Origin of the sequence: Mycobacterium conspicuum, assembly GCF_010730195.1 — a bacterium.
GTDB lineage: Bacteria > Actinomycetota > Actinomycetes > Mycobacteriales > Mycobacteriaceae > Mycobacterium > Mycobacterium conspicuum.
This window is the reverse complement of record NZ_AP022613.1, coordinates 1-57,671: the sequence shown is the minus strand read 5'-3', so window position 1 is coordinate 57,671 and position 57,671 is coordinate 1. Positions and strand designations below refer to the sequence as shown.

Below are 57,671 nucleotides of genomic sequence, written 5' to 3'. Positions count from 1 at the left end.
TGCTGGCCGCACAGGCCGGGCTGGCCGTGGCGCTGATGGGCGCGGTCAACGCCATCGCGACGCTGGCCGGTTGCCTGCCCGCGGTGATCTGGTGGGCCTGCCACCGGCCCAACCGGACGTGGTGGCGCTACACCGCGTGGGCGCTGCTGGCCTTCGCCCTGGCGATGCTGTGGTGGGTGGTGGCGCTGGTGCTGCTGCGCAACGTCAGCCCCCCGTTTTTGGACTTCATCGAGTCCTCGGGTGTGACGACGCAGTGGTCGTCGCTGGTCGAGATGCTGCGCGGCACCGACAGTTGGACCCCGTTCGTGGCGCCGACGGCCACCGCGGGCGCGCCGCTGGTCACCGGGTCCGTCGCCATCTTGGGCACCTGCCTGGTCGCGGCGGCCGGGCTGGCCGGCTTGGCCGGCTCGGGTTCTCAGGGCATGCCGGCCCGTGGGCGGTTGGTGACGATGCTGCTGATCGGCGTGGTGCTGATGGCCGCCGGCTACGCGGGCGGCCTGGGCTCGCCGCTGGCCCACCAGGTGCAGGCGTTCCTGGACGCCGGCGGCGCCCCGCTGCGCAACGTGCACAAGCTGGCGTCGGTGATCCGGATCCCGCTGGTGCTCGGCCTGGCGCAGCTGCTGGGCCACGTCCGGTGGCGCGAGTTCGCGCACCCCGAGCGGGACAAGCGGGTGGCCGTCGGAATCGTCGCGCTGACCGCGCTGTTGGTCAGCACCTCGCTGGCCTGGACCGGCCGGCTCACCCCGCCGGGCGCGTTCGGCGCGATCCCGCAGTACTGGCACGACGCCGCCGACTGGCTGCGCGCGCACGACGCCAAAGGCCGGGCGCTGGTGGTTCCGGGCGCGCCGTTCGCCACCCAGGTGTGGGGCACCAGCCACGACGAGCCGCTGCAGGTGCTCGGCAGCGGCGCCTGGGGAGTCCGCGACTCCATTCCTTTGACGCCGCCGCAGACGATCCGGGCGCTGGATTCGGTGCAGCGGCTGTTCGCCGCCGGGCGCCCTTCGGTCGGCCTCGCCGATACCCTTGCCCGCCAAGGCATTTCGTATCTGGTATTGCGCAACGACCTGGATCCCGAGACGTCGCGGTCGGCGCGCCCGATCCTGGTGCACCGCGCGATCGCGGGGTCGCCGGGGCTGCGGCGGGTGGCGCAGTTCGGAGCGCCGGTGGGGCCCGGCACGCTGGCCGGCTTCGTCGCCGACAGCGGCCTGCGCCCGCGGTATCCCGCTGTCGAAATCTATCGGGTGATCGACCCGGTGGTGACCGCCGGCGACCCGGGTGCGCCGTACTTCGCCGATGTCGGCGCGCTGGCGCGCATCGACGGCGGGCCCGAGGCGCTGCTGCGTCTCGACGAGCGACGCCGGCTGCTGGGCCAGCCGGCGCTGGGTCCGGTGTTGCTGACCGCGGATGCCCGCGGCGCCGGGCTGCCGGTGCCGCGGGTCACGGTGACCGACACCCCGGTGGCCCGCGAGACCGACTACGGCCGGGTGGACCGTCACTCGTCGGCGATCCGGGCGCCGGGTGACGCCCGGCGTACCTACAACCGGGTGCCGGATTACCCGGTGCCCGGCACCGACACGGTGTTCGGCGGGTGGACCGGGGGCCGCGTCACGGTGTCGAGCTCGTCGTCGGATGCCACCGCCATGCCCGACGTCGCGCCGGCCACCTCGCCCGCCGCCGCGCTCGACGGCGACCCGGCGACCGCCTGGGTGTCCAATGCGCTGCAGGTGGCCGTCGGCCAGTGGCTGCGGGTCGACTTCGACCATCCGGTGAGCAACGCCGTGCTGACCGTCACGCCCAGCGCGACCGCCGTCGGCGCCCAGGTCCGGCGCATCGAGGTGGAAACCGCCACCGGCAGCACCACGCTGCGGTTCGACGAGGCGGGCAAGCCGCTCACCGTCGCGCTGCCCTACGGGGAGACCCCGTGGCTGCGGCTCACCGCCGCCGCCACCGACGACGGGTCCGCCGGTGTGCAGTTCGGCATCACCGACCTGGCGATCACCCAGTACGACGCGTCGGGATTCGCCCATCCGCTCACGCTGCGGCACACCGTGCTGGTCCCCGGGACACCGGCCGGCGCGGCGGTCGCCGGGTGGGATCTGGGTACGGAGCTACCCGGCCGGCCGGGCTGCGCGCCGGCACCCGACGGCGTGCGCTGCGCCGCATCGATGGCGCTGGCCCCGGAGGAGCCGGTCAACTTCAGTCGCACGCTGACCGTGCCCGCCCCGGTGTCGGTGACACCGACGCTCTGGGTGCGGCCGCGCCAAGGCCCCAAGCTGGCCGATCTGGTCGCCGAGCCGAATACCACTCGGGCGCAAGGTGATTCGGACGGAATCGACATCCTCGGCTCGGCCTACGCGGCCACCGACGGCGACCCGGCCACCGCCTGGACCGCGCCGCAGCGCGTGGTGCAACACAAGAGCCCGCCGACGCTCACGCTCACCCTGCCCCGGCCGGTCGAGGTCGCCGGGCTGCACCTGGTGCCCGGCCGGTCGGCGCTGCCCACGCGCCCGAGCATGGTGGCGGTCGACCTCGGCGACGGGCCGCAAGTGCGTGAGTTGCGCGCCGGCGAGCCGCAAACCCTGTCGCTGCATCCCCGGGTCACCGACACCGTCACCGTCAGCCTGCTCGACTGGCAGGACGTCATCGACCGCAACGCGCTGGGTTTCGACCAGCTCAAGCCGCCCGGGCTGGCCGAGGTCGCGGTGCTGGGCACCGACGGCAGCGCGATCGCGCCCGCCGACGCCGCACGCAACCGGTCCCGGGAGATCGTCGTCGGCTGCGATCGCGGTCCGGTGATCGCGGTGGCCGGCCGGTTTGTGCACACCTCGATCCGCACGACGGCGGGTGCGCTGCTGGACGGCGGGCCGGTGCGCGCCCTGCCCTGCGATGCGGACCCGATCGCGCTGCCGGCGGGGCAGCAGGAGTTGCTGATCAGCCCCGGCGATGCGTTCGTGGTGGATGGCGCCCAGCTGTCGGCCGCGGGGGCGCTCGCCAGCGCGTCGGTGACCCCAGCCGTTACCGGGGCGTGGGGTCCGGCCCGGCGGGAAGTGCGCGCCGCGGTCGCGGACGTGCCTCGCGTGCTGGTCATTCCCGAGAGCATCAACCCGGGCTGGGTGGCGCGCACCGGCAGCGGGGCCCGGTTGACGCCGGTGGCGGTCAACGGGTGGCAGCAGGGCTGGGTGGTGCCCCCCGGCGATGCCGGCACCATCACGCTGACGTTCGCGTCCAACTCGCCCTACCGGGCGGGTCTGGCGGTGGGTCTGGCGTTGCTGCCGCTGCTGGCGCTGCTGGCCTTGTGGCGTCGCCGCCGGGTGCGTGCCGACGAGGCACCGGCCCTGCCCTGGGCGCCCGGGGTGTGGGCTTCGGTCGGGGTGGTCGGGGCTTGCGCGGTGATCGCCGGGGTGGCCGGGGTTCTGGTGGCCGGCGCGTTGCTCGGTTTGCGGTATGCGTTGCGGCCGCGCGATCGCGTCATCGTGTGGCTGAGCGCCGGCGGGCTGATCCTGGCCGGGGCGCTGCTGTCGCGGCATCCGTGGCGATCCGTGGACGGCTACGCCGGTCATTCGGCGAATGTGCAACTGCTGGCGTTGATTTCGCTGGCCGCGGTGGCCGCATCGGTGGTCACTATGCAGGAGCGCACACGCGGCGGATAATCGGCGGCAAGGTTTACCGGCCTTTCGACTGGATGTGTGCGTTGCGGTGAGCGTGGGATGGTTTTCGGCGCCCGACTACTGGCTGGGCAGGTTGGCGCTCGAGCGTGGCACGGCGGGTATCTATGCGATCGCGTTCGTCGCGGCCGCACGGCAGTTCCGCGCGCTGATCGGTGAACACGGGATGCTGCCGGTGCCACGGTATTTGGCCGCGCAATCGTTCCGGCGGGTCCCGAGCCTGTTCCACCTGCGCTATTCCGATCGACTGTTCGCCACCGTCGCCTGGTCGGGCGCGGCCCTGTCGGCGGCGGTGGTGGCCGGCGCGGCCGATTTGGTTCCGCTGTGGGGCGCGATGTTGATGTGGCTGACGCTGTGGGTGCTGTACCTGTCGATCGTCAACGTCGGGCAAACGTGGTATGGGTTCGGTTGGGAGTCTTTGCTGCTGGAGACCGGGTTTTTGGCGATCTTCCTCGGCAACGACGAGACGGCTCCCCCGCTGCTGGTGTTGTGGCTGGCGCGGTGGCTGCTGTTCCGCGTCGAATTCGGCGCCGGGCTGATCAAGATGCGCGGGGACCCGTGCTGGCGCAACCTGACGTGCCTGTTCTACCACCATGAAACCCAGCCGATGCCCGGGCCGCTCAGCTGGTTCTTTCATCATCTGCCCAAGCCGCTGCACCGAATTGAGGTGGCGGGCAATCACTTTGCGCAGTTGATCGTGCCGTTCGGGCTGTTCGCTCCGCAGCCAGTGGCCAGTGTGGCCGCCGCGATCATCGTCGTCACCCAGCTCTGGCTGGTGGCGTCGGGCAACTTCGCCTGGCTCAACTGGGTGACGATCGCGCTGGCGTGCAGCGCGATCGCCCTACCGGGCCATCCCGCGCTGGCGGCACCGCCGACCTGGTTCGTCGCGCTCGTGGTCGCGGTCACCGTGGCGATCGTGTTCCTCAGCTACTGGCCGGCGCGCAACATGATCTCGTCGGATCAACGAATGAATATGTCGTTCAACCCGTTTCATCTCGTGAACACGTACGGCGCCTTCGGTAGCATCGGCCGCGTCCGCCGCGAGGTGGTGATCGAGGGAACCGACGAGCCGCGAATCACCCACCAGACGGTGTGGCAGGAATACGGGTTCAAGGGCAAGCCCGGCGCGGTGAATCGCCTACCGCGCCAATGGGCCCCCTATCATCTGCGGCTGGACTGGTTGATGTGGTTCGCCGCCATCTCGCCCGGCTACGCCCAGCCGTGGCTGACGCCGTTCTTGCAGCGGCTGCTGCGTAACGATCCGCCGACCCTGCGGCTGTTGCGGCACAATCCCTTTCCCGAATCCCCGCCCCGGTTTGTCCGCGCGCAGCTCTACGAGTACCGCTTCACCACACCGGCCGAACTGCGTCGCGACCGGGCCTGGTGGCATCGCACACTGGTGGGCGGCTACGTCCGGCCCATGACGCTTCGCACGGCGGCGAATCCGCAAGGCAGCTAACGGAAGAAGCCCGCCACCCCGCTGCGGTTGTTGAACGCGCCCGAGCTGTGGTCGCCCTTGTTCGAGATGCCCGAATCCTGCAGGCCCGCGTTGTTGATGCCGACGCTCAGACCGTCCCCGGTCTGGTTGCCACCCGAATTGACAAACCCGACGTTCTGGTTGCCCAGGTTGAGGAAGCCCACGTTTTGGATGCCGGTGTTCTCGATGCCGACATTGCCGGATTTGCCGCTGGTGTTGCCGAAGCCGGCCGTGATGCCGCCAGCGCCGCCGCCACCGCCGCCGCCACCACCGCCGCCGCCACCGCCACCGCCACCGCCGCTGGCGGTGTGGTTACGGAAGCCCGAGGAGTGGCTGCCGGCGGCCGTGGTGTTGCCGAAGCCCGAATTTCCGGTGCCGGTGTTGCCGAAGCCCGAGTTCGCACTGGTGGAGTTTGTCGAGATCCCGAAACCGGTGTTGAGGTTGCCGGTGTTGAAGGCGCCGGTGTTGGTGTCACCCGCGTTCCCGAAGCCCGTGTTCAGGTTGCCGGAGTTGAACCAGCCCGAGTTGCCGCCCAAGCCCGCTCCGGAATTGAAGCTGCCCCAGTTGAACCCGGAGCCGGAGTTGAAATCGCCCGCGTTGTGCCCGTGACCCGAGTTGAACGCGCCCATGTTGTGCCCGAGGCCCGAGTTGAACATGCCCATGTTGCTGCCGCCGCCCGAGTTGAACATGCCCATGTTCAACGGGCTGGAGTTCGCGAAACCGGTGTTCGTGCTGCCCGAGTTGTGGCCACCGGTGTTGAAGTTGCCCGCGTTGCCGAAGCCGAAGTTCCCGTTCCCCGAGTTGCCGATGCCGACGTTGCCGTTGCCCGAGTTGAAGAACCCGACGTTGCCGCTGCCGGAGTTGAACAAGCCGATGTTGTTGCTGCCCGAGTTGAGCCCGCCGAACCCGACCTTGTTGTCGCCCGAGAGTCCGATGCCGATGTCGTGGTTACCGGTGTTGCCGAAACCGATGTTGTTGCTGCCCTTGTTGCCGAAGCCGATGTTGTTGTTGCCCGCCAAGCCATTCAGACCCGAGTTGCCGGCGCCGAAGTTGCCGCTGCCGATGTTGCCGCTGCCCCAGTTGCCATTGCCGATATTGCCGGAGCCCACGTTCGAGGCCCCCTGGTTGCCGTTGCCGAAGTTGGCGTTGCCGGCGTTGCCCGAACCCACGTTCCGGATGCCGGTGTTGCCCGACCCCAGGTTGCCGTCGCCGGTGTTGCCCGACCCGGAGTTCTGGTTGCCGCTGTTTCCCGAGCCGATGTTGTTCATGCCGGTGTTTCCGCCACCCAGGTTGTTGTCACCGCGATTTCCCGAACCCAGGTTGCCGGTGCCGGTGTTGCCCATGCCGAAATTGAGGCTGCCCTTGTTGCCGGGGCCGAAGTTGATGCTCGACGAAGCCAGCGACGCCAGTCGCGCGGCGACCGTCGAAGCACCGGCGTGATAACCGGCCATCGCCGTCACGTCCGCGGCCCACATCTGCTCGTACTCGGCCTCCGAGGCGGCGATCGCGGAAGCGTTCTGCCCGAACAGATTCGACCCGACCAGCGAGACGAACCGGGAACGATTCGACGCCACCAGCACCGGATGCACCATGGCGGCGCGCGCGGCCTCATACACGGACACCAGTGCGCGCGCCTGCGCGGCCGCCGTCTCCGCCCGAGCGGCGTGAGCACCCAGAAAGGCGGCATACCGGCTCGCGGCATCCGCCATCGCGGTCGCCGCCGCACCCTGCCACGCCTGTGCGATAAGGCCCGACGTCGCCGCCCCGAACGAGTCTGCCGCCGAAGTCAATTCACCGGCCAATCCATCCCAGGCGGCCGCGGCCGTGGTCATTGGCGCTGAGCCGGCCCCGGAGAACATCAACGCCGAGTTGATCTCCGGTGCCAAAGTCAAAAAGCTCACTAATACAACCCCTTTCACACTTTCACGGGTTCGTCATACCGTCGGACAGATCGCGCCAGCTCCCCGGCAGCATTGGCGCACGCGGACTTCCACCGAACGCGTCGCCGCCAAGCGTGCTCAGCCCCGCCGGCCGCAGTTCGGCTTTGGGCACCGTTCCGGTGAACCCCACCGTCCCGGCGCCCTGCCCCGAGTGTTCGTCGGCCGTGAGGTACTCGTAGCGGTGACCGCGGCCGACGGGCGCCCGCAGACGTCGCGCGGCCCGCGTCGGCGCCCGGCGCTCGGCCGTCGGGGCCGCCGTGGTCGCCGCGGTGGTTTCGCTGGTTGATTCCGCGGCCGCCATGCGAGCGCCCAGCGTGGGTCCGAAGCTCGGCCCGGGGCCGCCCACCAAATACGCGAACCCCTCCGCACCCGGCACCGGGGCCGGGCTCGCCGGGACGGCGGCAACCGAGCCGACCTCGGCAGCCGGTACCGGCGGCGTCGGCAGCGGCGCGGGGGTCATTACCGGTGCGGCCAGCACCGCCACCGGCGGCGACCCGGGCGACGCCGCAACCGGAGCCGGGACGAGCGGAACCGGCGCTGCCGGCTGCGCGAGCCCGGCCAGCCCCGACAGCCCGGCCAGGCCGCCGAGCCCGGTGACGGCCAGGTTCAGCACCACCGGCGACAGGAGTGGGGACGTCTGCAGGATGAAACGCACCGTGCGCAGCGTCCAGTTGACGATGCGGAAGGTCTGCCATGCGACGAAATAGGAGAGGAGCCCCGACAGCTGCGCCGGATCCGACAGGGCTCGGGGGAGGTTGGTTTCCAGGAACGCGATGGCTTTCTGGTTGCCGCTGATGAAGTTGGACAGGTTCTGCAAGTACTGCAGCGGGGTCCAATTGGGTTGTCCCTGACCGGGAATCCGCACCCCGTTGAGACCGAAGATCATCTGCCATATTTCCGCCGGTGTGGGCAACTGGAATCCGCCGCCACCGCCACCGCCACCGCCGCCGCCGCCACCGCCACCGCCGCCGCCACCGCCGCCGGGGCCGGTCGCCCGCGCCGCTTCGGTCGTCGCCTGGTAGGTGCTCATCGTGGTGGCGGCCTGCGTCCACATCCGCGCGTAGTCGGCTTCGTTCAGCGCGATCGGAATGGTGTTGATGCCAAAGAAATTCGTCGCCACCAGCACGCCGTGCACCACGTGGTTGGCGGCCAGCTCGGCCAGGGTCGGCATCGCCGCCACCGCAGCGGTGTAGGCCGCGGCCACCGCCTGGTGTCGGGCGGCCGCCCCGGCACTGACGGCGCTGGCCAGCATCAACCACGCCAGGTACGGCCCGTGCGCGGCGACGTACCTCGCTCCCGTCGGGCCCTCCCACACCTGTTCCGCGCCGGCCAGCACCGCGGTGAGTTCGGTTGCCGCTGAGTCGTATTCGCCGCTCAGCGCCGTCCACGTTTCAGCGGCGGCCAGCATCGGACCCGGGCCGGGCCCCGTGCTCAGCGACGCCGAGTGCACCTCCGGCGGAAACGCCATCCAAACCGGTGCGAGCATCCTCAATCACCGGCAAGCAGATACGTCGAGGCGGCCGCCGCGTCTCCGGCGGCATAGCTTGCCCCGGCCTGCGCGACTCCGAGTCCCGCCCGACCCAGCACCTCGACGCCGCGGGCCACCACCGCCTCGTGTTGGCTGCCCTCCGCGCTGAATTCGGCCGCGGCCCACGTCGACACCGGGTCCACCGCCGGCGGCAGCACCACCGAGATCGCCGGGGCCGCGGCGGCGTGCGCCGCCGCGAGTCGTGCGGTAATCGCCTCCACGGCCGCGCTGGTCGCCGCCAGACCCTCGGGAACGACTCGTAACGTCATCACTGGGTCCTTTCGTCCGTTCCGTCCCTGATGTCACGGTGTCGACGAACGCCCGTCGATGCGGACCCGATGGCCCAGCCCAGCAGCCCGGCCGCCAACCCGAAACCCAAATGGAACAGCCCCTTTTCGACCATTCCCGCCCTGCCGAGCAGCACCGCTAGCGAGTCGGCCAGCGCGACCAGGTGGATCGGGGCGGCGGCCAGCACGATCAACCACCGCCGTCTGCGCACTGCGGCGGTCGAGGCCACCGCGTACAGCAGGATCGCGGCGGCCAAGTAACGCGCGCTGCCGGTGCCGGGTGAAAGATGCGCCGCGAACGTCGCGATCGTCGAGGCGGCCCCCACCGCCACCACCGTCAGCCGCCGCGGGGTCGCCACCGCGACCGCCACCAACACCGTCAGCCACACCAGGCCGCGGTGTCCGGGCAGGCCGATCGGCATCCGGATATCCGACGAAACCACGATCACCGCGACGGCAAGCAAGGGCATGACGGCCTGCCGGCCGGCCCACCGCAGCGTCGCTACCGCCGAGCGAGGTGCGGGACGCGCACCCACCCATGACGTCATGTGCGGAACGCTACTCGCATATTGTTCCGTTCATGCGGAATTTATCCTGCATAATTCCTGTATATGCGGTCTTCGCTTTTTTGCTGGTGGGCACGGGTGCGTGCGCGGGGTCGGCGCCCGACGCTGCCGGTTCGCTCGTCGTCCAGCAGGACGGCAGGGTGCTGGACCGGTTGACCCTGCCGCGGTTGCGGGGCCTCCCGCAGGTCGAGATCGCCACCCCGCAGTCGCGAGGCGCGCAGGTCCAGAAGGGGCCCACCGTGCGCTCGGTCCTTGACGCCGCCGGCGCCACCGGCGTCAACCGGGTGCGAATAGAGGGCCGCGACCCGGCCCAGACGCTGACCAACGAAGAGCTCACCGACCAGGTCATCCTCGGCGTGACCAAACGAAACACGCTCAAGCTCACCGGCACCCAACTCGGCAGGGAGCGATGGGTGCGCGATGTCACCGCGATGGTCGTCAACCCATGACGCAGGCACGCGCGCTGGCCGGGGTCGACCTGCTCATCGGGATCGACGACACCGACGACCTGGCCAGCCCCGGAACGGGACGCCGGGCGCGCGCGCTGCTGCGCGAACTGGCCGACGCGGGATTGGGCAGGCCGGCCGGAGCCACCCGCCACCAACTACTCGTCGACGACCGCATCCCCTACACCTCGCACAATTCCAGCGCCTGCCTGGCCTGGCGGAGCGCCGACGGAGATCCCCAGGCCGTGGCGGCCGACGTCGTCGCGCTGGCCGGACGGTTTCTCGAACGGGTCTGCCCACCCGACGCCGACCCGGGCCTCGCCGTGGCCATCCCGGGCCGGCTCAACGGGACGATCCCGGCCCTGGTGGATTTCGGACGTCGCGCAAAGCGAGAAGTGCTGCGCACCTCGGATGCCCGCGACCTCGCCGCCACGCTGGGCGTGCATCTTTCCGGGCACGGCGGCACCCGGGACGGCGTGCTGGGGGCGCTGGCCGCGGTCGGGCTGCACCTGTCGGGCAACGATGGCCTGTTTATCACCCTGCCCGGCCTGTTGGAGCTGCCGCGCGAAACCACCATCGATGACCTGCGCGCCCGCATACCGCTCGATCACGCCCGCGACGACGACCACCGCCAGCCCGCGCCCGGTGAGCTGATCGAGTTGGGCGACTGGGTGCATCCCGTGCTGCTCGACGGTCGCACGGTGCTCCTCCTGGAACCGCCCCGCCAGCGCCCGGATGGGCGCCACGCCTGGCGTACCGCACCACGATCTGTCGTCAAGCAATATTGAGGGCGGTGCCCGTCACCGCGTTACCGCGTTACCGCGTTTCGTTGGGGGTCTCGACGATGATGTTGGTCGCCTTGACGACAGCGACGGCGAGGCTGCCCGGCTCGAGCTTCAGTTCGCGGGCAGCCTCGGCGCTCATCAGAGAAACGACTTTGAATGGCCCACACTGCATCTCGACCTGGGCCATCACCTTGTCCATGACCACCCGGGTGACCAGGCCAACGAAGCGGTTGCGCGCCGAGCTTTGGACGTTGAGCGGATTGGCGGGCAACCGTGCCGCGTTGTCACGGGCGAATTCGGCGAGAGCGTCGCCGGTGATCACCTTGCGGCCGGACGCGTCGCGACCGACGGGCAAGAGTCCCTGGTCGATCCAGCGGCGCACGGTATCGTCGCTGACGCCGAGCAGCTCGGCCGCCTCGCGGATCCGCACATTCGGCACGGTTAGTTCCCACCAATCGTGAGCAGCTCGTCCACCCTAAAGCGTTTCATCCAGCTCACCGAGCCGGTCGGTCAATCGCAGATTCTCCGAGTAGTCGACCGGGCACCAGATCAGCGACACCCCGTCGTCATCGAGCGCGGCTTGCAGCGTCGGCAATAGTTCGTCGGCGCTGGTGATCCGATAGCCCTTGGCGCCAAAGCTTTCCGCGTAGGTCACCACGTCGGGGTTGCCGAAACGCACGAAGTGGTGTTCGCCCAGTTCGAGATCCATCTTCCACTCGATCAGCCCGTAGCCGCCGTCGTCCCAGATCAGCACCACCAGCGGGATCCGTTCCCGCACCGCGGTCTCGATCTCCTGCGAGTTCATCAGGAATGCGCCGTCGCCCACCACGGCGAGGACCTTCGCCTCCGGCCGCGCCAACTTGACCCCAAGAGCGCCCGGGAGCGCGAAACCCATGGTGGACAAGCCGTTTGAGATCAGGCAGGTGTTGCGTTCGTAGGTCGGGTACAGCCGCGCCATCCACATCTTGGTGGCGCCGGTGTCCACCAGCACCACGTCGTCGCGGCCCATCGCCGCGCGGGTGTCGGCGACCACCCGCTGCGGGGCCAGCGGGTAGCGCGAATCCTGTTGTCCGCGAGCGTATTCCTCAGACAGCAGGCCGGAACCGGGTATGTCGGCGCCGTCATCGAACCGGGTGCCGGCGAGCGCGTCGGTCAGCGCGATCAGGGAGGCGCTGATGTCGCCGATGATGCCCACGCTCACCGGATAGTGCATGTCGACCTCGGCGGGGAAGCGGTGCACGTGGATGATTTTCTTGTCGGCCTGCGGGTTGATCCGGACCGGGTCGAATTCCTGCAGTTCGTAGCCGACCGCGACGACCACGTCGGCGTTGTCGAATCCGAAGTTGACGTAGTCGTGCCGCATGAACCCGATGGTCCCGATGGTGTTGGGGTGGTCGTCGGGCATGACGCCCTTGCCGTGGAAGGTGTTGGCCACCGGGATGCCGAGTTGTTGGGAGAAGCGGACCAGCGCGGCGGTGGCGTCGGCGCGGGCGGCGCCGTGTCCGGCCAGCACCACCGGCCGCTTCGCGCCGCGCAGCACGTCGACGGCGCGTTCGACTTGACCGGGCGCCGGGGCCTCGGCGCGAACCACGTTGCGCGGCAACGGGGTTAGGTCGTAGTCGGCCTCGTCGGCGTCGATGTGCTCGGGCACGGCCAGGTAGACGGCCGCCGGGCGCTCGGTTTCGGCGACCTTGAACGCCTTGCGGAACATCTCCGGGATGGCGCGGGCGGTCGGGACGCCGGCGGCCCAGCGGGTGATCGGGGCGAACATCGACACCAGGTCGACGTATTGGTGCGACTCCTTGTACTCGCGATCCTCGCCGACCTGCGCCGAGATCGCCACCATCGGGGTGCTGTTCGTGGTGGCGTCGGCGACGCCGAGTTGCATGTTGATCGCGCCCGGGCCCAAGGTGGCCGACACCACCGCGGCGCGGCCGGTGACCCGGCCGTACATCTCGGCCATGAACGCCGCCGCCTGCTCGTGCCGGGTCAGGATGTACCGGATGGTCTTCGAGGAGGCCAGCGCCTGCACGAACCGGATGTTCTCCTCCCCGGGCAGCCCGAACACCACGGACACCCCCTCGTTCTCCAGGCACTCGACCATCAGCTGAGCGGCTTTACTCATCCGACACCTCCCGTTTGGAACAGTAGTGGCAGGCTATGCGTTGGAGTGTTGGACGTTTCGCAAACTCACCAAAGGAGGGCCAGCGTGCCCATCGCCACCATCAACCCGGCCACCGGCGAGACCGTCAAGACCTTTACCCCCGCGACCGATGACGAGGTCGACGCCGCGATCGCGCGCGCCCACGAGCGGTTCCTGGACTACCGCCACTCCACCACCTTCGCCCAGCGCGCCGAATGGGCCAACAACGTCGCCGATCTGCTGGAAAAGGAGGCCGACGACGTCGCCGCGATGATGACCCTGGAAATGGGCAAGACGCTGAAGTCGGCCAAGGCCGAAGCGCTGAAGTGCGCCAAGGGTTTTCGCTACTACGCCGAGAATGCCGAGCAGCTGCTCGCCGACGAGGTCGCCGATGCCGCCAAGGTGGGCGCGAAACAGGCGTACACCCGCTACCAGCCGCTGGGCGTGGTGCTGGCCGTGATGCCGTGGAACTTTCCGCTCTGGCAGGCCGTCCGGTTCGCCGCGCCGGCATTGATGGCGGGCAACGTCGGGCTGCTCAAGCACGCCTCCAACGTGCCGCAGTCCGCGTTGTATCTGTCCGACGTCATCATTCGCGGCGGCTTTCCCGAGGGCTGCTTCCAGACGCTGCTCATCTCGTCGAGCGCCGTCGAGCGCATCCTGCGCGACCCGCGGGTCGCGGCGGCCACCCTGACCGGCAGCGAACCGGCCGGCCAGTCGGTGGCGGCGATCTGTGGCGACGAGATCAAACCCTCCGTGATGGAGCTGGGCGGCAGCGACCCGTTCATCGTGATGCCGTCGGCGAACCTCGACGAGGCCGTCAAGACCGCGGTCACCGCCCGGGTGCAGAACAACGGTCAGTCCTGCATCGCCGCCAAGCGGTTCATCGTCCACACCGACATCTACGACGCCTTCGTCGACAAGTTTGTCGAGCGCATGGAGGCCCTCAAGGTCGGCGACCCGACCGACCCGGACACCGACGTGGGTCCGCTGGCCACCGAGTCGGGCCGCGACGAAATCGCCGAGCAGGTCGACAGCGCCGTCGCGGCCGGCGCCAAGATCCGTTGCGGCGGAACGCGTCTCGACCGGCCGGGGTGGTTCTACCCGCCGACGGTGGTCACCGAGATCACCAAGGACATGGCGCTGTACACCGAAGAGGTGTTCGGGCCGGTCGCCTCGATGTACCGCGCGTCGGGCATCGACGAGGCGATCGAGATCGCCAACGCCACCACCTTCGGGCTGGGTTCCAACGCGTGGACCAATGACGAGGCCGAGCAGCAGCGCTTCATCGACGACATCGAGGCCGGCCAGGTCTTCATCAATGGGATGACGGTGTCCTACCCGGAGTTGGGGTTCGGCGGCATCAAGCGCTCGGGCTATGGCCGCGAGCTCGCGGGCCTCGGCATCCGCGCGTTCTGCAACGCCAAGACGGTCTGGGTCGGCTCGGTCGCGGCCGGCGATTCCGGCGGCGACACCAAGGTGGAGTGAGCCGGCACCGCGTCCGTATCAGGTGACGTCCTTGACTGGCGCGGCTTGCGGCGAGAACGCCGCCGCCAGGACGGCGACGAGCCGGCGCACGGCCAGCGCGGGCTGCTCCGGGGTGGGCTCGTCGAGGCCGAGGACCGGATCCAATCCGCGCATGTACGGCGCCAACGCCAGGTGCGGAAAGATCAACAGCAGCAACGACAACAGCGCGTCGGTGTCGGCGTCCGCCCGCAGGTCGCCCCGCGCCTGCGCCTCGCGCACCAGCGGCCGCAGCACCTCCAGGTAATGGCGGTGGATGACGTTTTGCACGCTGACGCGCGCCTCGGTGTCGACCTCCAGCGTGGCCGCCGCGTGCAGCGCACGCTCGTGCGGATGATCGGCGAAGTAGGCGATCCAGGCGTCGAGCCAGTCGGTGAGGAATTCAAAGAAGGGCCGGCTGGGGTCGAGCTCGCGGATCCGGACCTCCATGTAGGACCGCACCCGCTGGCTGCCGATGTCGGCGATGAACGCGAACAGGTCCCGCTTGTCGGCGAAGTATTGGAACAGGCTGCCCTTGGCGACACCCGCGCGCCGGGCGATGACGTTGAGGCTGCCCCCGGAAAATCCGTGCGTCCCGAATTCCGCCTCCGCGGCTTCCACTATCGCGGCGCGGCGAGCCGGATCGACGCGCGCCCACGTCACCGTCGGCATGGCAACCCCCGTTGTGTGATGACCACCGGTCATTCTACTGTGATCGGCGTCACAGTCAAGTTGGGGCGACGATTATGGACGCATCACGGGCGCATCTCGTATGCGCCGTTCAGCGGCAGCACGTGGTCCTTCCAGACCTGCGCGTAGCGGCCCGGGTCGGCGACCGGGCGCCGGATCATCCGCATCGCGAACCGCGCCTGCTCGTCCGTCGTCGCCGCCTTGTCGTGCAGTTCGACGGCGTAGCTGTTGAAGTCGCGCACCAGCACGGCGAAGATCTCGTCGAGCAACGCGTCGTCCACCCGCGTCGTCCCGGCCTCTTCCAGGATGAGCTGCGCGTAGGGCACCAGCGCGAAGAGCTGGCCCACGCCGAAGGCGAAGTCGATGTCCTTCTGCTGCTTGGCATCTGGGGTGGCGGAGGCCAGCATTTCGGCGAGCACGTCGACCTGGTCGCGCAGCAGCGCGACATTGGGCAGATGGGCATGGCCGTCGAACGCCGTGCACCAGTTGTGGAAGCGGACCTTGCCCAGGCCGCCGGTCGGTCCCTGCGCGAACAGGAACGAGTCGTCGGCGTCGTCGTCGCGGCGGCCGATCACCGGCAGCTCGGTGTCGGGGGCGAACAGGTAGTTGGGCATGAACTTGGCCAGCAGCCCGATGTTGATGTGCACGGTGCCCTCCAGCCGCGGCAGCAGACCGATCTCGCGGGCCACCGTTTCGAAGAAGGTGTCCTTCTCCACGCCCTTGGCGGCGATCACGTCCCACAGCGCGGTGATCACCCGCTCCCCCTCGCTGGTGACCTTCGCCTTGGTGAGCGGGCTGTACAGCAGGTAGCGCCGATCGTTCGCCGACGCGCTGCGCATGTAGTCACACGCGCGGGTGGCGACCAGCCGCATCGCGACCAGCCGCACGTAGGCGTCGGTGAGCAGCCGGCGCACGTGGCTGAAGTCGGTGACGACGGTGCCGTACAGGTAGCGGTTGGCCGCGTGGGTGACCGACTCGTACATGGCGTGCGTGCACATGCCGATCGCGCCCCAGCCCAGGTTGTACTTGCACACGTTGACGGTGTTGAGCGCGGCGTGAAACGCGTCCATGCCGCGGTGCAGGATGTCGGCCTCGGTGACCGGGTACTGGTGCAGCGCGTAATTGGCGACGTAGTTCTGCGAGTTGACCACGTTCTTGATCAGCGTGTAGCGGTCATGGTGGGAATCGGCGGCGAAGAAGACGTACTCGCCGTCTGGTGACGAGTCGTCGATCTTGCCGAACGTCGAGACCATCCGGGCCACATTGGCGTTGCCGATGTAGTACTTCTCGCCATTAGCGACCCAGCCGTGCCCAAAATCGCTAGTCGGCGTGAGGATCATGTCGGTCTTGTAGACGTCGGCGCCGTGCCGTTGTTCGGAGAGACCGAACGCGAACACCTCGCCCTGCTCGAGCTGCGCGGCGGCCTTGCGCTTGGCGTCCTCGTTGTCGCTCATCCAGATCGGGCCCAGGCCCAGCGCGGTCACCTGGAACGGGTACCAGTAGCTCAGCCCGTAAAAGCCGATGATTTCGGCGAACTCACTGATGCGGTAGGTGTCCCAGCGGCAGTCGCTGGCGCCGTACTCGCGTGGTGTGAGCAGGGAGGCGAAGATGCGTTCCTTGGCAATGAAGTCGAGGAAGTCGGAGTACCACACGCGTTCGTGGTCGTCGTGCTTGAGCCGCGCCTTGCCGCGGGACTCGAAGAACTCCACGGTCGCGGCCATGATCTCCGCCGAGCGGGCGTCGGGGTATCTGCGTTGCAACCGGTTGGGATTGAGCAGCATGAGGGGAACGTAGCGCAAACAGGCCTGCCGGTGAACCTTCAAAAAAATGAGCTGCGGCCCCCTAGCATCAGGGACGTGCCAGAACTCAACACCGCTCGCGGAACCATCGATACCGCCGATCTGGGCGTCACGCTCATGCACGAGCACGTCTTCATCATGACCACCGAAATTGCCGAGAACTATCCGGAAGCCTGGGGCGACGAGGACAAGCGGGTGGCCGACGCGATCACCCGGCTGAACGAGCTGAAGTCGCGCGGCGTGGACACCATCGTCGACCTCACCGTGATCGGGCTGGGCCGCTACATCCCGCGCATCGCCCGGGTGGCGGCGGCCACCGAGCTGAATATCGTTGTGGCGACCGGGCTTTACACCTACAACGACGTGCCGTTCCGGTTCCACTACGAGGGCCCGGGCGGGCTGCTCGGCGGTCCGGAGATCATGGTCGACATGTTCGTCCGCGACATCGAGCAGGGCATCGCCGACACCGGCGTCAAGGCCGGGATCCTCAAGTGCGCCACCGACGAGCCCGGCATCACGCCGGGCGTCGAGCGGGTGCTGCGCGCCGTCGCGCAGGCGCACAAGCGCACCGGGGTGCCGATCTCCACGCACACCCACGCGGGTCTGCGGCGCGGGCTGGAGCAGCAGCGCATCTTCGCCGAGGAGGGCGTCGACCTGAGCCGGGTGGTGATCGGGCACTCGGGCGACAGCACCGACGTCGGCTACCTCGAGGAGCTCATCGCCGCCGGCTCCTACCTGGGCATGGACCGCTTCGGCATCGACGCGATCTCGTCGTTCGAGGACCGGGTGAACATCGTGGCGACGCTGTGCGAGCGCGGGCACGCCGACAAGATGGTGCTCAGCCACGACGCCAACTGTTACTTCGACGCGCTGCCCGAGGACCTGCAGCGGCAGATGATGCCGAACTGGCACTACCTGCACATCCACGACGACGTGATCCCCGCGTTGAAGCAGCGCGGCGTCACCGACGAGCAGCTGCACACCATGCTGGTGGACAACCCGCGGCGCATCTTCGAGCGTCAGGGTGCGTATGAGTGAGCCGGTCCCGCCGATCGGCGCGCAGATCTCGGCGCTGGCCGCGGTTACCCCCGACGAGCCCGCCGTCACCTGCGACGGGGTGACCCTGACCCGCGCCGAGCTGGATTCCTCGACGAACAGATTGGCCCGGGCCTACGCGCAGCTCGGCGTCGGCGTCGGCGACTACGTGACCATGGTGCTGCCCAACTCGATCGAGTGGATCCAGGCCGCGGTCGCGTGCTGGAAGCTGGGCGCGGTGCCGCAGCCGCTGTCGGCCCGATTGCCGGACGCCGAGTTGGCCGGCCTGTTGGAGTTGCGGCCGCCCGCGTTGCTGGTGGGGCGCTCACACTCGGAAATGCCAAGCGTGCCAGCCGGTTTCACGCCCGATCCGTCGTTGTCCGACGCGGGGCTGCCCGAGGCGGTGTCGCCGGTGTGGAAGGCGATGGGGTCCGGCGGCAGCACCGGCCGGCCCAAGCTGATCGAGTCCGGCGGTGACAGCCGGATACCGGCCGCCATCGGTTATCCGCTGGGCGCGCAGGAGGGCGACACCACCCTGGTGCCAATTCCGTTGTCGCACAACACCGGGTTCACCACCGCGACGATCGCCCTGATCATGCGCCACCACCTGGTGGTGATGAGCCGGTTCGACCCGCAGCAGTTCCTTCGGCTGATCACCGAGCACCGCGTCACGTTTTTGACGACCGTGCCCACGATCATGCAGCGGACGCTGCCGGTGTATCACGCCGACCCGGGGGCCTACGACCTGTCGTCGCTGCGCCGGTTCTGGCACATGGGGGCGCCGTGCCCGCCGGCGATCAAGGAGGCGTGGATCAACCTGCTCGCCCCCGAGGTCGTCTGGGAACTCTACGGCGGCACCGAATTACAGGCGCTCACCTTCATCTCGGCCGACCAGTGGTTGACCCACCGCGGCTCGGTGGGCGTCGTGGTCGCCGGGGAGATGAAGGTCCTCGACGACGACGGCAACCCCTGCCCGCCCGGCGTGGTCGGCGAGATCTACATGCGGCCCAGCCCCGGTAGCGCGCCGACGTACCGCTACGTCGGCACCACGGCGAAGAGCCGCGACGGCTGGGACTCGCTGGGCGATCTCGGCTACTTCGACGAGGACGGGTTTTTGTACCTGTCGGACCGCCGGGTCGACATGTTCACCGTGGGCGGCCGCAACGTCTACCCCGCCGAGATCGAGAGCGCGCTGTCGGCGCACCCCGACGTGCTGTCGTGTTTGGTCGTCGGCGTACCCGACCCGAACTCGGGCGATCTCGGCCAGGTGCCCTACGCCCTGGTGCACACGGCCGACGGCTCGACCCTGGATGACGAAGGGGTGAAAGAGTTTCTGCGCGAGTCGATTTCGTCGTACAAGGTGCCGCACATCGTCGAATTCGTCGACACCCCGCTGCGCGACGACGCCGGCAAGGCAAGGCGCTCGGCGGTGCGCGACGAGATCATGGCGCGATTGAGTCAGCCTCAGCGTCAGTGACTTTCGGCGCCGTCGCGGCTCGTTTTTCCCAGCGCCGCAACGCTTCCCGGGCGGGCGCCTCGATCAGGCCGTAGCTGACGGCGGCGATCGCGAAGCCGAAGATCAGCGTCAGCACCAGCACCGTCGGCATCCGCCCGGTGAACGGGAACGTCCCGATCACCGGGAACACCATCGCCAGCGCGGCCAGGTGCCAGATGAACAGGCCGTAGGACCAGCGCCCCAGCGTCACCATGGCGGTGCTGCCCAGCAGCCGGTGTTCCGTGTCGGCACGATCCAGCACCAGCGGCGCCACCAGCGCCCACGCCACCACCGCGCCCATCGCGGCCTTCACCGCGAACTGCCCGTTGCTGCCCACGGCCAGACCCGCCGGGCCGGCCAGCGGTGAGGCCGCCACCAGGTAGGCCAGCACCGCCAGCAGCGCCATCGGCACGCGCTTTCGGGCCAAGCGGTGCGCCACGCCGATCGGGCTGTGCACCCACTCGGCCAGCAGCATCCCCGCCGCGAACCAGGAGAAGAACGTCGGCGGCCAGTTGAGCGGGTTAACACCCGACGGGGTGTGTATCGGCACCCAGGCCCACGCGAGGCTGAGCACGCCCACGGCGGCGATCGCCGGCACCCGCGCCTGCACCGGCACGCGGCGGGCCAGCAGCGCCAGGATCGGCAGCGCCAGGTAGAAGGTGACCTCGACGGACAGGCTCCACATCTGGGTCAGGCCGGCCGTCAGGGTGAGCGGCACATAGATCTGGGTGAGCGTCAGGTTTGCCAACCACACCGTCGGGCTGGCGTGATCGGCGTCGGGCAACAGGGTGAGGATCACCGCGACCGCCACCACATAGGCCGGCATGATGCGGACCACCCGCGAACGCAGGTAGTGGCCGGTGGCGGGACGGGGCTCGGCGTCCCGGGCCGCCGCGGCGTGCCCACGCCACAGCAGGAATCCCGACAGCGCGAAGAACACCGCCACGGCAAGGTCGAAGCGACCGAACAGCCGGCCCGCGACACCACTGGAATGCCCGGTCTGAAATGCGACGTGGGTGACCACCACCCCCATGGCCGCGCACGCGCGCATACCCTCGACAGCGGGGAGGAAGCTTCGGGTCCCGCCGACCCGCTCGCCACTGGTCACCATGACAGTCTGCCCGTGCCGCGTTGCTGTTAGGGTCGAACGGGTTTCAACAAGGAGGTCACATCAACGTGAACCGAACTGTCATGTTGCGGTTCGCGGCGTGCGGGACCATCGGACTCGGGGCCGCCCTGTTGATTGCTGCGCTGTTGTTGTCGACGTACACCAGCAGCAGGATCACCAAGATCCCGCTCAACATCGACACCACCTTGGTCAGCGACGGCACCGGGACCGCGCTGGACTCGGCGTCGTTGTCCGGCGATCACGTCGTCGTCAACCAGAACGTGCCGCTGGCGTCGCAGCAGCAGATCACCGTCGAGTCGCCGGCCAACGCCGACGTCGTGACGCTGCAGGCGGGCACCTCGGTGCGGCGCACCGACAAGCAGAAGGACAGCGGGCTGCTGCTGGCCATCGTCGACAGCGTGACGCTGAACCGCAAGACCGCGATGGCCGTCTCGGACGACAGCCATCCCGGGGGTTCGGTGCAAAAGCCGCGCACCATCAACGACGAGAGCCCGCCGACCGCGATCCCGCTGCGCCATGACGGGCTGTCCTACCGCTTTCCGTTCCACACCGAGAAGAAGACGTATCCCTACTTCGACCCGATCGCGCAGAAGGCGTACGACGTCAACTACCAAGGCCAGGAAGACGTCAACGGGCTGACCACCTACCGCTTCACGCAGAACGTCGGCTACAACGCCGACGGCAAGCTGGTGGCTCCGGTCACCTACCCGTCGCTGTATGCCGGCGACGAGGACGGCAAGGTCACCACCTCGGCGGCGATGTGGGGCGTGCAGGGCGGCGACCCGGCGGAGCAGATCACCATGGTCCGCTACTACGCCGCGCAGCGGACCTTCTGGGTGGATCCGGTGACGGGCACGATCGTCAAGCAATCCGATCACGCCAATCACTACTTTGCCCGCGATCCGCTGAAGCCCGAGGTGACGCTGGCCGACTACAAGCTCACCTTCACCGAGGACACCGTCGAATCGCAGGTCAATTCCGCCCGCGACGAGCGCGACCGGCTGGCGTTGTGGTCGCGGGTGCTGCCGATCACGTTCACCGCCATCGGGCTGATCGCGCTGATCGGCGGCGCGCTGCTCGCCTCGTTCAGCCTGCGGACCGAGAGCGCGCTGGCCGCGCCCGACCACGACGATGCCGACTTCGGCCGCAGAGCCGAGCGCGTACCCGGTGACGAAGCCGAGACCGAGCAACTGCCCGCCCACCGCCCCGAACACGGCGATGATGCGGATCCACCCGGGGCCGACCCGCCCCCGCCGGATCCGGGTCCGGCGCCCGACCCGGCGCCGCCCGACGAGGAATAGCCCGATGCGGGCCAGCGTGGCCCGACCGGCGTACGCGTTGCTGCTGGCGCTGCTCGTGGTCGCGCCGCTACTGCGGCCCGGATACCTGCTGCTGCGCGACGCGGTGTCCACCCCGCGGTCGTATCTGTCCGATACCGCGCTGGGGTTGACGTCCGCGCCGCGGGCGACGCCGCAGGATTTCGCGGTGGCGGTGGCCTCTTCGGCTCTTGACGGCGGCGTCGTGGTGAAGGCTTTGCTGGTGCTGGGGTTATGGCTGGCGGGCCTGGGCGCGGCGCGGCTGGTGGCGGTGGTGCTGCCGTCGGCGGGGTTGGGCGGCCAGTTCGTCGCGATCACGCTGGCGATCTGGAATCCGTATGTCGCCGAGCGGCTGTTGCAGGGCCATTGGAGCCTGCTGGTGGGCTACGGCTGTCTGCCGTGGGTGGCTTCGGCGATGCTGCGGCGGTCACTGTTCGAGCTCGGGTTTTGGGTCGCGCTGGCCGGGCTGACGCCGACGGGACTGCTGCTGGCGGCGACGGTGGCGCTGGTCTGCGTGGTTGCCCCCGGCGCGGGCCGGGTGCGGTGGCTGTGCGCGGCCTTGGCTGTTGCGGTGGTGGCCGCGCTGCCCTGGCTGGTGGCGGCGGGGGCGGGCTCGCCGCTGACGGCTGCCAGCGGACGGCCCGGGGTGACGGCGTTCGCTGCACGCGCCGAGCCCGGCCTGGGCACCCTTGGCAGCCTGGCCAGCCTCGGCGGGATGTGGAACGGTCAGGCCGTACCCGATTCGCGGGCAACGCTTTTCGCTCTGGTGTCGGCCGGGGTGCTGTTGGGTGTGGTGTTGTTGGGTGTGCCGGTGCTGGCGCGCCGGCCCGCGACGGTGCCGCTGCTGGGGCTGGCGGTGGTCGCCGTCGTGGTGCCGGCGTGTTTGGCGACCGGCCCCGGCCTGCGCCTGCTCGGAGCGGTGGTCGACTTTGTGCCCGGGCTTGGTGTGCTGCGCGACGGGCAGAAGTGGGTGGCGCTGGCGATGCCGGCATACGCGCTGGCCGGTGCCGGCGCGGTGGTTCTGTTGGGGCGCTGGCTGCGGCCGCTTGGCGCGGCGGTGGTCTGCTGCCTCGCGTTGGTGTTGGCGCTGCCCGATTTGGCCTGGGGGGTGTGGGGGCGGGTCGAACCGGTGCACTACCCGGCGGGCTGGGCCGCCGTGGCGGCGGCGATCAACGCGGCGCCCGGCCCGGTGGCGGTGCTGCCCGTTGGCACGATGCGGCGCTTTGCGTGGTCCGGTCCGGCGCCGGTGCTCGATCCGCTGCAGCGTTGGGTCCGTTCCGACGTGCTGGCCACCGGTGACCTGGACATCGGCGGGGTGACCGTGCCCGGGGAGGGCGCGCACGCGCGTGCCGTGCAGGACTTGCTGCTGCGCGGGCCCGACCCGTCGGCGTTGGCGTCGGCCGGGGTGGCGTGGCTGGTCGTCGAAGCCGATACCCGCGGCGAGATGGGTCTGGCGGGGCGCACAGTCGACCGGCTCTCGTCGGTGTATCACGACGGCTCGTTGGCGCTGTACCGGATCGGCGGTTCCGGTGCGCCTGCCGCCGGCCGCCTTGCGACCCTGGCCGCGCATTGGGTGTGGCTGGCGTTGTTGATTGGGTGCGGTGCTGAAGTGACGTTCCTTTCGCTTCGTGCAAGGCTGCGCTGCGGTAGTCACTAGTAGTCACTTTCGTCTCTCGGCGAGGAGATAGTGCACTTTGAAACTTGATGGCGCATGCGACATCACGCGGCTGGCGCACGAGCCCGAATTAACGACAGTCACTTCCGTCTCTCGGCGGGGAGATAGTGCACTTTGAAACTTGATGGCGCATGCGACATCACGCGTGGGTGAACCGCTACACCTACCGCGCCGAATGGTCACCTGAGCGCGGTGAATACTCCAGCCGGTGCATCGAGCTGCCGTGGCTCGAGCAATGGGCTCCCACCCTGCAGGAGGCCACCGCCGCCGCGCAGCGCGTCGTCGACGAGTATCTCGACGAGCAGATTCGAGATGGCGGCGAAGTGCCGGCCCCGCTCAACGAGCGCCACTACAGCGGCAAGTTCGTGGTGAGGACTTCGCCCAATTTGCACGCGAGGCTCGCCCTCGAAGCCGCCGAACAGCGTGTGTCGATGAATCACTGGGTGGTGCAGAAGCTTTCGGGGCGCCTTGACCATCGGCTTAGCGACATCTTCGACTTCGATTAGCGCCGATTAGCGCCGTGCGATATCGCATGTGCTATCGACTTTCAGCACTGGGTAATGGTCACCCGGAGGTGCTGGTGTGGCTATTGGGACTCGTGCCGTTCAAACGACGCCGCTGATTGGCGTGCCGGCTTGCACGGCTTCCAGCACCGTGCGCATCGCGTCGGCGCTTTGCGCCCAAGAGAACTCGACGCTGCGCGCCTGCGCCTTGGCGCCGAGCTCGTCACGCAGGACGGGGTCGCACAGCAGCTGCTCGAGGCGATCGACCAGCTCGGGGCCGTCGTCCACCAATATCCCGGTGACGCCGTCGACGATGGAGTCGCACAGTCCGCCGGAGGATCGATACCCGATGGTGGGCACCCGGTGCTGGGCGGCCTCCACCACCGCCAGACCCCAACCCTCCTTGCGGGAGGGCAGCACATGCACCCAAGAGTGTTGCAGCACATGGTGTTTGGTGATGTCGTCGACGTGGCCGTGGAAGGTCACCGCGTCGGACACGCCGATTCGGTGCGCATGGTCGACGAGCCTTTGTCGCCACCATCCGTCACCGACGATGTCGAGGTGCAGGCCGGGAAGGCGCGGCCGCAGCTCGGCCACCGCATTCAGCGCATCCTCAATCTGCTTGTGCGGCACCAGCCGTGACAGCACCACGACGCGCGGTGCGGCCGCGCGCGGGCCGGACAACGTGTGCGTCGGCGCTTCATCAAGACCGTTGCGCACCAACGCGATTCGCTCGTTGTCGACGCCAAGGGTGACCAAATCGCGAGCCGACGGCAACGACACCGTCACGTATTGATTGCGACGGTTCGCCCAAGGCGATAGCCGCGACTCGATGAACCAACCGAGCCGGCCGAGCACCGGCCCGGCCACCGGCCACTGTTCCCGATGGCAGTGGTGCACCAGCATCACCACCCGCCGGCCGTAGACCAGCCGGGCCAAGAACGGCAAGCCGTTCTGAGTGTCGACAACCACGTCGGGCGCGGCTCCGCGCAGCCGGGCGGCGGCCATCGCCGCCAGCGCCCAGAGGTACACCGAATAACGCCCGCCCGCGCGGCTGATCCGCACGCCGTCGACCACTTCGCGTCGCGGGGCAGCGGCGTAGCGCGCGGTGCGCAGCGTGACGTCCACGCCCGACGCCGCGAGCTGGGCACCGATGCGCTGCAGGTAGGTTTCGCTGCCACCGCCCTGCGGGTGTCCGGTATCGCGCCAACACAGCAGCAATACCGAGCGCAGGGTAGACATCGACCGCCAGCCTAGACGGAGGGCCAGCGAGCAAATCTTTACGGGCTGGCCAGCGGGTGGGATCGTGTCACGATGAGCATCAGCAATGAGCCCGCCGCATCGCGCAGGTTTGTGGCTCATCCCCCCTTCTGGGGCTCGAAATGGGCCTCGCTCACGAACCCCGCCTGGCAAAAGAACCCCGTCGGGTCCTACCTGATCATAGTGGTCGCGATCATCGCCTTTACCGCCGTCTTCGGCGGGCTATACATGGCCGTTCAGTCCTCGGTTATGCGTCATTCCGGCGGATTCGCCGCCGAGATGACGGACAAGCTGATCCGGTACGGCGCTGTGGCGCTCCTTTTCGGCGGCGTCGGAGGCTGGTACTGGTGGTCGCAACGGTCCGGACACGGAAATCTCGTCATCGACGTCACCGGCGATGGGATGACGGTCAGCAAGCGGCCGGGCGATGTGTATCGGTTCGCCGACGCGACGCTCGGCGTGTGGGGTGTCACCGGCGGCATGACGATGGGCACCGCGCTGCATCTGCGCTGCGGTCCGCGCCGCTTCATTCTCGGCGGGCGTGACTTTCGCGCGGCTGCCGGCACGCGGCTCGACGCGCCCGACGCCGGCTACGGCCTGCCGGTGGACATCGACGCCTGGGTGACGGGTGCGGAGTTCGGCGAGATTCTCGCGATGGCCGGCCGCCGGGGCAACCACAGCTTGGCCGTCCGCCCGCCCGACCCCGGGGAGCCCACCCGGTGCCTGTTGTTTCCCAGCACACTGCTGGTCCAGCAGATGGGGCCGTTCGCGATGCGGCGAAAACAACAACTCCTGCGATCGGTCAATCAACCGCGCCTGGCCATCGACGTCGACGCCGAAGCGATGCGGGTGGTCGACCTGGACACCAACGCACTGGTTGTCGCGTCGCCGCTGGCGCAGGTGAGCGCGGTTCCGGAGACGTACCGATATCGGCAGGGGTTCGGAATTGGCTCCCTCGAGACCGGGTTTGCCTCGTCGCTGTCCACGACGCCGGTCATGGTCGTACATGTCCCCGGTATGCAACCGCTCAGCATCGGATGCCGTGACTCCACCACCGGCTTGAACCGTCGATTTTCCTGGCCCCGTGACGTGCATCAGCGCGTGAACGACCCGCCGGACTTTTCGGTCTCGGGGGCGGATTGGCTGACGCTGGTGGAGAAGTTCGGCCTGACCCCCTATCTGCAGCGGCACGACCAACAGGCCTAACCCGACCCGTAGGGTTGGCCGGTGGCCGTCACCGACGTTTTCGCGCGACGGGCGACGTTGGGCCGCTCGGTGCGGCTGCTGTCGCAGTTCCGCTACGAACAGTCCGACCCGGCGCGGTTCTACGGCGCGCTGGCGGGCGACACCGCGGCGATGGTCGGTGAACTCTGGCGCGGCCTGCACGGCGAGGACCCGTCCGGTCGCACGCTGCTCGACGTCGGCGGCGGACCCGGGTACTTCGCGACCGCCTTCGCCGATGCCGGGCTGCGCTACCTCGGCGTGGAGCCGGACCCGGGCGAAATGCATTCCGCTGGAACAGCTTTCGCGGGTGCTTCGGGCGGGTTTGTGCGCGCGTCCGGGATGGCGCTGCCGTTCGCCGACGACAGCGTGGACATCTGCCTGTCGTCCAACGTGGCCGAGCACGTGCCGCGGCCCTGGCGGCTCGGCGCCGAGATGCTGCGGGTAACCAGGCCGGGCGGGCTGACCGTGCTGTCCTACACCGTGTGGCTGGGCCCGTTCGGCGGCCACGAGATGGGCCTGACCCACTACCTGGGCGGCGAGCGCGCCGCCGCCCGGTACGCCCGCAAGCACGGCCGTCGGCCGAAGAACGACTACGGGTCGTCGTTGTTCGCGGTGTCGGCCGCCGAGGGGCTGAGCTGGGCCGCGAATACCGGCGCGTTGGTCGCCGCATTCCCCCGCTACCACCCGCGATGGGCGTGGTGGCTGACGTCGGTGCCGGCGCTGCGCGAGTTCGCGGTGAGCAATCTGGTGCTGGTGCTGTCACCCCGGTAATGGAACGTGTTCTAATCTGGCGCGAGCTTGGGTAGGGTGGCGCCATGACCGACATCAAGACCGAGTACGACAAGCTTTTCATCGGCGGCAAATGGACCGAGCCGGCGACCGGCGAAGTCATCGAGGTGCACTGTCCGGCGACCGGCGAGTACGTCGGCAAGGTGCCGATGGCGGCCGCGGCCGACGTGGACGCGGCGGTCGCCGCGGCGCGCGCCGCGTTCGACAACGGCCCCTGGCCCGCCACCCCACCGAAGGAGCGCGCGGCCGTGCTCGCCAACGCGCTCAAGCTGATGGAGGAGCGCAAAGACGGGTTCGTCAAACTGCTCGGCCTGGAGACCGGCCAGCCGCCGACCTCGGTCGAGACGATGCAGTGGATGAGCGGCATCGGCGCGATGAACTTCTTCGCCGGCCCCGCCGTCGAGCAGGTCAAGTGGCGCGAGATCCGCACCGGCGGCTACGGGCAGACCATCGTGCATCGCGAGCCGCTCGGCGTGGTCGGCGCGATCGTGGCCTGGAACGTGCCACTGTTCCTGGCGATCAACAAGCTGGGCCCCGCGCTGCTGGCCGGGTGCACCGTCGTGCTCAAGCCCGCCGCCGAAACCCCGTTGAGCGCCAACGCTTTCGCGCAGGTGTTCGCCGACGCCGGCCTGCCCGAGGGTGTGCTGTCGGTGGTCCCCGGCGGCATCGAGACCGGCCAGGCGCTGACCTCAAACCGCGACATCGACGTGTTCTCGTTCACCGGCAGCTCGGCCGTCGGCAAGGAGATCGGCCAGCGCGCCGCCGAGATGCTCAAGCCGTGCACCCTGGAGCTCGGCGGCAAGTCGGCGGCCATCGTCCTCGACGACGTCGACCTGGCGTCGGCGGTCCCGATGCTGGTGTTCTCCGGAATCATGAACACCGGGCAGGCCTGCGTGGCCCAGACCCGCATCCTGGCGCCCCGGTCGCGCTACGACGAAATCGTGGACGCGGTCAGCAATTTCGTGCAGATGCTGCCCGTCGGCAAGCCCGACGACCCGGCCGCCCAGATCGGATCGCTGATCAGCGAGAAGCAGCGCGCCCGCGTCGAGGGCTACATCGCCAAGGGCATCGAGGAGGGCGCGCGGCTGGTGTGCGGCGGCGGCCGTCCCGAGGGCCTGGACGGCGGATTCTTCGTGCAGCCCACGGTGTTCGCCGACGTCGACAACAAGATGACGATCGCGCAGGAGGAGATCTTCGGGCCGGTGCTGTCCATCATTCCGTATGACACCGAGGACGAGGCGATCAAGATCGCCAACGACTCGGCCTACGGGTTGGCCGGCAGCGTGTGGACTTCCGACGTGCCGCACGGCATCGAGGTGTCGGAGAAGATCCGCACCGGCACGTACGCGATCAACTGGTACGCGTTTGACCCGTGTTGCCCGTTCGGCGGCTACAAGAACTCCGGCATCGGCCGCGAGAACGGCCCCGAGGGCGTCGAGCACTTCACCCAGCAGAAGAGCGTGCTGATGCCGATGGGCTACACGCTGGAGGGTTAGCGGCCGCCGGCCTACCTTGCGCCGAGCGTGAACGCACAGCGAAATTCCGCGCTGTTTTTCGCCGTGCGTTCACGTTCGGCGTTTGCGTGCGCCAGCCGTGGGCGACGGCGGGCCGCCACGCTGCCGGGACGGGAAGAATCCGACCGGCAGGACGGTTGCGAGAATTATGCAAAAGAACATAATCCTCACGGTTTGCTCAGCTTGGCGGCGGACAGGAACAATGACGTAGGTCACATATTTGCCTGGTCTGCGAGTTTAGTGCCGCTAACCATTTGCTTAGTAGACCAAAGTCTTATATGGTTCTCAGCATAATCATGAGCCGCCGGCCCCGGCGCATGAGAGCAGCACACCGGCCGGGAGAAAATCATGTGGATCATCGAGCTCAACGTCGCGGGTTACCACTACACGCGCGAGATGCCCGACCTCAAACGCCGGCCGTTCCGGTTCAGCCCACGCAATCTGCACTGGCCGGCACCCCGGCCCACGCAGGCTGCATGACCCGGGCCAGCACAGGCGCGCAGGCGCCGACTCGCGCGCCCAAGCGCGGCAACACCCGGACAAAAATGCTGGTCGCCGCCGCTGACGTGATGCGCGAGCGCGGGGCGGCCGGGGTCACCATCGACGAGGTGCTGGCCCGCAGCGGCGCGCCGCGCGGCTCGGTCTACTACCACTTCCCGGACGGGCGCAACCAGATTCTGGCCGAGGCCCTGCAGTACTCCGGGGACTCCATCACCGCCATGATCGACGACGCCGCCGGCTGGGGCGCCAAGGCCCTGCTGCGCGAGTTCGTCAAATTCTGGGAACGCTTGCTCACCGACGCCGACTTCGCCGCGGGCTGCCCGGTGGTTGCCGCAGCGATCGGGTCAAGCGACGACGACCCCAAACTCTCCGCCGAGGCGGGCGTCATCTTGGGCCGCTGGTGTACTGCGTTGACCGGGGCATTCGTCAACGACGGCTTCGCCGACGAGGAGGCTGAGTCGTTGGCGGTCATGGCGATCGCCGCGCTGGAAGGCGCGATCGTGTTGTCCCGCTCGACCCGCTGCGTGCGGCCGTTGAGCCAGGTCTGGGACCAACTCGAATTCCTCATCAAGGCGAGGGAATTCGTCCGTCGCAACGGGCTGTCCGAGTAGCGGCGCTTCGCCAGCCGGACGACCGGACGCCATAACGAAAGATTTGTTGCGTGTCCGTTTTCTTGTGAGATCGACGGGTACTCGCCCACTCCCCTTCGGCTCGACGATCACCTGAGCTGCCTGACCGCCGGGTCGTGAAATTTCCGGCGGAGGTGTGGCATGACAACCGTAATCGCAGCGCCCGAAATGATGGCGGCGGCGGCGTCGGAGTTGGCGAGGCTGGGTTCGGCAATCGACGCCGCCACGGCGGCGGCATCGGCTCCGACGACGGGGGTGCTCGCGGCCGGCGCTGACGAAGTCTCGGCGGCGGTGACGGCGCTGTTCCACGCGCACGCCAGGGACTACCAAGCCCTCAGCGCCCGAGCGGCGGCCTTTCATCAGGAGTTTGTGCAGGTCCTCAACAGGGGCGCGACCGCCTATGCCGACGCCGAGGCCGCCAACGAGTCGCCGCTGCTGCTCGTGGTCAACGTGGCCCTGCTGGCGCTGTTCGGGCGCCCGCTGATCGGCAACGGCGTCGACGGCCTGGTGCCCGGTTCCAACGGCGGCCCCGGCGGATTCTTGATGGGCAACGGCGGAAACGGTGCGCTGGGCGCACCGGGCCAAAACGGCGGCAAGGGCGGGTCGGCGGGGCTGATCGGCAACGGCGGGCACGGCGGGGCCGGCGGGGCGGGCGCCGCCGGGATTGCGGCCGGCAACGGCGGCGCCGGCGGGCGCGGCGGGCTGCTCTCCGGCAACGGCGGCGCGGGCGGGGCCGGCGGAGTCGGCGTCCTCAGCGACGGCGGCAACGGCGGCCGGGGCGGTAACGCGGTACTGGCCGGCAGCGGCGGGGCCGGCGGGGAAGGCGGGGCCGGTGCGGCGGACCTCCCGGTCGGCAGCCCCGGCGCGTCCGGCGGCGACGGCGGCAGGGGTGGCAACGGCGGGCTGTTCACCGGCGACGGCGGGGCCGGCGGGAACGGCAACAACGGCGGAATCGGCGCCCTCGCCCCCGGCGGCGCGGGCGGCGCCGGCGGCCACGGCGGTAACGCCAGATTGTCCGGCAGCGGTGGAGACGGCGGCGACGGCGGCGACGGCGCCTCCGGCATGCCGGGCGGGAGCGGCGGCGTCGGCGGTCAGGGCGGCAACCGCGGTCTGCTGTCCGGCACATTCGGCAGCCACGGCGCACACGGCCGAAGCGGCACGAGCCTGCAGCTCACGCCGTTGGTCGCGGGCCTGATCTAGCCACATTCGCCCACACATTTGCGTTTGGTGTGAATGTGCAGGCGTCTGCTGGGAATTCGCTATGCGCGCCGAAGGTTCGCGCTGCGCTCGCGCAATGTCGGTTGTGAACGCGATGCCGGACGTAATGTGTTCTGCTGCAACGGATCTGGCGAATCTCGGGGCGGCGATCAGGGAGGCGAACGAGGCCGCGACACCCCGACCGCGGCGCTGTTCGGCCGCAACGGGCTCGACGGCGGGCAAGCCCCTTAGCGGACCATCCCGGCGCAGCACGAATTCCTCATCACGGCAAGGGAATTCGTCGCCCGCACGTTTCGTCCGATTAGCTGGACATTTCGTCCGGCGCCAATTGTCTGGCGACACAGATCGAGATAACTTCCCATTACCCGCAATTCGAGTGCGGGCCTTCGTCGTGGGGTGTCGGAAATCGGAGGTGCGGGATGTCTTCTGTGATCGCTATACCCGATCTGGTGGCGGCTGCTGCCTCAGATCTGCACAGTCTCGGTTCGACAATCAACGGCGCCCATGCCGCCGCCACGCCCCCCACAACGGGGCTGCTGGCCGCGGCCGAAGACGAAGTGTCGACGGCGGTCGCGGCGCTATTCGGCCAGCACGCCAAGGAATTCCAAGCGCTAGCCGCCCAGGCGCAAACGTTCCACCAGAGTTTCGTCCAGGCCTTGAACGGTGCCGCCAACGCGTATTCCGGCGCCGACGCCCATAGTGCCGCCGCCCTCGCGCTCAACGCGATCAACGCACCCACCGAGGCTCTGCTGGGCCGCCCGCTGATCGGCAACGGCGCGCCCGGCACGCCCGGAACGGGTGAAAACGGCGGCGCCGGAGGCATTCTGATCGGCAACGGCGGCGCGGGCGGATCGGGCGGCATAGGCCAAAACGGCGGCAATGGCGGGGCGGGCGGCCTGATCGGCAGCGGCGGGGCCGGCGGGGCCGGCGGCGGCGCGCTCAATGGGGTGGCCGGCAACGGCGGTCATGGCGGCAACGCCGGGTTGTTCGGCAACGGCGGTGCGGGCGGCCTGGGCGGGAACGGCACTAACCCCGACAATCCGCTGGGCGCCGGCACCGGCGGCGCCGGCGGCAGGGGTGGCAACGGCGGCCTGTTCTTCGGGAACGGCGGTCTCGGTGGCGGCGGTGGGGCCGGGCCCACCGCCGGCGGCGCGGGCGGCGCCGGCGGTGCCGGTGGCCTGTTCTACGGCAACGGTGGTGGCGGCGGCGCCGGCGCCGACGGCGGCGCCGGCGGTGCCGGTGGATCCGCGCACCTGCTCGGCAACGGCGGCGCCGGCGGCGCCGGCGGGACGGGGGTCGCAGGCATCGCGGGCAGCGGCGGCGGCAACGGCGGGGCCGGCGGCAACGCCGGGCTGCTGAGCGGGCAAGCCGGTGCCGGCGGTGCCGGCGGGGCCGGCCTTGCCGGCCTCAACAGCAGCTCGGGCGGCAACGGCGGATCCGGCGGCGGTGCCGGCCTGTTCGGCGGCGGCGGGGACGGCGGGGTCGGCGGCGACGCCGCCGTGGACGGCACCAACGGGGACGGCGGGCAGGGCGGCGCCGGGGGCGTGTTCTACGGCAATGGCGGCAACGGCGGCGCAGCCGGTCTCGCGACCGGGTTGGGCGTCAGCGCCGGCAACGGCGGCAACGGCGGCGATGCCAAGCTCATCGGCAACGGCGGCAACGGCGGCAATACCCTCGACGGCGGGACGCCCGGCAAGGGTGGCAACAAGGGTCTGCTGTTCGGGACCCAGGGGACTCCCGGATCGAACGTGCTCTAGCGGCGTCGGTCGCTGTCCGGCAGCGACTGACCCAGGGCGACTCCGCCGCGGGGCGCCCCGATGGGCGAGTAGCTCGAATTTCCCAGCAAGGCAAGGGAATTCGTCGTCCGCGACGGCATTCGGGGCTAGCGGAGCGTGCTCCTCGGCGCCCGACCGCATCCGCGGCGGGCGTCACCTCCCCCGATCTGGCCAAAAGAGAGCTTTTCGATTAGGCCTGCGTCGCAGCGAACACAGGTTAAGATTTGCTCCCCAACGCATGCTCGACAATCGCTAACCCCTCGGCGAGCGAGCCGATTCGCCGGAGGTAGCGAGATGCCTTTCGTGATCGCAGAGCCCGACCTCGTGACGGCTGCCGCCGCGGATCTGGCGAGAATCGGTTCCACGCTGACCCAGGCCAATTCGGCCGCGGCGGCCCCGACCACGCAGGTGCTGGCCGCCGGCGCAGATGAGGTGTCGGCGGCCGTCGGCGCATTCTTCGCCGCTCACGGTCAGCGGTATCAGGCCCTCGGCGCCCAGGTGGCGGCTTTTCACGACCAATTCGTCCAGGACGTGGGCGCCGGCGCCCGCGCCTACGCCAGCACCGAGGCGGCCAACGCCGCCGCCGCGGCCAACCTCTGGCAAACCCTGCAGCAGGACGTGCTGAACGCGGTCAACGCCCCCACCGAACTGCTGTTGGGTCGGCCACTGATCGGCAACGGCGCCGACGGGTTGCCGGGGACCGGGCAGGACGGTGGCGCCGGCGGACTGTTGTGGGGCAACGGGGGCAACGGCGGCTCCGGAACGCCCGCGACCGGGGCCGGCCCCGGAGGGCCGGGCGGCAACGGCGGACCCGCCGGCCTGTTCGGAAACGGCGGCGCGGGCGGGGCCGGCGGCCAAGCCGTCGGCCTCCAGTCCGCCGGCCCGGGTGGGGCCGGCGGCACCGGCGGGCTGCTGTTCGGCAACGGGGGGCCCGGCGGTGTCGGCGGATTCGCGTTGTCCCCCACCACCGGAGGTACCGGAGGGCGGGGCGGGGACGCCGTCGGGTTGTTCGGCAACGGCGGGGCCGGGGGCGATGGCGGTTCCGGTCAGCTCGGGGATTTGCAGAACAGTGTTGCCGGCGCGGGCGGCCAGGGCGGCCACGGCGGAACGCTGCACGGCGACGGCGGCCGCGGCGGCAACGCCGGATTCGCCACGCGCGGCAACTTCGGTGGCAACGGCGGCGCCGGCGGGATGTTCAGCGGCGACGGCGGCGCCGGCGGCAACAGCACGGGCGGCAAGGTGGGCGGCGCCGGCGGAGCCGCCGGCTTTATCGGCGACGGGGGCGCCGGCGGCACGGGCGGTGCCGCCGACCAGACCCTGCTCTTTGAAAACGGGGGCGACGGCGGCACCGGCGGAGCGGGCGGCGCCTTTTGGGGCGACGGCGGGCACGGTGGCATGGGCGGGCAATCCGCCTACGGGAACGGCGGCCACGGGGGTGCGGGCGGCAACGCCGTCGGATTCTTCGGCGACGGCGGGGCCGGCGGGGGCGGTGCCCAGGGTTTGGGCAAGGGCGGTTTCGGCGGCCAGGGCGGCGACGGGGGCGTCATCGGCGGCGGCGGTCGGGGTGGCGACGCCGGGGTGGGCACCACCTTCTCCGGATCGGTGGGCGGGGACGGCGGCAACGCCCGGCTGATCGGCAATGGCGGAGCCGGGGGCACCGGATACCTCGGGGCGGGCGGGATTGGCGGCGCCGGCGGGCTGTTGCTCGGCGTGCCCGGGGCCGACGGGCGGGACGGACCGTGACCGGTCACGGCGCCAACGTTTCGCGCTTCACCGCGCCAACACAGTGGAGGTGTACATGTCATTCCTGATCACCCAGCCCGACCTGGTCTCGGTCGCCGCCACCGAGCTGGCGAACATCGACTCGACGCTCGGGCAGGCCACCTCGGCGTCGGCGGCGCGCACCATGCAGCTGGTGGCGGCGGGCGCCGACGAGGTGTCAGCGGCCGTGGCCGCCGCCTTCGGCTCGCACGCCCTGGATTTCCATGCGGTCGGCGCCCAAGCGGCGGCCGTCCACCGGCAATTCGTGCAGGCGCTCAATGCCGCGGCGGCCGAGTACGCCGCCGCCGAGGCCGCCAACGCCGCGGCCACGGCCAACCCCTGGCAGGCCGTGCAACAGGGCATCCTCAACGCCATCAACGCGCCGACCGAACTGCTCCTGCAGCGCCCGCTGATCGGCGACGGCGCCGACGGCGCGCCCGGCACGGGCCAAGACGGCGGCACCGGCGGGATTTTGTGGGGCAACGGCGGCGACGGCGGGTCCGGCGCCGCGGGCCAAAACGGCGGCAACGGCGGCCGGGCGGGCCTGATCGGCAACGGCGGCGCGGGCGGGGCGGGGGGTCTGAGCACCGTCGCCGGAACCGCCGCCGGCAGCGGCGGCGCCGGCGGCACCGGCGGGCTGTTGTGGGGCGACGGCGGCCGGGGCGGCGCGGGCGGTGCTTACAACGCCGCCGCCCTGCAGAACGGCGCGGGCAGTGGCGGCGCGGGCGGGGACGCGGTCGGGTTGTTCGGCAACGGCGGCGCCGGCGGCACCGGCGGCACCGCGTCCGCCGTCAACTTCACGTCCGGGAACGGCGGCCACGGCGGCCACGGCGGCCTGTTGCACGGCACCGGCGGCGCCGGCGGAAACGCCGGCAGCGGGGCCGGCTTGGCGGGATCGCTCATCGGCGCCGGCGGAGACGGCGGCAACGGCGGCCTGCTCAGCGGCGATGGCGGTGCCGGCGGCGCCGGCCAGGGCCTGAACGGCGGCAACGGTGGCAACGCCGGGCTGATCGGCGACGGCGGCGTCGGCGGCGTCGGCGCGTTCACCGGGCCCGGCGGCAACGGGGGCGACGGCGGCACCCTGTGGGGCGACGGCGGGCGCGGCGGCGACGGCGGGCAAGCGGTTGGGGTCGGTTTCGGCGGTAAGGGCGGCGCCGGCGGCGACGCCGTCGGCCTGTTCGGCAGCGGCGGAGATGGCGGCAACGGCGGCCAGAGCGCCACCGCGGCGTTCAACGGGGGCCAGGGCGGACGCGGTGGCAACGCCGCCGTCTTCGGCGACGGCGGCAACGGGGGCAACGGCGGCGCCAGCCTGAACAAGGCTTTCGGCGGCGCCGGCGGGAACGCGCAACTCGTCGGCAACGGCGGCGCCGGCGGCAATAGCGCCGGGGTCGGCGGAATTCCGGGCGCGGGCGGCGCCGGCGGGCTGCTGCTCGGGTTGCCCGGCCCCGACGGACAGGCCGGGCCCTAGCCTTCGCTCGACGTCGAGCTCGCCGACCGGGCCCTTGCTCGGATCTCGCTTCGGCGCCCAACATCGCGCTACGCTTTTGCTCGGTATCACCTACGTGGGGGGTGAGAAATGTCAATTCTCGCCACACAACCCGACCCGATGGCCGCGGCGGCGACGGACCTCGAAGGCGTCGGTTCGGCTCTGCGCCAAGCCAATTGGACCGCGGCCACCCGCACCACGGAGCTACTCGCCGCCGGTGACGACGAAGTCTCGGCGGCGGTGGCAGCGGTATTCGGCGACCACGCCCAGGCATACCAGGCCGTCAGCGCCCGGGCCGCGGCGTTCCACCAGCAATTCGTCGAGGCCTTGAGCGCGGCTGCGGCGGCCTATGCGCGCACCGAGGCGGCCAGTGTGTCGTCCTTGCAGACCGCTGCGCAAGATTTGCTCAACGTCATCAATACGCCCACCGAGCTGCTGCTGGGCCGCCCGCTGATCGGGAACGGGACCAACGGGGCGCGCGGCACGGGGCAAGACGGCGGCGCCGGCGGGATCCTGTGGGGCAGCGGCGGCAACGGCGGGTCCGGCGCCGCCGGCCAAAACGGCGGCAACGGCGGGCCCGCCGGGTTGTTCGGAAACGGCGGCGCCGGCGGCACCGGCGGCCAAGGTGCCGACGTCGGGAGTCCCGGGGGCACCGGCGGCAGGGGCGGCGCCGGTGGCCTGCTGTGGGGCAACGGCGGCGCGGGCGGCATGGGCGGGGTCAACGACTTCGTCGGCGCGAGCAACGGGGGCACCGGCGGCGCCGGCGGCAACGCGATAGGGCTGTTCGGCAGCGGCGGCGCCGGCGGAGCCGGCGGCTTCAGCAATCAGGGCACCGACGGCTCCGGCGGGGCGGGCGGCCATGGCGGCAGCGGCGGGTTGCTGTGGGGGATGGGTGGCGACGGGGGCGACGCCGGCGACGGCAGCACGGGCAACGTGGGCGGTGCCGGCGGCGCGGGCGGTCAGCTGTTCGGCGATGGGGGCGACGGCGGCAACGGCACCCAGGGCAAGAACGGCGGCAGCGGCGGCAGCGCCCACCTGATCGGAAACGGCGGCGCTGGAGGAACCGGCGGCGGCGGGTTCATCGTGCCCCAGGGTGGTGCCGGCGGGGCGGGCGGCAACGGCGGGTCGCTGTTCGGCAACGGCGGTCACGGCGGCACGGGCGGGCAGTCGATCTTCAATGCCCCCGGCGCCGGGGGGCCGGGCGGCAATGCCGTGGGCCTGATCGGCAACGGCGGCGACGGCGGCGAAGGCGGCGCGAACGTCAGCGGGCCGGACGGCCCCGGTGGTCCCGGCGGCAACGGCGGTCTGCTGTTGGGGGCCGCCGGGGCCGACGGGCCGCACGGACCCTAGCCGAGGGCCGTCAGTCGCTGGCCGGCAGCGGCTTGACCTCTTTGAGCGACAGCGCGGTCGTGCCGACGCTCAGGCTGCCCGCGCCGGGCTTGGTCACCAGTACCTCGGCGCCGGTCTCGTCGACGTAGCGCTTGCCCATTACCGTGCCGTCGGCGAACGCCGGGTCGAGTTCACCGGAGCGCTCGGCGCCGATCGGGACCATCGGCACACCGCCGCAACGCAAGTCGTCGAGGCTGTCGGAGCTCCGGACGACGATCACCTGGGTGTCGCATACCTGGCTGGCCAGACGGGTTCCGTTCTTGATCATGCATGCAATCCTTTTAGCGTCTCGATGATTTCCCGGCGAAGCACCTTGCCGGTGGGAGTCGTGGGCAGCTCGTCGCGAAAGACTACCCGGTCCGGGGTGCGCGACCCGCGCAAACTCTTGCGGACATGTTCGCGCAGTTCCTCGGGGTCGGGATCGATGCCGGCGACGGGCACCACCACCGCGACGATCGCCTGGCCCCACTGCGGATCCTCGACGCCGACCACGGCGACGTCGCGCACATGCGAGTGCTCGATGAGCACCTCCTCCAGCTCGGCGGGCGCGATGTTCTCCCCGCCGCGGATGATGGTGTCGTCGCTGCGCCCGCCGATGAACAGGTAGCCCTCTTCGTCCAGCATCGCGATGTCTTTGGTTGGGAACCAACCGTTTTCGTCGAGCACCGAGCCGATCCCGGTGTAGCGGCCGGACACCTGCTCGCCGCGCACGAACAGCTCGCCGGTCTCCCCCGGGCCGAGCACGTTGCCGTCGTCGTCGCGGATCTGCAACTCGATGCCGGGCACCGGCTGCCCGACCGACCCGAGCCGCTTGGAGGCGGCGGGATCGGAGGCCGAGTGCGCCGCCCGGTGGTCGTCGGGGCCGAGCACTGCGATCGTCGAGCTCGTCTCGGTCAGCCCGTAGGCGTTGACGAAGCCCACCTCCGGCAGCAATTCCAGCGCCCGCCGGACCAGTGGCAGGCCCACCTTCGAGCCGCCGTAGGCCAGGTTGCGCAGCGTCGGCAGCTGGTGGCCGCCGGCCTCGAGCACGGTGACGATGCGGTCCAGCATGGTGGGCACCACCGTGGCGGTGGACACCCGTTCGGCGTTGACCAGGCGCACCCATTCCTGCGCGTCGAAGTTGGGCAGGTAGACCATCTTTCGCCCGGCGTACAGGTTGGACAGCGCCGCGCTCACCCCGGCGATGTGATAGGGCGGCACGCAGATCAGCGCGGCGTCGTCCGCCCCGGCGGACTCGAATTCGACCGTGCTGGTGATGTAGCTGGTCAGGTTGGTGTGGGACAGCTCGACGGCCTTGGGCTGCGACGTGGTGCCCGAGGTGAACAGGACGATCGCGACGGACTCCGGGTCGGCGAACTCGGCTTCAAATTCAGCGGCCTCGGGGCTGCGCGCCGCCGTCAGGAAGTCATCGGAGTCCAGCACCTGTAGCCCGGCGTCCCTGACCATCTCGCGGTAACCGGCGTCGACGATCACCAGCGGTTCGGGCAGCCGCCCGATCAGGGTCTGGATGCCCTCGGCCGACAGCCGGTAGTTGAGCGGGGTGAACGCCACCCCGGCGCGGGCCGCGGCGAAGATCAGCAGCGGGAGCATCGCCCCGCCGGTGCCGACGTACGCCACGTGCTTGGCGTTCGACGCGGCGATGACGCCGGCGCCGCCGTCGGCGAGGTCACTGAGCTGCTGGGTGGTCAGCCGCAAGTCGCCGGCCACGACGGCCGTGCGGTCGGGGTTGCCCGACGCGGCCATCTCGAGCAGCAACGAAACGCTCATCCTCGGTCCTTACTGGATCCCCGGCCCTTTACAAATCTCGGCCATAGTGTAACTGAGCGCCAAGGAGCCCTCGCCGAGCGTGTTCGCAGGGTGAGAAATCAGCGGAAATCTCGCCATGCCGTCACGCTCGGCGACGCCCCGCGGTTACGTCCCGGTCCAGTTGGGCGCGCGCTTCTCGGCGAACGCGATCGCGCCCTCCTTGGCGTCGTTGGAGACGAACACCGGGCCCAGGATCTTGGTCTGCTCGGCCCACATGTTCTCCGGGGTCCAGCCGCGGGACTCGACGATGATCCGCTTGGTGGCGGCCACCGCCAGCGGCCCGTTGGCGGCGATCCGCTCGGCCAGCTCGATGGCGGCGTCCAGGGCCTGCCCCGGCTCGGCCAGCACGTTGACCATCCCCAGCGCGTGCGCGCGCTCGGCGGACAGGTTCTCCCCCGTCAACGCCAACTCCATGGCGATGGCCGACGGGATGCGCTGGGGCAGCCGCAGCAACCCGCCGCCGCCGGCGACCAGGCCGCGCTTGACCTCGGGGATGCCGAAGGCGGAGTCCCGCGAGGCCACGATCAAATCGGTGGCCAGGGCCAGCTCGGTGCCGCCGGCCAGCGCGTAGCCCTCGACCGCCGCGATGAGCGGCTTGTCCGGCCCGCGCTCGGTGAAGCCCATGCCGCGGCCCTCGACGATGGGGACCTCGCCGCGCGCGAACGCCTTGAGGTCCATGCCCGCGCAGAACGAGCCGCCCGCGCCGGTGACGATGCCCACGGAAAGGCCCTTGTCGCCGTCGAGCCGATCGACCGCGTCGGCCAGGCCCCGGCTGACCGCGGCGTTGACCGCGTTCTTGGCCTTGGGCCGGTTGATGGTGATGATCAGAATCCGGTCGCGCTGTTCGACCAGGACTTCGGGTTCGGTGTTGCCAGCTTCTTCGCTCACACCGGTGATGGTAACGGCCCGCCGCCGGGCCCCACATCAGGCCGGAGCCAACGCCTCCGGCACCTCGGTAAGGCTTTCGGAAAGCCCTGCGGCCCGGCGTATTTCGACGAAGTCGGCGATCATGGCCTCGGTTACCTCGTGCGGGTCCTTGACGGTCGAGCCGTCGGAGAGCACCGAGATGTTGAGCTGGTCGACGTAGCTCCACACGGTGATGTTCAGCCCGCTGCCGGCGGTCAGCGGGCCCACCGAGTAGATCTCGGTGACCAGCGCGCCGCCCACCCGGCCGCGTTCGCGCGGCCCGGGCACGTTCGAGATGTTCAGGTTGAGCACCTTGTTCTGCCCGTCGCGGTTGGACAGCCAGCGGAACAGGGCTTCGGTGCCGGTCGGCGGCCAGTAGGCCGCCCAGCGCGCGATCAGCTCCTGGCCCATCAGCTGGTGGCCCTCCTTGGCCAGGACCGCGTTCTCATGGCACAGCCGCACCCGTTCCAGCGGGTCGTCGGAGTCGGCCGGCAGCGCGACCATCATCCCGGTGAAGCGATTGCCCGAGATCCGTTCCGGCGAGAAGTCGTAACTCACCGGGACCGACGCCAGCAGCGGTTCGGTTTGGCCGTCGTAGCGCAACAGCAACGTCCGCAGCGCGCCGGTGGACATGGCCAACACCATGTCGTTGATCGTCGCGCCCAGCAGCTTGGCGGTCTGCCTCACATCGGCGAAAGCCAGTGTGGCGGTGGCGAATCGGCGCTCCGGGGTGAGCTTGTGGTTCATGAACGTCGGCGGCGGGGTGAACGGCATGGTCAGTTCCGGCGAGAGCTTGCGCGAGCTGCGTCGCACCCGACCCAGCCCCTGCGCGGTGTAGCGGACGGTCGCCGGGATGCGGGCGATGTGCCGCAGGTGATCGGTGAACGCGGACGTCATCAACTCCCGCTTGGACGGTGCCGGATCGGCCGCGTAGCTGACCTCGTCCCCGCCGGGCTGCAGATCCATGCCGCGCGCCAACAGGTTTGCCGAGGCGACGCCGTCGGCGAGGGCGTGATGGATCTTGCCGACGACGGCGATCCGGTGGTTGGTCAGGCCCTCGACGAAGTACATCTCCCACAACGGGTGGCCGCGGTCCAGCGGCGTGCTGGCGATCTGCCCGATCGCCTCGTCGAGTTCCCGTCGGCCGCCGGGGGACGCCACCCGCCACGGGCGGATGTGGTAGTCGAGATCCACCTCGCAGTTCTGCCGCCACATCGGGTGGTGAAACTTCAACGGGACGTCGACGAGCTGATAGCAGAACGGCTCCAGCTTGCCCAGCCGGCTTCGGATGACCTCGCGGAACGCGTCGATGGTAAAGCCGCGGCGTTCCTCGTCGAGTTCGATGACCGCGACCTTGATGGTGTGCATGTGCACGTTGGGCGCTTCGCTGTACAGCAGCACCGCGTCCCAGCCGCTGAGCCGCTTCACCGCCCCTCACCCATACCGCGACCTTACTCAGCGGTGGGCGCTCAGATCACCTCTTTCGCGCCGATCGGCGCCTTGCTGCGATGCACCTGGCGCAGGAACAGCGACGTCGCGTGCGCGGCCGCGCCGGCCCGCTCACCGTCGAGGAGGTCGAAGCCGTGTCCGGCCCCCGGCAACTCCAGGTAGCCGACCGACGAATGCGACGTCGCGCGCATCCGTTCGACGAAGCCGCGCGCCTGCTCGACCGGGATGACGTTGTCCTTGCTGCCGTGAATCACCAAGAACGGCGGGGCATTCCGATGCACCCGCGCGATCGGCGACGCGTCGCGGAACACCTCGGGGTGTCGGGCGATGGTCCGTTTCACCACCACCCGCTCCAGAAACTCGACGAACTGGGCGCGCTCGCGGGTGGATCGGTCCTGCCAGTCGTAGCGGCCGTAGATCGCGACCACGGCGTCCACCGAACTGTCGGCTCCCTCGGGCAGTTTGGCCTCGTACTGCGGGTCACCGGGGGTCAGCCCGGCCAGCGCCGACAGGTGGCCGCCGGCCGAACAGCCCGCCACCGCAACGAAATTGCGGTCGCCGCCGAACTTGTCCACGTTGGCCCGCGCCCACGCGATGGCGGTCTTGACGTCGATGATGTGGCGCGGCCAGCGGTGGTGCGGGGCGGCGCGGTAGTCGATCGCCAGACACACCCACCCCAGCTCGGCCATGCGTGACATCAGCGCGGACCCCTGCAGCATGCTGCGGCCGTGCACCCAGGCGCCGCCCGGGACGAAGATCAACACCGGCGCGGGGCCGGGAGGCAGATCCTTGCGGCGCCACACGTCGAGCACCTGCGCGGGGTGGTCGCCGTAGTGGACGCCGCGGCGGTAGACGTAGCGCGGGCGCAACGCGTCCAAGATCGGCGGCGTCCGTTGCGGCGCGGGCCATTCGCCGTCCAGGTCGACGGCCGACACCACCGAACGCAGCGCCGCGACGGAGGCCGCGTGCGCGCTTTCCCGATCCGCGCGGTCCGGGCGGTCCTTCTTTTTGGCTGCGGCCAGGAATTCGGGCGCGAGCCGGGCTCCCCAGATGCCCATCGCGGTCATGCCGCCCAGCGGCTCCAGGTGCTTGCCGACCATCGGTAGCGAAGCCCCGGCCTCGCTTAATGCCAGCGCATAGTCACCGGGGCGGGCCCGCAGCAACCAACGCAGATAGGCCGCCGCGCGCGGTCCCCTCGCCGTCATGTAGCGGAGCGTACCCCCGGGCGGGCCGCGGAAACCGACGTTTGCGTTAAGGCCGATGAAGTTGTGGCCGTGCACCGGCGGCGCGGCGCCACGCGAGGGCGCGTCGGGCGGCGTAGGCGAGGGCGCTCACGCCGAACATCACCGCGGTGAGCAGCAGCCACCGACCGAGAAACGGCTGCTGGGTTTGACCGGTCGCGGCCTGGTAGGTGGGCGCGCCCTGTTCGATGATGCCCGGGAGGAAGACCAGCAACGTCAGCCCCGCGGCCAGCGCCGGCACCCGAATATAGTTGCGCGCCGGCACTTCCGGGCGTTTGCCCGGCGGCACCGGGCGGATGGCGAGCGCACGGTCGGCCAGCGCGTAGAGCGGGAAGAGCACGAAGTCGTGTGCGATCACCGCGGCGACGAACCACACCGCGATCGGCTGCCACCAGGTGCTTTGGTTCCACAACTGGCTGATTTTGAACGTGGCCAGCGTGTAGGCCAGCAGCGCGAAGCCGGCCAGCATGGTCAGCAGATGCGCCGGATTGGCCCCGTAAAGCCTTGTGAACCTTGACATTTCACGCCTCGAATTCGATCGACCCGACCCACTTGGTGTTGTGCACGCCGGGCAGGGCCGGAACGATGATCCGCGCCGGATACCCGTGATCGATCGACAGGTCGGCGCCGCCGACCCGCAACGCCAGCAGCGCGTCGGGGTCGGCGATCTGATTGGCCGCCAGCCGGGCCTCGCCGAAGGCGCCGCCGCGCTGCAGGGACACCACCCGCGCCGACTTTGGTTGTGCCACACCGGCTCTGCGGGCCAACTCGGACAGCCGCACCCCGCTCCAGGTCTGCACGGTCGACCAGCCCTCCACGCAGGCGATCGGCAGCCGCGCGGTGTGCTGTGGCAGGGCGGCCAGCGCCGCGCGGTCCAGCACCACCTCGGCCGCGCCGCCGCGCAATATCAGCCGCCAACTCGCCCCGGTGGCCTCCGGCGTGATCCCGGCGGCGACGGCGGTCTTGTTGATCGGGAAGTCGCCCGGGCGCACGCGGCCCCGCGGCAGCAGCAGCGCGGCCCCGCGGGTGACACCGCCGAGGGTCTGTCCGGCGGTCAGCACACCGATGAGCAGCACACCGGCGCCCACCAACGCCAACGCGCCGCGCCTGCTCATCGTGGGTTCGCCGGGATCGGCCGCCACCAGCCCGTCGGGGTCGCGCGGCTGCGGGCGCGTTCCGGCCACGTTGGTACGCAACACTTCTCGCATCGACAGCGACCGCAGCCCGGCGATCATCGCCGGCAGCTTGACGGCGATGTGCAGCAGGAATCCGGCGATGAATACCCACGCGGCGAAGTAGTGGCCGGTGTAGAAGCTGAACCCGAACAGGTAGTCGTACTGGATGTTGAGCACGCCGGTGGCGATCTCGAACAGGATCCCGCCGACCAGCATCGCCACCGAGGCCCGCTCGAGCAGCTGTGCCGGCGAGCGCGCCGGCGGCCACACGAACAGCCGCGGTATCACCGACCACAGCTTGGCCAGCACCACCGGGATGATCAGCAGGCCCAATCCCACATGCAGGCCCTGGGTCAGCCGATACAACCACGACGGACAGGTGGGCCAGTCGAAGGTGGGCAGCCGCAGCCAGCCGACGTGATCGGGGATGGCCTGGCCCAACTGCGGCTGGTAGGCGATGTAGGACAGCAGCCCGGTGAGGATGATGAGCGGCAGCGCCACCAGGAGCACCAGGCCGAAGACCGACGTCAGCCACGGCCCGCGCAGCGGGCTGCGGAACCGGCCCGGCAGCGGGGCGCTCACAGGGCCGCCAGATCCGCGACCACCCGGCCGCCGACCAGGCGCACACCGGTGAGCGTCAGGCCGACCTGGCCGGCCAGCGTCGCGGCGCTGTCCACACCGACCGATGCCCAGCGGAACCACGGCCCGACGTCGGAAGCCGACTCCAGTCGCACCCAGTGCGACCGGACGCCGACGGCTTCGGCGTCGAATTCGGCCACGCAGCGCCCGCCGCAACACAGCAATTCGGCGGCGCGGCGCAGGATTCGGCGCGGGTCGCCGCCGAGGCCGATGTTGCCGTCGACCAGCAGCACCGTCTGCCAGTGACCCGTGCCGGGCAGCGGCTCGAACACGTCGCCGAGCAGGGCCGGCGCCCCGCCGCGACCGGCCAGCCGGATGGCGGTGGCGGATCGGTCGATGCCGAGCGCGGGGATCCCGCGCCTAATCAGCCGCGCGACCAACCGGGCCGGGCCGCAGCCGAGTTCGATGGTCGGCGCGGCGCACATCTGCGTCACGGCGTCGTCGAAAGGTTCATCCGTGGAGTCTTCGTCGCGGCACTCGGCGAGCCAGCGCTGCGCCGGCAGCGGACGGACCGCGCCGTCCTCGTGCCGGATCCAACATCGCTCGCCGTCCAACGCCCGATCGTAGAGATGTCCCGACATGCCAAGCCTCTACCCTGCTCCTCAATCCGATACACCGAGTTCGTTGCGGGCCCGTCGCGGGCCCGCGGTAGATGATTCGGTGCCCGACGCATACTGGATCGGTGTCGAGTATGGATTTTCATCCCGATCTGCGGCGCGCCGCCCGCTTCGCCCCACGACGCACGATGGGTCCCCGCGTTCTGCCGTTGATGCGGGCCATGTCGAAGGTGAGGTTTCGCGGCGGCTCGTCGAGCGGCGCCGAAGTGCTCACCCTGGGGTCCGGGGTCGGCGTGCGCCTGTTCCGGGCGGCTCATGGAGCCGGCCCCGCCCCGGCGCTGCTGTGGATTCACGGCGGCGGCTACGTGATCGGCAGCGCCGAGATGGACGACCGGTTGTGCGCGCGGTTCGCTACCAGGCTGGGCATCACGGTCGCGTCGGTGGAATACCGGCTGGCCCCCGAACATCCGTATCCCGCGGCGCTGCAGGATTGCTATGCCGCGTTGACCTGGCTGGCCGGGCTGCCCGGGGTGGACTCGGCGCGGGTGGCGATCGGCGGCGCCAGTGCCGGCGGCGGGCTGGCCGCCGCGCTGGCCCTGTGGGCGCGCGATCACGGGTTCACGCCGGCTTTTCAGTTGCTGGTGTATCCGATGCTCGACGACCGCAGCGCGGCGACCGCCGACAAGGCGGGCTACCGGCTGTGGAACCCGCGCGCCAACCGCTTCGGCTGGAGCGCCTATCTCGGTGCCGCCGACCCGCGGGTCGCGGTGCCGGCGCGGCGCGACGATCTCGGCGGCCTGCCGCCGGCGTGGATCGGCGTGGGCACCAACGAGTTGTTCCACGACGAAGATCTGGCCTACGCCGAGCGGCTGAGGGCCGCGGGTGTGCCGTGCGAGGTCGAGGTGGTGCCCGGCGCCTTCCATGGCTTCGACATCTGGGCAGCGAAAACGCCGGTGGCACAACGGTTTTTCGACAGTCAGTGCCAGGCTTTGGACGCGGCGCTTTCTCACATCGCGAAATAGACCAGCTCGCCTGCGATGACGGTGGCGGCCACCAGGCCGGCGTCCAGCTCGGCCAGCGCCGTGTCCGGCGGCTCGGTCAGCACGCACAGATCCCCCGGCTGCCCCGGTGCCACCGACCGCGGTAGGCCCGGCCGATCCGGCCGTCCCAAAAACATCGTCAAAGCCGTTCGCGCCGAGACACATTCACCGTCGTTGAGGACGGCGCCGCTGACGGTGGTGCGGTGCACCGCAGCGCGCATCGCCGTCCACGGGTCGCCGTGCCCAAAGGGCATGTCGGTGGACAGCGCCACCGGCACCGCCGCGTTCAGCAGTGATGCCACCCGCCACAGCTGCGGGTGCTCGGCGGCCGGGACGTCGGTGAGGTACTGATCGCCGCGCTCGGCGACGAAGTTGGGCTGGGTCACCACGGTGACGCCCAACTCGGCCAGGTCGTCCAGGTTCTCGTCGGGCACCAGCGCGGCGTGCTCGATGCGGTCGCGCTGATGACCGCCCGCGGCCCGCAGCGCCGCGATGGTCACGACGAGTTGGGCGGTGGTGACGCAGTGCACCGCCACCGGTTGATTTGCGTTGTGCCGCAAGGTGATCCAGTCGATCAGCGCGTCCAGGTCCAGGCGGTCGTCGTGCAGGATCATCTTGCCCGGCGCGAGGAAGTGCGGCCGCGGCCGGAACTCACCGCGGCGGTGCGCCACCATCAGCGCGACCATGTCGTCGGCGTCGAGGTCGGGGGTGGCGTCGGTGACGCCGGTGACGCCGGTCGCGGTGATGCGGCGGCTGAGCTCGGCCAGGTCGGACTCGCGCCGCGCCAGCGCCTCCGACCAGCCGCGGTCGGCGCTGCGCAGGCGTCCGTCGGGATGCTCGGGCAGCCCGACCCGGCCCAGCGCGGCGGTGTTGAGGATCCACAGCGCGCCGCTGCGGTGCTGAATGCGGACGGGGATGTGCGGCACGACGGCGTCCAGCGCGGTCCGGTCCAGGTCCCCGGCCACCGACTCGTGATAGCCGACGGCGCGGATCCAGCCGTCGGGGCCCGGGGTGGCGTTCGAGAGTATCTGTGCCAGTTCGCCTTTGGTGCTCACTCCGGGTGGGCCGACGCTGAACGAATACAACGCGGAGGCCGCCGAGCGGATATGCACGTGATGGTCGTGCAACCCGGGCAGCACCGTGCCACCGCCCGCGTCGAGCAGCCCCTCCCCCGGCCGCACGGCGAGGTTGTCGCCCACCTCGTCGATCTGCGCGCCGACCCGGATGTCGGTGACGGTGCCGTCGAGCAGGGTGGCCCGGCGAATCAGCATGGCAGGCAGCGTCTTTCGGCGATCAGCCGCCGCACGGCGTCGTTGTCGGCGCCGAGCTCGGACGCCGGCTTGGCCGCCGGCGGGATGGTCGGCGCCGGGGCGGGGTGGTCGCAGTTCGGGATCGTCGGCAGCGCGGCGTAGCTGGCGGCGACCGCGGCCAGCGACACCTCGATCAGCTCGCCGCCGCCGCGGCCCCGCGATTCGTTCACCGCCTGGGCGGCCGCCAGCCCGGTGAGCGGGTCGGCGATGGCGTCGCCGCAGAACACCGGGTTGCCTGCGCTGCCGCCGACCAGGCCGCCGGCCACCGCGGCGTCGTCGCCGAACGCCGGGCGGCCCGGGCACCCGTCATGGCCGGCGATCCGCAGCCAGATTCGGCCGGCGCGGGGCTCGATGTCCTTCGGCCCGAGCCCGCGGCGCGCCAGTGCCGCCGGCCGGGAGCCCTCGATGACGACGTCGGCGACGGCCAGCAGTGCGCGCAGCTCGTTCACCTGGCGGTCGAAATCGACGCAGTAGGAAAGCTTGCCGGTGTTGATCCAGTCGAAGAACCCGCGCTCGCCGGCCCGGGTGCCGTCCGGGCGGCTTGGGCTTTCGACCTTGACGACCGTGGCTCCCGAGCGGGCCAGCAGGTGCCCGCACAGCGGGCCCGCCCACATCGACGACAGATCGGCCACCAGCAGGCCGGTGTTAAGCGGCTCGGGCGCCTTGGGCGCCGTGGGCGCCTTGGGCCCGAGCGGACGTATCCGCGGTGCGGTGGCGGCCGCCTCGCCCAGCGCGGCCGCCGGGATGTCGAGCAGCCCGGCCCGCTCGACGACCGCGGCCACCGGCTGGGCCGCGACCCAGCGCTGCAGCGTCGGCCACGGGTTGGCCGGGACGTCGTCGGCGTGCAGCAGCGCCGGGACGGCCGCGACGTCGTCGGGACGGGACAGCGTGATCGCGCACCAGCCGTCGCGGGCCGCCAGCAACCGGGTGGCGCCGCCGGCCGACACCCGGCCGCCGCGGCGCAGCTCCAGCAGGGCGGCCCGGCCGGCCAGCAGCATGGCCGCGTCGGCGACGACTCGCTCGGCGCGATCCAACACGTTCGCGCGGGAGAAGTCGGCGGGCCCGTCGGGCCGGCCGGTCAAGAAGGCCAGCCCGCTGCTGCCCCAGTTGCGGACCGACGGGGTCGGCGTCGAGCTCACCACCCCACCATCGTGCGCCAACCGACCGCGACGACACCGAGTTCGGGAAACCCAGCGCCCGGGCGGCGCGGGCGGCCGGACGTCGAGTGTGGTGTAGTAGACGTATCGAGACATTTCGAATGATTTCGGACAATGGACAAGTAATCCGGTATGTAATCGGCTATCGTTCGTACCTGCTTGCCGAGCAGGCGGGATCGTAACGGGGGCCACGCGCACGACTCACTTGGGTCGTGCTTGAGCTAGTTGGGGTGGTCTCCACATGTCGTACGTGATCGCAACACCGCAGGCGCTGTCTACGGTAGCGGCCGATTTGGCCGACATCGGTTCCGCGCTGCAGGGCGCCAACGCCACCGCGGCGGGCCCCACCACCAACCTGCTGGCCGCCGCCGAAGACGAGGTCTCGGCCGCCATCGCGCAGCTGTTCGGCAGCCACGCGCAGCAATTCCAGGCCCTCAGCGCGCAAGCGGCGGCTTTCCACACCGAGTTCACCCACGCGCTGTCCGCCGGCGCCGGCGCCTACGGACTGGCCGAGGCCGCCAACGCCAAGCCGATGCAGAGCGTGCTCAACGCGGCCAACGCGACCACCGAGTCGCTGCTGGGACGCCCGCTGATCGGCAACGGCGCCAACGGCGCCGCCGGCACCGGGGAAGCCGGCGGGGACGGCGGGATCCTTTGGGGCAACGGCGGCAACGGCGGGTCGGGTGCGCCCGGGCAGGCCGGCGGCACCGGCGGGTCCGCGGGATTGTTCGGCAACGGCGGTGCCGGCGGCGCCGGCGGCGCGTCGTCGACCGGGGACGGCGGCGCGGGTGGCGCCGGCGGCAACGGCGGGTTGCTCTTCGGCAAGGCCGGTGCCGGCGGGGCCGGCGGCGCGGCCACCGGTGCCAGCGGATTCGGCGGCACCGGCGGGGCCGGCGGCCAGGCCTTCCTGCTCGGCAGCGGCGGGGCCGGCGGGGCCGGCGGGGCCAGCGCCGCCGGCACCGGCGGGGTCGGCGGCACCGGCGGCAACAGTGGGTTCTTGTACGGTCCCGCGGGCAACGGCGGGGCCGGCGGCGCGGCCACCGGCGGCATCCAGGCCGGCGCGGCGGGCGGGGCCGGCGGGCACGCCTTCCTGCTCGGCAACGGCGGGCTGGGCGGGGACGGCGGCGACGGCACCGGCGGGGCCGCCGGAGCCGGCGCGGACGGCGGCAACGCCGGGTTGCTGTTCGGCAAGGCCGGCGCCGGCGGGGCCGGCGGCGACAGCATGGGCGCCGACGGCGGCGCCGGCGGGGCCGGCGGCACATCCTGGCTGCTGGGCGCCGGCGGGGCCGGCGGCCTCGGCGGCACCAGCGGCGGAGCCAACGGTGGGGCCGGTGGGGCCGGCGGGGCCAGCGGCTTCTTCTTCGGCCCCGGTGGGGCCGGCGGCGCGGGCGGCGCCACCACCGGCGGCCTGGGTTCGGCCGGGGCCGGGGGCGCCGGAGCCCACGCCGGGCTGCTGGGCGCGGGCAGGGCCGGCGGCGCCGGCGGCGCCAGCGCCAGCGCCAGCGGCGACGGCGGCTCCGGCGGCGCCGGCGGCAGCGGTGGGCTGCTGATCGGTCACGGCGGCGCCGGCGGGCCGGCGGCGCGACAAGCTTCCAGGGCAGCTCAGGCGGCCACGGCGGGGCGGGCGGCCAATCCTGGCTGCTCGGCCACGGCGGCGTGGGCGGCGCCGGCGGGGCCGGCACCGACGCCACCGCCAGCTTCGGCGGCAATGGTGGCGGCGGCGGCAACGGCGGGTGGCTCTACGGCAAGGCCGGAAACGGCGGAGTGGGCGGGGCCAGCGCCAGCGGCCCGGTGAACGACGGCAACGGCGGAGACGGCGGCAGCGCCCCGCTCTTCGGGCACGGCGGCAACGGCGGCGACGGCCTCATCGGCGGCGCGGCCGGCCGGGCCGGCCTGCTCATCGGCCACGGCGGCGACGGCGGCACCGGCCGCAACGGCGCCAACGGCGGCTTCTTCATCGGGAACGGCGGTAACGGCGGCGACGGCGGCGTCGGCAACCCCACCCCCGGCGGCAAGGGCGGCCACGCCTGGCTGATCGGTAGCGGCGGCAGCGGCGGCAGCGGCAGCGACGGCGTGTCCACCATCGCCAACGGCAACGGCTTCGGCGGCGGCGCCGGCGGTCAGGGTGGGCTGCTGTTCGGCAACGGCGGCGCCGGCGGCGCCGGCGGGGCCGGACTGGTCACGATTCCGGGCTCCGGGCTCGGCGGCAACGGCGGCTCCGGCGGTAACGCCGGAGTCCTCTTCGGCACCGGCGGCTCGGGTGGCGCCGGTGGCGGCGGAGGCGCCGGCATCGACACCGCGTCCGGCGGGACCGGAGGCGCCGGCGGGCACGGCGGCGCCTCGTTCCTGACCGGCCACGGCGGCGTCGGTGGGGCCGGTGGGGCCGGCGGTGACGCCGGCGCCGGCGATTCGGCCGGCGCCGGTGGTCACGGGGGCAGCGCCGGCAAGAGCGGGTTGTTCCTCGGCCGGGGCGTCGATGGCGGGGACGGCGGCGCCGGCGGCGATGGCGGGGCCGACGCGACCGGCGGGGCCGGCGGCGACGGCGGCACCGGCGGCACCGCCAGGGCGTTCGGCGCCGGCGGTGCGGGCGGGGCCGGCGGTGCGGGCGCCAACGACGACGGAGCCGGGGCCACCGGCGGCGCCGGCGGCACCGGCGGCACCGGCGGCTTCACCTACGGCAGCGGCGGCGTCGGCGGCGCCGGCGGCGCCGGCGGCGCCAACCTCGACGACAGCACCGGCGGTACCGGCGGCCACGGCGGTTCGGGTGGGCACGGCCGGTTCATCGGTAACGGCGGGAACGGCGGCGCCGGCGGCGCCGGCGGCGACGGCACCCCGACCGGCCAGGGCGGCGCCGGCGGCGCCGGCGGCAGCGGCGGCTTGCTGGGCCAGCCCGGACAGCCCGGTCCAACCGGCTGACCTGCACCTATGTAGTTTCCCGGCTCTTCAGCCCTGCGACGAAGCCGGCTTAGGCGAAACGCTTAAGCCGGCTTCATACCGTGTGCGCCCTAACCTGCGGCTAAACGCGTGGTTCGATGTGATTTTGCACACAGAGGATTATTTAGAGTGTGGTCACGGCGGGTTATCGAAACTATTTGGATGAAATAGGGCACTTTTGGCAGAAACGCGGTATGCGATCGGATATCGTTCAAACCTGCCCGCCGATACCGGCGGTGTCGTGACGGGGGCCACGTGCACGACGTGATCGGTCGTGCTTGAGCTATTGGGGTGGTCTCCACATGTCGTACCTGGGAACGACGCCGCAGATATTGTCGGCAGCAGCCGCGGATCTGACGGGCATCGGCTCGACGCTTCAGGCCGCCAACACGGCCGCCGCGGGCTCCACGACAAACCTTCTGGCGGCCGCCGAAGACGAAGTATCGACCGCCATCGCGGCACTGTTCGGCACCCACGCGCAGGAGTTCCACGCCCTCAGCGCGCAAGCCGCGGCCTTCCACAGCCAGTTCACCCACGCATTGAGCAGCGCGGGCGGCGCGTACGCGACCGCCGAGGCAGCCAACGCCCAGACGATGGGACCGCTGGCGGCCGCCGAGCAGGCCGCGTCGCAGATGCAGTGGTTTTCGCCGTGGGAGATGCTGACCGGCCGCCCACTGGTGGGCAACGGCGCTGATGGCGCCGCGGGAACCGGACAGGCCGGCGGTGCCGGCGGGTGGATCGTCGGCAATGGCGGCAACGGCGGGTCGGGCGCCGTCGGCCAGGCCGGCGGCGCCGGCGGGTCCGCCGGGTTGATCGGCCATGGCGGCTCCGGTGGTGCGGGTGGAGTCTCGTCGGCGACCGGCAACGGCGGCGCCGGCGGGGCCGGCGGCAACGGCGGGTTGCTGTACGGCGCCGGCGGGTCCGGCGGCGCCGGCGGCGCCGAGACCGGAGCCAGCGGAGTGGGCGGCGCCGGCGGGGTCGGCGGCCGCTCCTGGCTGGTGGGCAACGGCGGGGCCGGCGGGGCCGGCGGATCCGGGGCCAGCGGCGGCGCCGGCGGCGTCGGCGGCAGCAGCGGATTCCTCTACGGCAACGGCGGTGCCGGCGGGGCCGGCGGCGCCAACACCAGCCCCACCGGGACCGGCGCGGTCGGCGGGGCCGGCGGCAACGCGCACGTGATGGGCAACGGCGGGGCAGGCGGGGCCGGCGGCGTCGGCCCGTCCGACGGCGGCGCCGGCGGCGACGGCGGCCACGCCGGCCTGTTCCACGGCGCGGGCGGCGCCGGCGGGGCCGGCGGCAGCGGCGCGGTCGGTGGTGACGGCGGCGACGGCAGCCATGCCGGCTGGCTCTCCGGCGGGGCCGGCGGCGCGGGCGGCGTCGGCGGCATCGGCGCCAGCGGCGACGGCGGTCACGGCGGTAGCGGCGGCGCCGGCGGGTTTGCCGGCGCCGGCGGCCAAGGCGGCACCGGCGGCACCGGCCAGGGCGGCGCCGGGGGTACCGGTGGCGCCGGCGGTAAGGCCGGCTGGTTGATCGGCGCCGGCGGCGCCGGCGGCAACGGCGGCTCCTCGGCAATCGGCGACGGCGGTGACGGCGGGGCCGGCGGCAGCGCCGGGTTCCTGTTCGGCACCGGCGGCGCCGGCGGCAACGGCGGCACCGGTGGGGTGGGCGCCACCGGTGCCAACGGCGTCGCCGGCGTGAACAACGGCAACGGCGGCGCCGGCGGAACCGGGGGCGACGGCGGTTCCGGTGGTGTCGGCGGCCGGGGCGGCCTGCTGTTCGGCAACGGCGGCGTCGGCGGCAGCGGCGGCGTGGGCGGAAACGGCGGCGCCGGCGGCAAGGGCGCCGACGGTGCACCCGGGGCGGTCCCCGGCGGGACCGGCGGCAACGGCGGCGACGGCGGCGTCGGCGGCGGCGGCGGCGACGGCGGCGTCGGCGGCAAGGGCGGCGAGGGCGGCCTGTTCATGGGCCACGACGGCACTACCGGCGCCGGCCGCGCAGGCGGCACCGGCGGGATCGGTGGCGAGGGCGGCAACGGCGGGGTCGGCGGTGCCGGCGACGCCACCAGCGTCGACGGCGGCACCGGCGGCAACGGCGGCAACCCGGGCGCCAGCGGCACCGGCGGCGCCGGCGGCACCGGCTCCACCATCGGTGCGCACGGGGCGTCCGGCGCCTCAGCCACCGCGGGCGGTAACGGCGGCGACGGCGGTGCGGGCTACAGCCCCACCACGCCGGGCGCCACCGGCGGTAACGGCGGCGCCGGCGGCAACGGCGGGGCGGTCGGCAACGGCGGCAACGGCGGGGCTGGCGGCAACGGCGCGGCCGGCGTGGCCGGCGCCGACGGCGTCAACCCCGGGGACAGCGGCGGCAACGGTTCGGCCGGCGGCGCCGGCGGCAACGGCGGGGCCGGCGGCCTGGGCGGCGAAGCCGGTAACAGCGAGACGGCAGGGTCGGCAGTGCCGGCGCGGCCAGCAGACCGGCAGCACCGGCGATCAGGCACCAACGGCATGGCGGGACAAGATTTGTACGGCACCGGCATCGGCGGCGGCCAGGCCGGCGGGTCGGGCGGCAACGGCGGTGTCGGCGGGGCCGGCGGCAACGGCGGGCTCGGCGGCACCGCGGCGCACGGCAACACGGGTAGCCAGGGGGCCGGCGGCGCCGGCGGCAACGGCGGCGCGGCCGGCACCCCCGGCGACGGCGGCAACGGCGCGGACGGCACCGCCGCCCACCGGCAGGGGCCGGCGGCGACGGCGGCAACGCCGGCACCGCGGGCGCCGGCGGCATCGGCGGCACCGGCTCGACCGCCGGCGCGGACGGCACCGACGGCGCGGCCGTCGTCGGGCCGGCAACGGCGGCGTCGGCGGCGCCGGCTACACCGCCACCGAATCGGGCGCTAGCGGCGGCAATGGCGGCGCGGGCGGCAATGGCGGGTCGATCGGCAACGGCGGCGCCGGCGGCGTCGGCGGCAACGGCGCGGCGGGCGCGGCCGGGGCCAACGGCATCAACCCCGGCTCCAGCGGCACCAACGGCCAGTCCGGCGGCGCCGGCGGCACCGGCGGGGCCGGCGGGCGCGGCGGCTCGATCTCCGGTAGTGGCGGCGCCGGCGGCGCCGGTGGGACCGGCGGCAGCGGCGGCAACGGCGGCACCGGGGTCACCGGGGCCAACGGCGTGTCCGGCGTCGACCAGTACGGCACCGGCGTCGGCGGCGGTCAGGCCGGCGGCAACGGCGGCAATGGAGGCACCGGCGGAGCGGGCGGCGCCGGGGGCACCGGCGGCACGGCGGCGCACGGCACCGCGGGCACCGACGGCGCCGGAGGTGACGGCGGCGACGGCGGGGCGGCGGGCACCCCGGGCGACGGCGGCAACGGCGCGGACGGCACCGCCACCAACATCACCGGCGGCGCCGGCGGCAACGGCGGCAACGCCGGCACCGCGGGCGCCGGCGGCACTGGCGGCAGCGGCTCGACCACCGGCAGTGACGGCGCGGCCGGCGACGGTGTCGTCGGCCCGGCCGGCAACGGCGGCGCGGGCGGCGCGGGCTACACCGCCACCGATTCGGGCGCTAGCGGCGGCAACGGCGGTGCGGGCGGTAACGGCGGCTCGATCGGCAACGGCGGCGCCGGCGGCGTCGGCGGCAACGGCGCTGCCGGAGCGGCCGGGGCCGACGGCGTCAGCTCGGGCGCCAGCGGCGGCAACGGCAACGCCGGCGGGGCGGGCGGCTCCGGCGGGGCCGGCGGTCAGGGCGGTTCGATCTCCGGTAACGGTGGGGCCGGGGGCGCCGGCGGCAATGGCGGCACCGGCGGGAACGGCGGCACCGGTGTCACCGGGGCCAACGGCGTGTCCGGGGCCAGCCAGTACGGCACCGGCGTCGGCGGCGGTCAGGCCGGCGGCAACGGCGGCGACGGCGGCACCGGCAGGCGGGCGGCGCCGGGCGCAGGCGGCGCAGCGTCGCCGGCACCGCGGGCACCGACGGCGCGGGCGGCAACGGCGGCGACGGCGGGGCGGCCGGCACTCCCGGCGACGGGGGTAGCGGCGCGACCGGCACCGCGACGAGCACCACCGGCGGGGCCGGGGGCAGTGGCGGCAACGCGGGCACGGCGGGCAGCGGTGGCACCGGCGGGAGTGGCTCCACCACCGGCGTCGACGGCGCCGGCGGCGCCGCCGTCGTCGGCCCCGCCGGGAACGGCGGCAACGGCGGTACCGGATACACCGCCACCACGCCGGGCGGCTCCGGCGGCAACGGCGGCGCGGGTGGTAACGGCGGCTCGGTCGGCAACGGCGGCCACGGCGGGGCCGGCGGCGACGGCGCCACCGGTACGGCCGGCGCCAACGGCCTGAACCCGGGCTCCAGCGGCGGCAACGGCGGGACCGGCGGCTCGGGTGGTCAGGGCGGTGCCGGCGGCGCGGGGGGCTCGATCTCCGGTGACGGCGGCGGCGGCGGAGCGGGTGGCAACGCCGGCAACGGCGGCAACGGCGGCGCCGGCGTCACCGGTTCGAACGGCGTGTCCGGTGTCGACGCCTACGGCACCGGCGTCGGCGGCGGCCAGGCCGGCGGCAACGGCGGCAACGGCGGCACCGGCGGGACGGGTGGCGCCGGCGGCGGCGGTGGCGCCGCGGCCCATGGCAACAGCGGCAGCACCGGGGCCGGCGGCCACGGCGGCAACGGCGGCAACGCCGGCACACCCGGCGACGGCGGCGCGGGCGCGACCGGCACCGCCAACCACACCACCGGCGGCAACGGCGGCACCGGCGGCAACGCCGGCGCCGCGGGTGCCGGCGGCAACGGCGGTGGCGGCTCGACCACCGGCGCCAGCGGCACCAGTGGCTCTGGGATAACCGGCCCGGCCGGCAACGGCGGCAACGGCGGCGCGGGCTACAGCCCGACCGCGCCGGGCGGCGACGGCGGCGACGGCGGCAACGGTGGCAACGGCGGCTCGATCGGCGACGGCGGCCGGGGCGGCGTCGGCGGCGACAGCGCAGCACCAGCGCGGCCAGCGCAATGTAACGTCAACCACGGCGACAGCGGCGGCGACGGCGGCGACGGCGGCTCGGGCGGCCAGGGTGGCGCCGGCGGCCAGGGCGGCGCGATCTCGGGCAACGGCGGCGCCGGGGGCGCCGGCGGCACGGGCGGGGGCGGCGGCAACGGCGGCACCGGTGTGGACGGCGCCGACGGTGTGGCCGGCGCCGACGAGTACGGCACCGGCATCGGCGGCGGACAGGCCGGCGGCAACGGCGGCAACGGCGGGACCGGCGGCAACGGCGGCAACGGCGGCACCGGCGGCACCGCCGCCCACGGCAGCACCGGCGCGACCGGCGCCGGCGGCGACGCCGGCAACGGCGGCAACGCCGGCACACCCGGCGACGGCGGCGCGGGCGCCATTGGCACCGCCAACCACACCACCGGCGGGACCGGCGGCAACGGCGGCAACGCCGGCACCGCGGGCGGCGGCGGCACCGGCGGCACCGGATCCACCGGCGGCAATGACGGCACCGACGGCGCCGGAATCGTCGGGCCGGCCGGCAACGGCGGCGCGGGCGGGTCGGGCTACACCTCCACCGTCGCGGGCGCGTCCGGCGGCGACGGCGGCTCGGGTGGTAACGGCGGCTCGATCGGCGACGGCGGTCGCGGTGGCGACGGCGGCAACGGCGTGGCCGGCAGCATCGGCAGCAACGGCGTCAACCCCGGCGACAGCGGCGGCAACGGCGGCAACGGCGGCGCCGGCGGCAACGGCGGCGCCGGCGGCCAGGGCGGCGCGATCTCGGGCGACGGCGGGGCCGGTGGCAACGGCGGTACCGGCGCGTCCGGCGGCAACGGCGGCGCCGGTGTGGACGGCGCCAACGGCGTGGCCGGCGTCGACGAGTACGGCACCGGCATCGGCGGCGGCCAGGCCGGCGGCGACGGCGGCAACGGCGGGACCGGCGGCAACGGCGGCAACGC

42 protein-coding genes and 5 pseudogenes (1 of these 47 running past the window's edge) are annotated in these 57,671 nt (G+C 71.8%); 26 read left to right on the top strand and 21 right to left on the bottom strand.

Annotated features, from left to right (window positions below; translation table 11 throughout):
• On the top strand, positions 1-3,650 hold the 3' portion of the coding sequence (locus G6N66_RS00230) for an alpha-(1->3)-arabinofuranosyltransferase (RefSeq protein ID WP_085235191.1). The gene continues 499 nt to the left of window position 1, outside the view; 3,650 of the gene's 4,149 nt are visible here — the last part of the coding sequence; its start codon lies beyond the left edge, outside the window; it ends in the stop codon at positions 3,648-3,650.
• Positions 3,651-3,702: 52 nt separating this feature from the next.
• A complete protein-coding gene (locus G6N66_RS00225) occupies positions 3,703-5,124 on the top strand; it encodes a lipase maturation factor family protein (protein WP_085235194.1) in 1,422 nt (473 codons plus the stop codon).
• Here the strand turns inward: G6N66_RS00225 and G6N66_RS00220 are convergent.
• Genes G6N66_RS00220 through G6N66_RS00205 form a run of 4 tightly spaced genes read right to left on the bottom strand, consistent with a single transcriptional unit; the run spans position 5,121 to position 9,445 of the window.
• Positions 5,121-7,043 carry a PPE family protein gene (locus G6N66_RS00220; protein ID WP_179968237.1) on the bottom strand — a complete coding sequence of 641 codons (1,923 nt, stop codon included), beginning with the start codon at positions 7,041-7,043 and terminating at the stop codon, positions 5,121-5,123. The genes G6N66_RS00225 and G6N66_RS00220 overlap by 4 nt on opposite strands.
• 22 nt (positions 7,044-7,065) lie before the next feature.
• Complete coding sequence (locus tag G6N66_RS00215) at positions 7,066-8,568, bottom strand: PPE family protein (protein WP_232079167.1); 1,503 nt, start codon at positions 8,566-8,568, stop codon at positions 7,066-7,068.
• Between the two features lie 2 nt (positions 8,569-8,570).
• The gene (locus G6N66_RS00210) at positions 8,571-8,879 is read right to left on the bottom strand and encodes a PE family protein (protein WP_085234164.1); all 309 of its coding nucleotides are present in this window, start codon (positions 8,877-8,879) and stop codon (positions 8,571-8,573) included.
• Positions 8,879-9,445 (bottom strand): hypothetical protein, encoded by a 567-nt coding sequence (locus G6N66_RS00205; RefSeq protein WP_232079166.1) that lies wholly within the window; start codon positions 9,443-9,445, stop codon positions 8,879-8,881. Before G6N66_RS00205 ends, G6N66_RS00210 begins: the two co-directional genes overlap by 1 nt.
• A 32-nt stretch (positions 9,446-9,477) precedes the next feature.
• Here G6N66_RS00205 and G6N66_RS00200 point away from each other — a divergent pair, with 32 nt between their 5' ends.
• Positions 9,478-9,912 carry a hypothetical protein gene (locus G6N66_RS00200; RefSeq protein WP_085234166.1) on the top strand — a complete coding sequence of 145 codons (435 nt, stop codon included), beginning with the start codon at positions 9,478-9,480 and terminating at the stop codon, positions 9,910-9,912.
• The gene (locus tag G6N66_RS00195) at positions 9,909-10,697 is read left to right on the top strand and encodes a hypothetical protein (protein ID WP_085234167.1); all 789 of its coding nucleotides are present in this window, start codon (positions 9,909-9,911) and stop codon (positions 10,695-10,697) included. The genes G6N66_RS00200 and G6N66_RS00195 overlap by 4 nt, the downstream gene beginning before the upstream one ends.
• 28 nt (positions 10,698-10,725) lie before the next feature.
• Here G6N66_RS00195 and G6N66_RS00190 read toward each other — a convergent pair whose 3' ends face one another.
• Together G6N66_RS00190 and G6N66_RS00185 are read right to left on the bottom strand one after the other, a co-directional pair.
• Positions 10,726-11,133 carry a TOBE domain-containing protein gene (locus tag G6N66_RS00190; RefSeq protein ID WP_085234168.1) on the bottom strand — a complete coding sequence of 136 codons (408 nt, stop codon included), beginning with the start codon at positions 11,131-11,133 and terminating at the stop codon, positions 10,726-10,728.
• A 36-nt stretch (positions 11,134-11,169) separates the two neighbouring features.
• Positions 11,170-12,819 carry an acetolactate synthase large subunit gene (locus G6N66_RS00185; RefSeq protein WP_085234169.1) on the bottom strand — a complete coding sequence of 550 codons (1,650 nt, stop codon included), beginning with the start codon at positions 12,817-12,819 and terminating at the stop codon, positions 11,170-11,172.
• Positions 12,820-12,903: 84 nt separating this feature from the next.
• On the opposite strand from G6N66_RS00185, the gene G6N66_RS00180 reads away from it, so the two are divergent.
• Complete coding sequence (locus tag G6N66_RS00180) at positions 12,904-14,322, top strand: NADP-dependent succinic semialdehyde dehydrogenase (protein ID WP_085234170.1); 1,419 nt, start codon at positions 12,904-12,906, stop codon at positions 14,320-14,322.
• An 18-nt stretch (positions 14,323-14,340) separates the two neighbouring features.
• Here G6N66_RS00180 and G6N66_RS00175 read toward each other — a convergent pair whose 3' ends face one another.
• Positions 14,341-15,009 carry a TetR/AcrR family transcriptional regulator gene (locus G6N66_RS00175; RefSeq protein WP_085234171.1) on the bottom strand — a complete coding sequence of 223 codons (669 nt, stop codon included), beginning with the start codon at positions 15,007-15,009 and terminating at the stop codon, positions 14,341-14,343.
• A gap of 83 nt (positions 15,010-15,092) precedes the next feature.
• Positions 15,093-16,808: an acyl-CoA dehydrogenase family protein gene (locus tag G6N66_RS00170; protein WP_085234172.1), complete on the bottom strand. Its 1,716-nt coding sequence runs from the start codon at positions 16,806-16,808 to the stop codon at positions 15,093-15,095.
• Positions 16,809-16,883: 75 nt separating this feature from the next.
• On the opposite strand from G6N66_RS00170, the gene G6N66_RS00165 reads away from it, so the two are divergent.
• On the top strand, positions 16,884-17,864 hold the full coding sequence (locus G6N66_RS00165) for a phosphotriesterase family protein (RefSeq protein WP_085234173.1): 981 nt from the start codon (positions 16,884-16,886) through the stop codon (positions 17,862-17,864).
• A complete protein-coding gene (locus G6N66_RS00160; protein WP_085234174.1) occupies positions 17,857-19,338 on the top strand; it encodes an AMP-binding protein in 1,482 nt (493 codons plus the stop codon). The genes G6N66_RS00165 and G6N66_RS00160 overlap by 8 nt, the downstream gene beginning before the upstream one ends.
• On the opposite strand, the gene G6N66_RS00155 is transcribed toward G6N66_RS00160, so the two are convergent.
• Positions 19,304-20,467 carry an acyltransferase family protein gene (locus tag G6N66_RS00155; RefSeq protein WP_085234175.1) on the bottom strand — a complete coding sequence of 388 codons (1,164 nt, stop codon included), beginning with the start codon at positions 20,465-20,467 and terminating at the stop codon, positions 19,304-19,306. The two genes, G6N66_RS00160 and G6N66_RS00155, sit on opposite strands and share 35 nt — an antisense overlap.
• A gap of 65 nt (positions 20,468-20,532) precedes the next feature.
• Here G6N66_RS00155 and G6N66_RS00150 point away from each other — a divergent pair, with 65 nt between their 5' ends.
• The 3 genes from G6N66_RS00150 to G6N66_RS00140 all read left to right on the top strand — a co-directional run bounded on the left by G6N66_RS00150 (position 20,533) and on the right by G6N66_RS00140 (position 23,982).
• Positions 20,533-21,786 carry a DUF3068 domain-containing protein gene (locus tag G6N66_RS00150; protein ID WP_163645748.1) on the top strand — a complete coding sequence of 418 codons (1,254 nt, stop codon included), beginning with the start codon at positions 20,533-20,535 and terminating at the stop codon, positions 21,784-21,786.
• 4 nt (positions 21,787-21,790) lie between these two features.
• Positions 21,791-23,458, top strand: a complete 1,668-nt coding sequence (locus G6N66_RS00145; protein WP_085234177.1) for a hypothetical protein — start codon at positions 21,791-21,793, stop codon at positions 23,456-23,458.
• Between the two features lie 167 nt (positions 23,459-23,625).
• On the top strand, positions 23,626-23,982 hold the full coding sequence (locus G6N66_RS00140; protein ID WP_085234182.1) for a type II toxin-antitoxin system HicB family antitoxin: 357 nt from the start codon (positions 23,626-23,628) through the stop codon (positions 23,980-23,982).
• A 99-nt stretch (positions 23,983-24,081) separates the two neighbouring features.
• Here G6N66_RS00140 and G6N66_RS00135 read toward each other — a convergent pair whose 3' ends face one another.
• Positions 24,082-25,221, bottom strand: coding sequence for a glycosyltransferase family 4 protein (locus tag G6N66_RS00135; protein ID WP_085234178.1), 1,140 nt, complete (start codon positions 25,219-25,221; stop codon positions 24,082-24,084).
• A gap of 72 nt (positions 25,222-25,293) precedes the next feature.
• On the opposite strand from G6N66_RS00135, the gene G6N66_RS00130 reads away from it, so the two are divergent.
• The 11 genes and pseudogenes from G6N66_RS00130 to G6N66_RS29910 form a co-directional block, all read left to right on the top strand.
• Positions 25,294-26,445: a hypothetical protein gene (locus G6N66_RS00130; protein ID WP_085234179.1), complete on the top strand. Its 1,152-nt coding sequence runs from the start codon at positions 25,294-25,296 to the stop codon at positions 26,443-26,445.
• Positions 26,446-26,466: 21 nt separating this feature from the next.
• Positions 26,467-27,234, top strand: a complete 768-nt coding sequence (locus G6N66_RS00125; protein ID WP_085234180.1) for a class I SAM-dependent methyltransferase — start codon at positions 26,467-26,469, stop codon at positions 27,232-27,234.
• Between the two features lie 44 nt (positions 27,235-27,278).
• Positions 27,279-28,748 carry an aldehyde dehydrogenase gene (locus tag G6N66_RS00120; RefSeq protein ID WP_085234181.1) on the top strand — a complete coding sequence of 490 codons (1,470 nt, stop codon included), beginning with the start codon at positions 27,279-27,281 and terminating at the stop codon, positions 28,746-28,748.
• A 366-nt stretch (positions 28,749-29,114) separates the two neighbouring features.
• Positions 29,115-29,246, top strand: a complete 132-nt coding sequence (locus tag G6N66_RS29920) for a hypothetical protein (protein ID WP_263988783.1) — start codon at positions 29,115-29,117, stop codon at positions 29,244-29,246.
• The gene (locus G6N66_RS00115) at positions 29,243-29,878 is read left to right on the top strand and encodes a TetR/AcrR family transcriptional regulator (RefSeq protein WP_232079164.1); all 636 of its coding nucleotides are present in this window, start codon (positions 29,243-29,245) and stop codon (positions 29,876-29,878) included. Before G6N66_RS29920 ends, G6N66_RS00115 begins: the two co-directional genes overlap by 4 nt.
• A 159-nt stretch (positions 29,879-30,037) precedes the next feature.
• A pseudogene (locus tag G6N66_RS29200) lies at positions 30,038-31,063 on the top strand (PE family protein); the annotation flags it as partial.
• A 94-nt stretch (positions 31,064-31,157) separates the two neighbouring features.
• Positions 31,158-31,301, top strand: a pseudogene (locus tag G6N66_RS30205) (PE domain-containing protein); the annotation flags it as partial.
• Between the two features lie 232 nt (positions 31,302-31,533).
• Entirely contained in the window at positions 31,534-32,871 is a 1,338-nt protein-coding gene (locus G6N66_RS00100) for a PE family protein (RefSeq protein WP_085235473.1), read from the top strand.
• Positions 32,872-33,183: 312 nt separating this feature from the next.
• Positions 33,184-34,632 (top strand): PE family protein, encoded by a 1,449-nt coding sequence (locus tag G6N66_RS00095; protein WP_163645746.1) that lies wholly within the window; start codon positions 33,184-33,186, stop codon positions 34,630-34,632.
• A gap of 55 nt (positions 34,633-34,687) precedes the next feature.
• Positions 34,688-36,118 carry a PE family protein gene (locus G6N66_RS00090; RefSeq protein ID WP_163645745.1) on the top strand — a complete coding sequence of 477 codons (1,431 nt, stop codon included), beginning with the start codon at positions 34,688-34,690 and terminating at the stop codon, positions 36,116-36,118.
• Positions 36,119-36,226: 108 nt separating this feature from the next.
• A pseudogene (locus G6N66_RS29910) lies at positions 36,227-37,480 on the top strand (PE family protein); the annotation flags it as partial.
• Between the two features lie 16 nt (positions 37,481-37,496).
• Here G6N66_RS29910 and G6N66_RS00080 read toward each other — a convergent pair.
• The 8 genes from G6N66_RS00080 to G6N66_RS00045 all read right to left on the bottom strand — a co-directional run bounded on the left by G6N66_RS00080 (position 37,497) and on the right by G6N66_RS00045 (position 45,322).
• Positions 37,497-37,793: a hypothetical protein gene (locus G6N66_RS00080; protein WP_085231725.1), complete on the bottom strand. Its 297-nt coding sequence runs from the start codon at positions 37,791-37,793 to the stop codon at positions 37,497-37,499.
• Complete coding sequence (locus G6N66_RS00075; protein WP_085231724.1) at positions 37,790-39,292, bottom strand: class I adenylate-forming enzyme family protein; 1,503 nt, start codon at positions 39,290-39,292, stop codon at positions 37,790-37,792. The genes G6N66_RS00080 and G6N66_RS00075 overlap by 4 nt, the downstream gene beginning before the upstream one ends.
• A gap of 144 nt (positions 39,293-39,436) precedes the next feature.
• On the bottom strand, positions 39,437-40,219 hold the full coding sequence (locus tag G6N66_RS00070) for a crotonase/enoyl-CoA hydratase family protein (RefSeq protein ID WP_085231723.1): 783 nt from the start codon (positions 40,217-40,219) through the stop codon (positions 39,437-39,439).
• Positions 40,220-40,255: 36 nt separating this feature from the next.
• Positions 40,256-41,665 carry a WS/DGAT/MGAT family O-acyltransferase gene (locus G6N66_RS00065; RefSeq protein ID WP_085231722.1) on the bottom strand — a complete coding sequence of 470 codons (1,410 nt, stop codon included), beginning with the start codon at positions 41,663-41,665 and terminating at the stop codon, positions 40,256-40,258.
• Between the two features lie 41 nt (positions 41,666-41,706).
• Entirely contained in the window at positions 41,707-42,891 is a 1,185-nt protein-coding gene (locus tag G6N66_RS00060) for an alpha/beta hydrolase (RefSeq protein ID WP_085231721.1), read from the bottom strand.
• A gap of 46 nt (positions 42,892-42,937) precedes the next feature.
• Positions 42,938-43,447 carry a hypothetical protein gene (locus tag G6N66_RS00055; RefSeq protein WP_085231720.1) on the bottom strand — a complete coding sequence of 170 codons (510 nt, stop codon included), beginning with the start codon at positions 43,445-43,447 and terminating at the stop codon, positions 42,938-42,940.
• A 1-nt stretch (position 43,448) separates the two neighbouring features.
• A complete protein-coding gene (locus G6N66_RS00050) occupies positions 43,449-44,684 on the bottom strand; it encodes a molybdopterin-dependent oxidoreductase (RefSeq protein ID WP_139825086.1) in 1,236 nt (411 codons plus the stop codon).
• Positions 44,681-45,322, bottom strand: a complete 642-nt coding sequence (locus tag G6N66_RS00045) for a class I SAM-dependent methyltransferase (RefSeq protein WP_085231719.1) — start codon at positions 45,320-45,322, stop codon at positions 44,681-44,683. The genes G6N66_RS00050 and G6N66_RS00045 overlap by 4 nt, the downstream gene beginning before the upstream one ends.
• 110 nt (positions 45,323-45,432) lie before the next feature.
• On the opposite strand from G6N66_RS00045, the gene G6N66_RS00040 reads away from it, so the two are divergent.
• Entirely contained in the window at positions 45,433-46,320 is an 888-nt protein-coding gene (locus tag G6N66_RS00040; protein WP_276012603.1) for an alpha/beta hydrolase, read from the top strand.
• On the opposite strand, the gene G6N66_RS00035 is transcribed toward G6N66_RS00040, so the two are convergent.
• Positions 46,305-47,609: an amidohydrolase family protein gene (locus tag G6N66_RS00035; RefSeq protein ID WP_085231717.1), complete on the bottom strand. Its 1,305-nt coding sequence runs from the start codon at positions 47,607-47,609 to the stop codon at positions 46,305-46,307. The two genes, G6N66_RS00040 and G6N66_RS00035, sit on opposite strands and share 16 nt — an antisense overlap.
• A complete protein-coding gene (locus G6N66_RS00030; protein ID WP_232079163.1) occupies positions 47,603-48,787 on the bottom strand; it encodes a CoA transferase in 1,185 nt (394 codons plus the stop codon). Before G6N66_RS00030 ends, G6N66_RS00035 begins: the two co-directional genes overlap by 7 nt.
• Before the next feature lie 259 nt (positions 48,788-49,046).
• On the opposite strand from G6N66_RS00030, the pseudogene G6N66_RS29905 reads away from it, so the two are divergent.
• Positions 49,047-51,721, top strand: a pseudogene (locus G6N66_RS29905) (PE family protein).
• A gap of 320 nt (positions 51,722-52,041) precedes the next feature.
• Positions 52,042-54,630: a PE family protein gene (locus tag G6N66_RS29900; RefSeq protein WP_163645743.1), complete on the top strand. Its 2,589-nt coding sequence runs from the start codon at positions 52,042-52,044 to the stop codon at positions 54,628-54,630.
• On the opposite strand, the gene G6N66_RS00015 is transcribed toward G6N66_RS29900, so the two are convergent.
• Positions 54,604-54,897, bottom strand: a complete 294-nt coding sequence (locus G6N66_RS00015) for a hypothetical protein (protein WP_163645742.1) — start codon at positions 54,895-54,897, stop codon at positions 54,604-54,606. The genes G6N66_RS29900 and G6N66_RS00015 overlap by 27 nt on opposite strands.
• 4 nt (positions 54,898-54,901) lie before the next feature.
• Here G6N66_RS00015 and G6N66_RS00010 point away from each other — a divergent pair, with 4 nt between their 5' ends.
• Positions 54,902-56,071, top strand: a complete 1,170-nt coding sequence (locus tag G6N66_RS00010) for a hypothetical protein (protein WP_163645741.1) — start codon at positions 54,902-54,904, stop codon at positions 56,069-56,071.
• Positions 56,072-56,235: 164 nt separating this feature from the next.
• Positions 56,236-57,671, top strand: a pseudogene (locus G6N66_RS00005) (PE family protein); the annotation flags it as partial.

Excerpts from the sequence above, each read along its gene's own strand:
- G6N66_RS00035 (WP_085231717.1), bottom strand. The coding sequence starts at position 47,609 with ATGCTGATTCGCCGGGCCACCCTGCTCGACGGCACCGTCACCGACATC.
- G6N66_RS00115 (WP_232079164.1), top strand. The coding sequence starts at position 29,243 with ATGACCCGGGCCAGCACAGGCGCGCAGGCGCCGACTCGCGCGCCCAAG.
- G6N66_RS00135 (WP_085234178.1), bottom strand. The coding sequence starts at position 25,221 with ATGTCTACCCTGCGCTCGGTATTGCTGCTGTGTTGGCGCGATACCGGA.
- G6N66_RS00185 (WP_085234169.1), bottom strand. The coding sequence starts at position 12,819 with ATGAGTAAAGCCGCTCAGCTGATGGTCGAGTGCCTGGAGAACGAGGGG.
- G6N66_RS00120 (WP_085234181.1), top strand. The coding sequence starts at position 27,279 with ATGACCGACATCAAGACCGAGTACGACAAGCTTTTCATCGGCGGCAAA.
- G6N66_RS00200 (WP_085234166.1), top strand. The coding sequence starts at position 9,478 with ATGCGGAATTTATCCTGCATAATTCCTGTATATGCGGTCTTCGCTTTT.
- G6N66_RS29900 (WP_163645743.1), top strand. The coding sequence starts at position 52,042 with ATGTCGTACCTGGGAACGACGCCGCAGATATTGTCGGCAGCAGCCGCG.
- G6N66_RS00215 (WP_232079167.1), bottom strand. The coding sequence starts at position 8,568 with ATGCTCGCACCGGTTTGGATGGCGTTTCCGCCGGAGGTGCACTCGGCG.
- G6N66_RS00100 (WP_085235473.1), top strand. The coding sequence starts at position 31,534 with ATGTCTTCTGTGATCGCTATACCCGATCTGGTGGCGGCTGCTGCCTCA.
- G6N66_RS00155 (WP_085234175.1), bottom strand. The coding sequence starts at position 20,467 with ATGGTGACCAGTGGCGAGCGGGTCGGCGGGACCCGAAGCTTCCTCCCC.
- G6N66_RS00170 (WP_085234172.1), bottom strand. The coding sequence starts at position 16,808 with ATGCTGCTCAATCCCAACCGGTTGCAACGCAGATACCCCGACGCCCGC.
- G6N66_RS00175 (WP_085234171.1), bottom strand. The coding sequence starts at position 15,009 with ATGCCGACGGTGACGTGGGCGCGCGTCGATCCGGCTCGCCGCGCCGCG.
- G6N66_RS00160 (WP_085234174.1), top strand. The coding sequence starts at position 17,857 with ATGAGTGAGCCGGTCCCGCCGATCGGCGCGCAGATCTCGGCGCTGGCC.
- G6N66_RS00095 (WP_163645746.1), top strand. The coding sequence starts at position 33,184 with ATGCCTTTCGTGATCGCAGAGCCCGACCTCGTGACGGCTGCCGCCGCG.
- G6N66_RS00040 (WP_276012603.1), top strand. The coding sequence starts at position 45,433 with ATGGATTTTCATCCCGATCTGCGGCGCGCCGCCCGCTTCGCCCCACGA.
- G6N66_RS00060 (WP_085231721.1), bottom strand. The coding sequence starts at position 42,891 with ATGACGGCGAGGGGACCGCGCGCGGCGGCCTATCTGCGTTGGTTGCTG.
- G6N66_RS00130 (WP_085234179.1), top strand. The coding sequence starts at position 25,294 with ATGAGCATCAGCAATGAGCCCGCCGCATCGCGCAGGTTTGTGGCTCAT.
- G6N66_RS00075 (WP_085231724.1), bottom strand. The coding sequence starts at position 39,292 with ATGAGCGTTTCGTTGCTGCTCGAGATGGCCGCGTCGGGCAACCCCGAC.
- G6N66_RS00210 (WP_085234164.1), bottom strand. The coding sequence starts at position 8,879 with ATGACGTTACGAGTCGTTCCCGAGGGTCTGGCGGCGACCAGCGCGGCC.
- G6N66_RS00090 (WP_163645745.1), top strand. The coding sequence starts at position 34,688 with ATGTCATTCCTGATCACCCAGCCCGACCTGGTCTCGGTCGCCGCCACC.
- G6N66_RS00045 (WP_085231719.1), bottom strand. The coding sequence starts at position 45,322 with ATGTCGGGACATCTCTACGATCGGGCGTTGGACGGCGAGCGATGTTGG.
- G6N66_RS00080 (WP_085231725.1), bottom strand. The coding sequence starts at position 37,793 with ATGATCAAGAACGGAACCCGTCTGGCCAGCCAGGTATGCGACACCCAG.
- G6N66_RS00145 (WP_085234177.1), top strand. The coding sequence starts at position 21,791 with ATGCGGGCCAGCGTGGCCCGACCGGCGTACGCGTTGCTGCTGGCGCTG.
- G6N66_RS00055 (WP_085231720.1), bottom strand. The coding sequence starts at position 43,447 with ATGTCAAGGTTCACAAGGCTTTACGGGGCCAATCCGGCGCATCTGCTG.
- G6N66_RS00205 (WP_232079166.1), bottom strand. The coding sequence starts at position 9,445 with ATGACGTCATGGGTGGGTGCGCGTCCCGCACCTCGCTCGGCGGTAGCG.
- G6N66_RS29920 (WP_263988783.1), top strand. The coding sequence starts at position 29,115 with ATGTGGATCATCGAGCTCAACGTCGCGGGTTACCACTACACGCGCGAG.
- G6N66_RS00195 (WP_085234167.1), top strand. The coding sequence starts at position 9,909 with ATGACGCAGGCACGCGCGCTGGCCGGGGTCGACCTGCTCATCGGGATC.